General features: G+C 42.8%; 62 protein-coding genes, 2 tRNA genes, 1 pseudogene and 2 other annotated features (2 of these 67 cut by a window edge). Of the genes and pseudogenes, 30 read left to right on the top strand and 35 right to left on the bottom strand.

Going from position 1 to position 56,531, the window contains the following annotated elements:
- A protein-coding gene (locus tag Len3610_RS17470; RefSeq protein ID WP_176449070.1) for a glycosyltransferase crosses the window boundary here: on the bottom strand, positions 1 to 722 show its 5' portion. It extends 502 nt beyond the left edge of the window; 722 of the gene's 1,224 nt are visible here — the first part of the coding sequence; it begins with the start codon at positions 720 to 722; the stop codon falls past the left edge of the window.
- 118 nt (positions 723 to 840) lie between these two features.
- On the opposite strand from Len3610_RS17470, the gene Len3610_RS17475 reads away from it, so the two are divergent.
- The 3 genes from Len3610_RS17475 to wecB are packed head-to-tail and all read left to right on the top strand — an operon-like array spanning position 841 to position 3,675.
- Positions 841 to 1,599, top strand: coding sequence for an SDR family NAD(P)-dependent oxidoreductase (locus Len3610_RS17475; protein WP_176449071.1), 759 nt, complete (start codon positions 841 to 843; stop codon positions 1,597 to 1,599).
- Positions 1,600 to 1,621: 22 nt separating this feature from the next.
- Positions 1,622 to 2,596, top strand: a complete 975-nt coding sequence (locus tag Len3610_RS17480) for a dTDP-glucose 4,6-dehydratase (RefSeq protein WP_176449072.1) — start codon at positions 1,622 to 1,624, stop codon at positions 2,594 to 2,596.
- Positions 2,593 to 3,675: a non-hydrolyzing UDP-N-acetylglucosamine 2-epimerase gene (wecB, locus tag Len3610_RS17485; protein ID WP_176449073.1), complete on the top strand. Its 1,083-nt coding sequence runs from the start codon at positions 2,593 to 2,595 to the stop codon at positions 3,673 to 3,675. The genes Len3610_RS17480 and wecB overlap by 4 nt, the downstream gene beginning before the upstream one ends.
- A gap of 162 nt (positions 3,676 to 3,837) precedes the next feature.
- On the opposite strand, the gene Len3610_RS17490 is transcribed toward wecB, so the two are convergent.
- The 4 genes from Len3610_RS17490 to Len3610_RS17505 form a co-directional block, all read right to left on the bottom strand.
- Positions 3,838 to 4,860 carry a D-glucuronyl C5-epimerase family protein gene (locus Len3610_RS17490; RefSeq protein ID WP_176449074.1) on the bottom strand — a complete coding sequence of 341 codons (1,023 nt, stop codon included), beginning with the start codon at positions 4,858 to 4,860 and terminating at the stop codon, positions 3,838 to 3,840.
- A 23-nt stretch (positions 4,861 to 4,883) separates the two neighbouring features.
- Positions 4,884 to 6,098 carry a glycosyltransferase gene (locus tag Len3610_RS17495; RefSeq protein ID WP_176449075.1) on the bottom strand — a complete coding sequence of 405 codons (1,215 nt, stop codon included), beginning with the start codon at positions 6,096 to 6,098 and terminating at the stop codon, positions 4,884 to 4,886.
- A gap of 229 nt (positions 6,099 to 6,327) precedes the next feature.
- A complete protein-coding gene (locus Len3610_RS17500) occupies positions 6,328 to 7,008 on the bottom strand; it encodes an N-acetyltransferase (RefSeq protein WP_176449076.1) in 681 nt (226 codons plus the stop codon).
- 11 nt (positions 7,009 to 7,019) lie between these two features.
- Positions 7,020 to 7,943 carry a glycosyltransferase gene (locus tag Len3610_RS17505; protein WP_176449077.1) on the bottom strand — a complete coding sequence of 308 codons (924 nt, stop codon included), beginning with the start codon at positions 7,941 to 7,943 and terminating at the stop codon, positions 7,020 to 7,022.
- 133 nt (positions 7,944 to 8,076) lie between these two features.
- On the opposite strand from Len3610_RS17505, the gene Len3610_RS17510 reads away from it, so the two are divergent.
- Entirely contained in the window at positions 8,077 to 9,015 is a 939-nt protein-coding gene (locus tag Len3610_RS17510) for a Gfo/Idh/MocA family protein (protein ID WP_176449078.1), read from the top strand.
- Positions 9,016 to 9,284: 269 nt separating this feature from the next.
- On the opposite strand, the gene Len3610_RS17515 is transcribed toward Len3610_RS17510, so the two are convergent.
- The 4 genes from Len3610_RS17515 to Len3610_RS17530 all read right to left on the bottom strand — a co-directional run bounded on the left by Len3610_RS17515 (position 9,285) and on the right by Len3610_RS17530 (position 10,960).
- On the bottom strand, positions 9,285 to 9,500 hold the full coding sequence (locus tag Len3610_RS17515) for a hypothetical protein (protein WP_176449079.1): 216 nt from the start codon (positions 9,498 to 9,500) through the stop codon (positions 9,285 to 9,287).
- A gap of 13 nt (positions 9,501 to 9,513) precedes the next feature.
- Positions 9,514 to 9,912: an LSm family protein gene (locus tag Len3610_RS17520; protein ID WP_176449080.1), complete on the bottom strand. Its 399-nt coding sequence runs from the start codon at positions 9,910 to 9,912 to the stop codon at positions 9,514 to 9,516.
- A 188-nt stretch (positions 9,913 to 10,100) separates the two neighbouring features.
- On the bottom strand, positions 10,101 to 10,535 hold the full coding sequence (locus tag Len3610_RS17525) for a spore coat protein (RefSeq protein WP_176449733.1): 435 nt from the start codon (positions 10,533 to 10,535) through the stop codon (positions 10,101 to 10,103).
- A 32-nt stretch (positions 10,536 to 10,567) separates the two neighbouring features.
- Positions 10,568 to 10,960, bottom strand: coding sequence for a spore coat protein (locus tag Len3610_RS17530; protein ID WP_176449081.1), 393 nt, complete (start codon positions 10,958 to 10,960; stop codon positions 10,568 to 10,570).
- Positions 10,961 to 10,990: 30 nt separating this feature from the next.
- On the opposite strand from Len3610_RS17530, the gene Len3610_RS17535 reads away from it, so the two are divergent.
- Positions 10,991 to 11,128, top strand: coding sequence for a hypothetical protein (locus tag Len3610_RS17535; RefSeq protein WP_176449082.1), 138 nt, complete (start codon positions 10,991 to 10,993; stop codon positions 11,126 to 11,128).
- Between the two features lie 263 nt (positions 11,129 to 11,391).
- Here Len3610_RS17535 and Len3610_RS17540 read toward each other — a convergent pair whose 3' ends face one another.
- The 4 genes from Len3610_RS17540 to Len3610_RS17555 form a co-directional block, all read right to left on the bottom strand.
- Positions 11,392 to 11,610 (bottom strand): spore coat protein, encoded by a 219-nt coding sequence (locus Len3610_RS17540; protein ID WP_176449083.1) that lies wholly within the window; start codon positions 11,608 to 11,610, stop codon positions 11,392 to 11,394.
- 286 nt (positions 11,611 to 11,896) lie between these two features.
- Positions 11,897 to 12,124 (bottom strand): hypothetical protein, encoded by a 228-nt coding sequence (locus Len3610_RS17545; protein WP_176449084.1) that lies wholly within the window; start codon positions 12,122 to 12,124, stop codon positions 11,897 to 11,899.
- A 408-nt stretch (positions 12,125 to 12,532) separates the two neighbouring features.
- Positions 12,533 to 12,620: transfer RNA gene (locus Len3610_RS17550), tRNA-Ser, on the bottom strand.
- Positions 12,621 to 12,631: 11 nt separating this feature from the next.
- Positions 12,632 to 12,707 (bottom strand) — tRNA-Thr (locus Len3610_RS17555).
- 131 nt (positions 12,708 to 12,838) lie between these two features.
- Between Len3610_RS17555 and Len3610_RS17560 the strand changes: the two genes are divergently transcribed.
- A complete protein-coding gene (locus Len3610_RS17560; protein ID WP_255259674.1) occupies positions 12,839 to 13,033 on the top strand; it encodes an SHOCT domain-containing protein in 195 nt (64 codons plus the stop codon).
- 47 nt (positions 13,034 to 13,080) lie between these two features.
- Here Len3610_RS17560 and trpA read toward each other — a convergent pair whose 3' ends face one another.
- The 6 genes from trpA to trpE are packed head-to-tail and all read right to left on the bottom strand — an operon-like array spanning position 13,081 to position 18,916.
- The gene (gene trpA, locus Len3610_RS17565; RefSeq protein WP_176449085.1) at positions 13,081 to 13,854 is read right to left on the bottom strand and encodes a tryptophan synthase subunit alpha; all 774 of its coding nucleotides are present in this window, start codon (positions 13,852 to 13,854) and stop codon (positions 13,081 to 13,083) included.
- Entirely contained in the window at positions 13,847 to 15,052 is a 1,206-nt protein-coding gene (trpB, locus tag Len3610_RS17570) for a tryptophan synthase subunit beta (protein WP_176449086.1), read from the bottom strand. Before trpB ends, trpA begins: the two co-directional genes overlap by 8 nt.
- Positions 15,053 to 15,056: 4 nt before the next feature.
- Complete coding sequence (locus Len3610_RS17575; protein WP_176449087.1) at positions 15,057 to 15,662, bottom strand: phosphoribosylanthranilate isomerase; 606 nt, start codon at positions 15,660 to 15,662, stop codon at positions 15,057 to 15,059.
- On the bottom strand, positions 15,652 to 16,452 hold the full coding sequence (trpC, locus tag Len3610_RS17580; protein WP_176449088.1) for an indole-3-glycerol phosphate synthase TrpC: 801 nt from the start codon (positions 16,450 to 16,452) through the stop codon (positions 15,652 to 15,654). The genes Len3610_RS17575 and trpC overlap by 11 nt, the downstream gene beginning before the upstream one ends.
- Position 16,453: 1 nt before the next feature.
- Positions 16,454 to 17,479, bottom strand: coding sequence for an anthranilate phosphoribosyltransferase (trpD, locus tag Len3610_RS17585; RefSeq protein WP_176449089.1), 1,026 nt, complete (start codon positions 17,477 to 17,479; stop codon positions 16,454 to 16,456).
- 36 nt (positions 17,480 to 17,515) lie between these two features.
- Positions 17,516 to 18,916, bottom strand: coding sequence for an anthranilate synthase component I (trpE, locus tag Len3610_RS17590; RefSeq protein ID WP_176449090.1), 1,401 nt, complete (start codon positions 18,914 to 18,916; stop codon positions 17,516 to 17,518).
- A 69-nt stretch (positions 18,917 to 18,985) separates the two neighbouring features.
- Positions 18,986 to 19,234, bottom strand: a binding site (T-box leader).
- Positions 19,235 to 19,275: 41 nt separating this feature from the next.
- Positions 19,276 to 19,523 (bottom strand) — a binding site (T-box leader).
- 265 nt (positions 19,524 to 19,788) lie between these two features.
- Between trpE and ddlA the strand changes: the two genes are divergently transcribed.
- Positions 19,789 to 20,895, top strand: coding sequence for a D-alanine--D-alanine ligase (gene ddlA, locus Len3610_RS17595; protein ID WP_176449091.1), 1,107 nt, complete (start codon positions 19,789 to 19,791; stop codon positions 20,893 to 20,895).
- A 251-nt stretch (positions 20,896 to 21,146) separates the two neighbouring features.
- Here ddlA and Len3610_RS17600 read toward each other — a convergent pair whose 3' ends face one another.
- The gene (locus Len3610_RS17600; RefSeq protein ID WP_176449092.1) at positions 21,147 to 21,707 is read right to left on the bottom strand and encodes a nitroreductase family protein; all 561 of its coding nucleotides are present in this window, start codon (positions 21,705 to 21,707) and stop codon (positions 21,147 to 21,149) included.
- 238 nt (positions 21,708 to 21,945) lie between these two features.
- Between Len3610_RS17600 and Len3610_RS17605 the strand changes: the two genes are divergently transcribed.
- The 3 genes from Len3610_RS17605 (at position 21,946) to Len3610_RS17615 (ending at position 24,121) form a co-directional block, all read left to right on the top strand.
- On the top strand, positions 21,946 to 22,980 hold the full coding sequence (locus Len3610_RS17605) for a PTS sugar transporter subunit IIC (RefSeq protein WP_176449093.1): 1,035 nt from the start codon (positions 21,946 to 21,948) through the stop codon (positions 22,978 to 22,980).
- A 102-nt stretch (positions 22,981 to 23,082) separates the two neighbouring features.
- Positions 23,083 to 23,535: a nucleoside deaminase gene (locus Len3610_RS17610; RefSeq protein ID WP_176449094.1), complete on the top strand. Its 453-nt coding sequence runs from the start codon at positions 23,083 to 23,085 to the stop codon at positions 23,533 to 23,535.
- Between the two features lie 280 nt (positions 23,536 to 23,815).
- The gene (locus Len3610_RS17615) at positions 23,816 to 24,121 is read left to right on the top strand and encodes a hypothetical protein (protein ID WP_176449095.1); all 306 of its coding nucleotides are present in this window, start codon (positions 23,816 to 23,818) and stop codon (positions 24,119 to 24,121) included.
- Positions 24,122 to 25,158: 1,037 nt separating this feature from the next.
- Here Len3610_RS17615 and Len3610_RS21290 read toward each other — a convergent pair.
- A complete protein-coding gene (locus tag Len3610_RS21290) occupies positions 25,159 to 25,503 on the bottom strand; it encodes a hypothetical protein (protein ID WP_255259675.1) in 345 nt (114 codons plus the stop codon).
- 400 nt (positions 25,504 to 25,903) lie between these two features.
- Here Len3610_RS21290 and Len3610_RS17625 point away from each other — a divergent pair, with 400 nt between their 5' ends.
- From Len3610_RS17625 to Len3610_RS17650, 6 genes are all read left to right on the top strand, one after another.
- The gene (locus Len3610_RS17625) at positions 25,904 to 26,191 is read left to right on the top strand and encodes a hypothetical protein (protein WP_176449096.1); all 288 of its coding nucleotides are present in this window, start codon (positions 25,904 to 25,906) and stop codon (positions 26,189 to 26,191) included.
- An 80-nt stretch (positions 26,192 to 26,271) separates the two neighbouring features.
- Complete coding sequence (locus Len3610_RS17630; RefSeq protein WP_176449097.1) at positions 26,272 to 26,769, top strand: transposase; 498 nt, start codon at positions 26,272 to 26,274, stop codon at positions 26,767 to 26,769.
- A complete protein-coding gene (locus tag Len3610_RS17635) occupies positions 26,697 to 27,164 on the top strand; it encodes a transposase (protein WP_255259676.1) in 468 nt (155 codons plus the stop codon). Before Len3610_RS17630 ends, Len3610_RS17635 begins: the two co-directional genes overlap by 73 nt.
- A gap of 210 nt (positions 27,165 to 27,374) precedes the next feature.
- Entirely contained in the window at positions 27,375 to 28,238 is an 864-nt protein-coding gene (locus tag Len3610_RS17640) for a fructosamine kinase family protein (RefSeq protein ID WP_176449099.1), read from the top strand.
- Between the two features lie 115 nt (positions 28,239 to 28,353).
- Positions 28,354 to 28,806, top strand: coding sequence for a DUF2269 family protein (locus tag Len3610_RS17645; protein ID WP_176449100.1), 453 nt, complete (start codon positions 28,354 to 28,356; stop codon positions 28,804 to 28,806).
- Positions 28,807 to 28,890: 84 nt separating this feature from the next.
- On the top strand, positions 28,891 to 29,358 hold the full coding sequence (locus tag Len3610_RS17650) for an SRPBCC family protein (protein ID WP_176449101.1): 468 nt from the start codon (positions 28,891 to 28,893) through the stop codon (positions 29,356 to 29,358).
- Between the two features lie 45 nt (positions 29,359 to 29,403).
- Here the strand turns inward: Len3610_RS17650 and Len3610_RS17655 are convergent, their stop codons facing one another.
- Positions 29,404 to 30,417: a D-alanyl-D-alanine carboxypeptidase family protein gene (locus Len3610_RS17655; RefSeq protein ID WP_176449102.1), complete on the bottom strand. Its 1,014-nt coding sequence runs from the start codon at positions 30,415 to 30,417 to the stop codon at positions 29,404 to 29,406.
- A 184-nt stretch (positions 30,418 to 30,601) separates the two neighbouring features.
- Positions 30,602 to 31,834 (bottom strand): peptidase T, encoded by a 1,233-nt coding sequence (gene pepT, locus Len3610_RS17660; protein WP_176449103.1) that lies wholly within the window; start codon positions 31,832 to 31,834, stop codon positions 30,602 to 30,604.
- Between the two features lie 154 nt (positions 31,835 to 31,988).
- Here pepT and Len3610_RS17665 point away from each other — a divergent pair, with 154 nt between their 5' ends.
- Together Len3610_RS17665 and Len3610_RS17670 are read left to right on the top strand one after the other, a co-directional pair.
- Positions 31,989 to 32,831, top strand: coding sequence for a sulfurtransferase (locus Len3610_RS17665; RefSeq protein ID WP_176449104.1), 843 nt, complete (start codon positions 31,989 to 31,991; stop codon positions 32,829 to 32,831).
- Positions 32,832 to 32,833: 2 nt separating this feature from the next.
- Complete coding sequence (locus tag Len3610_RS17670) at positions 32,834 to 33,400, top strand: DNA-3-methyladenine glycosylase I (protein WP_217994038.1); 567 nt, start codon at positions 32,834 to 32,836, stop codon at positions 33,398 to 33,400.
- A gap of 77 nt (positions 33,401 to 33,477) precedes the next feature.
- Here the strand turns inward: Len3610_RS17670 and ald are convergent, their stop codons facing one another.
- Positions 33,478 to 34,596, bottom strand: a complete 1,119-nt coding sequence (gene ald, locus Len3610_RS17675; protein WP_176449106.1) for an alanine dehydrogenase — start codon at positions 34,594 to 34,596, stop codon at positions 33,478 to 33,480.
- A gap of 118 nt (positions 34,597 to 34,714) precedes the next feature.
- Entirely contained in the window at positions 34,715 to 35,965 is a 1,251-nt protein-coding gene (locus Len3610_RS17680) for a PucR family transcriptional regulator (RefSeq protein WP_176449107.1), read from the bottom strand.
- 169 nt (positions 35,966 to 36,134) lie between these two features.
- Between Len3610_RS17680 and Len3610_RS17685 the strand changes: the two genes are divergently transcribed.
- Positions 36,135 to 37,193, top strand: a complete 1,059-nt coding sequence (locus Len3610_RS17685; RefSeq protein WP_176449108.1) for a YkvI family membrane protein — start codon at positions 36,135 to 36,137, stop codon at positions 37,191 to 37,193.
- 130 nt (positions 37,194 to 37,323) lie between these two features.
- Here the strand turns inward: Len3610_RS17685 and Len3610_RS17690 are convergent, their stop codons facing one another.
- Entirely contained in the window at positions 37,324 to 37,863 is a 540-nt protein-coding gene (locus Len3610_RS17690) for an HD domain-containing protein (RefSeq protein ID WP_176449109.1), read from the bottom strand.
- A 235-nt stretch (positions 37,864 to 38,098) separates the two neighbouring features.
- Here Len3610_RS17690 and fni point away from each other — a divergent pair, with 235 nt between their 5' ends.
- The 9 genes and pseudogenes from fni (at position 38,099) to Len3610_RS17730 (ending at position 46,923) form a co-directional block, all read left to right on the top strand.
- Entirely contained in the window at positions 38,099 to 39,148 is a 1,050-nt protein-coding gene (gene fni / locus Len3610_RS17695) for a type 2 isopentenyl-diphosphate Delta-isomerase (protein ID WP_176449110.1), read from the top strand.
- 243 nt (positions 39,149 to 39,391) lie between these two features.
- On the top strand, positions 39,392 to 40,255 hold the full coding sequence (locus tag Len3610_RS17700; RefSeq protein WP_176449111.1) for an MBL fold metallo-hydrolase: 864 nt from the start codon (positions 39,392 to 39,394) through the stop codon (positions 40,253 to 40,255).
- 173 nt (positions 40,256 to 40,428) lie between these two features.
- Positions 40,429 to 41,154 (top strand): DsbA family oxidoreductase, encoded by a 726-nt coding sequence (locus Len3610_RS17705; protein WP_176449112.1) that lies wholly within the window; start codon positions 40,429 to 40,431, stop codon positions 41,152 to 41,154.
- Between the two features lie 530 nt (positions 41,155 to 41,684).
- Positions 41,685 to 42,487, top strand: a pseudogene (locus Len3610_RS21950) (iron chelate uptake ABC transporter family permease subunit).
- A gap of 299 nt (positions 42,488 to 42,786) precedes the next feature.
- Positions 42,787 to 43,104, top strand: coding sequence for a hypothetical protein (locus Len3610_RS21955; RefSeq protein WP_369693602.1), 318 nt, complete (start codon positions 42,787 to 42,789; stop codon positions 43,102 to 43,104).
- Positions 43,105 to 43,128: 24 nt separating this feature from the next.
- Positions 43,129 to 43,461 carry an iron chelate uptake ABC transporter family permease subunit gene (locus Len3610_RS21960; protein WP_369693603.1) on the top strand — a complete coding sequence of 111 codons (333 nt, stop codon included), beginning with the start codon at positions 43,129 to 43,131 and terminating at the stop codon, positions 43,459 to 43,461.
- Entirely contained in the window at positions 43,458 to 44,231 is a 774-nt protein-coding gene (locus tag Len3610_RS17720; RefSeq protein WP_176449113.1) for an iron ABC transporter ATP-binding protein, read from the top strand. The genes Len3610_RS21960 and Len3610_RS17720 overlap by 4 nt, the downstream gene beginning before the upstream one ends.
- A 577-nt stretch (positions 44,232 to 44,808) precedes the next feature.
- On the top strand, positions 44,809 to 45,858 hold the full coding sequence (locus Len3610_RS17725) for a siderophore ABC transporter substrate-binding protein (protein WP_176449735.1): 1,050 nt from the start codon (positions 44,809 to 44,811) through the stop codon (positions 45,856 to 45,858).
- Positions 45,859 to 46,164: 306 nt separating this feature from the next.
- Positions 46,165 to 46,923 carry a SurA N-terminal domain-containing protein gene (locus tag Len3610_RS17730; RefSeq protein ID WP_176449114.1) on the top strand — a complete coding sequence of 253 codons (759 nt, stop codon included), beginning with the start codon at positions 46,165 to 46,167 and terminating at the stop codon, positions 46,921 to 46,923.
- A 62-nt stretch (positions 46,924 to 46,985) separates the two neighbouring features.
- Here the strand turns inward: Len3610_RS17730 and hisC are convergent, their stop codons facing one another.
- From hisC to hisZ, 9 genes are all read right to left on the bottom strand, one after another.
- Positions 46,986 to 48,062: a histidinol-phosphate transaminase gene (gene hisC, locus Len3610_RS17735; RefSeq protein ID WP_176449115.1), complete on the bottom strand. Its 1,077-nt coding sequence runs from the start codon at positions 48,060 to 48,062 to the stop codon at positions 46,986 to 46,988.
- Complete coding sequence (gene hisIE, locus Len3610_RS17740; protein ID WP_176449116.1) at positions 48,055 to 48,699, bottom strand: bifunctional phosphoribosyl-AMP cyclohydrolase/phosphoribosyl-ATP diphosphatase HisIE; 645 nt, start codon at positions 48,697 to 48,699, stop codon at positions 48,055 to 48,057. Before hisIE ends, hisC begins: the two co-directional genes overlap by 8 nt.
- 4 nt (positions 48,700 to 48,703) lie before the next feature.
- Entirely contained in the window at positions 48,704 to 49,462 is a 759-nt protein-coding gene (gene hisF, locus Len3610_RS17745; protein ID WP_176449117.1) for an imidazole glycerol phosphate synthase subunit HisF, read from the bottom strand.
- Complete coding sequence (gene hisA / locus Len3610_RS17750) at positions 49,463 to 50,173, bottom strand: 1-(5-phosphoribosyl)-5-[(5-phosphoribosylamino)methylideneamino]imidazole-4-carboxamide isomerase (protein ID WP_176449118.1); 711 nt, start codon at positions 50,171 to 50,173, stop codon at positions 49,463 to 49,465.
- Positions 50,170 to 50,775 carry an imidazole glycerol phosphate synthase subunit HisH gene (gene hisH / locus Len3610_RS17755; protein ID WP_176449119.1) on the bottom strand — a complete coding sequence of 202 codons (606 nt, stop codon included), beginning with the start codon at positions 50,773 to 50,775 and terminating at the stop codon, positions 50,170 to 50,172. The genes hisA and hisH overlap by 4 nt, the downstream gene beginning before the upstream one ends.
- A 125-nt stretch (positions 50,776 to 50,900) precedes the next feature.
- The gene (gene hisB, locus Len3610_RS17760; RefSeq protein WP_176449120.1) at positions 50,901 to 51,485 is read right to left on the bottom strand and encodes an imidazoleglycerol-phosphate dehydratase HisB; all 585 of its coding nucleotides are present in this window, start codon (positions 51,483 to 51,485) and stop codon (positions 50,901 to 50,903) included.
- Entirely contained in the window at positions 51,478 to 52,761 is a 1,284-nt protein-coding gene (hisD, locus tag Len3610_RS17765) for a histidinol dehydrogenase (RefSeq protein WP_176449736.1), read from the bottom strand. Before hisD ends, hisB begins: the two co-directional genes overlap by 8 nt.
- A gap of 8 nt (positions 52,762 to 52,769) precedes the next feature.
- Entirely contained in the window at positions 52,770 to 53,390 is a 621-nt protein-coding gene (hisG, locus tag Len3610_RS17770) for an ATP phosphoribosyltransferase (RefSeq protein ID WP_176449121.1), read from the bottom strand.
- Complete coding sequence (gene hisZ, locus Len3610_RS17775) at positions 53,391 to 54,632, bottom strand: ATP phosphoribosyltransferase regulatory subunit (protein ID WP_176449122.1); 1,242 nt, start codon at positions 54,630 to 54,632, stop codon at positions 53,391 to 53,393.
- Positions 54,633 to 54,954: 322 nt separating this feature from the next.
- On the opposite strand from hisZ, the gene Len3610_RS17780 reads away from it, so the two are divergent.
- The gene (locus tag Len3610_RS17780) at positions 54,955 to 55,791 is read left to right on the top strand and encodes an alpha/beta fold hydrolase (RefSeq protein ID WP_176449123.1); all 837 of its coding nucleotides are present in this window, start codon (positions 54,955 to 54,957) and stop codon (positions 55,789 to 55,791) included.
- Positions 55,792 to 55,796: 5 nt separating this feature from the next.
- On the top strand, positions 55,797 to 56,531 hold the 5' portion of the coding sequence (gene murB / locus Len3610_RS17785; protein ID WP_255259678.1) for a UDP-N-acetylmuramate dehydrogenase. Its footprint extends 192 nt past the window's final position; 735 of the gene's 927 nt are visible here — the first part of the coding sequence; its start codon is at positions 55,797 to 55,799; the stop codon falls past the right edge of the window.

A 56,531-nucleotide genomic window follows, 5' to 3' on the forward strand; every position in this document is an offset into this window, starting at 1 on the left:
AATATGCGTATCAGTTTCTGGAAGTTGCCCCTTTTGCGATTCAGGATCCCTTCATATCCGAGGACAATTTCCGGGGTGTCGGCCTTGTTGGGGTTATACTCAGCTGCCAAAGGGGGAGAATTATAAATCACCTCGATTGGCAAATCCTGATTTATGGTGTGGTGCCATGCCTTAATGGATTCCGATACAGTTATTATATAGTCCAGTTCGCTTAACATAATTTCCAGCATTTGTTTTTTAACATGCTGCGTGTTGCGGGATTCATTAACCAGCGGATCGGGCTCCAGTTCGTGGCTGTCATAGATCAGCTGGCATTGCTTCCCGCTTGCCGCTAACGCCCGTTTGATGCCAATCCCTGCATATAATGACATAAACTCATGTGCATGGTAAATATCAGCTGCTTGCTCAGTACCTATCAGTGTCAAAGGGTGACTAAAGCGGGTATGCCCCCCGGAACGGAGATGATGGTAAAGTTCTTTAAGGTTTTTTTCAAGATGCATCTGTTCATACGTCACGATATTAATACCTTCATGGTTAAACGTCTGATTCAGAAACGTATCCTTGAATACACGCCCATCCGTATCAAACAGGTAACCCTTTCTTCTCGGTACAATCATTGTGACGGTGTAACCTTGTTTCAGCAGACTTTTGGCTTCTTTTTTAAAAATCCTCGCATCCAAAAACGGGTGTTCAGATACTAAAAAGCAAACGTTTTTTCCCATCACTGTCCCTCCAAAAATTGGCTGAAACACTACTGCAAACGTATTAACAACTTCCCGGATTTATTCATACAATCTAAAGCAAGTAAGTGGATAGTACTGATTGCTGGGAGGAAGCAGGATGGAACGTAATCTGAAAGGAAAGAAGGTGCTGGTAACCGGCGGAACAAGAGGGATCGGAAAGGCAATTGCAAAGGCATTTCTTGCTGAAGGCGCGCACATTGGCATTGCAGCCAGAAGCTATAGTGAACTCATACAGACAAAAAATGAATTAGGCATTCAAAATATCTACCAAATCGATCTATTAAAACATGACGACAGAGAATGGGTGATGACAGAATTCATCAAGGACTTTAATACGATTGATGTGCTCGTTAACAATGCAGCAGCCAATCATGGCAAATCCGTATTGAATACGCCGGTTCGTGTATTTGGTGAAGCAATGGAGCTGAATTTCATAGCTGCCGTTCACTTAAGTCAGCTGGCGGCTCAGAAAATGATCCAAAACAATAGCGGCGTTATTATCAATATTTCATCCATTTATGGTAAAGAAGCTGGTGGTTCACCTTCATATAATGCCTCCAAGGCCGCATTGACCAGTTTCACGAAATCATTCAGCACGGAGGTGATTAAGGATAATGTGCGTGTCGTTGGCATTGCCCCTGGTGCCATCTATCACCCCAATGACGTGTGGGAACGGCGATTGGAACGTGATCCGGACTATCTGAAAAACTATGCCCGGGAGAAGATACCGGCGGGTCGGCTTGGAACACCGGGAGAGATAGCGGATGCGGCGGTTTTTTTAGCATCTGATGAGGCTTCCTGGATCGTAGGGTCGACAATTTCGGTAGATGGCGGGCAATCCAGATTGAACTTTTAAATCATGGAAAGGAATGAAGTGATTGCGACAGTCAATTGTAAATAGCAATGTATTGGTTATAGGGGGAGCCGGCTTTATTGGAAGTCATCTGGCAGACAGATTAATAGCAGAAGGGGCAAATCAGGTCGTCATTATTGATAGCCTCTTTATCGGGAAAAAAGCGAATATCAAAAAGGCCTTGAACAATGGTGCGATTCTTTATGTGGATGATGCGGAAAATCAGGAAGCACTTGGGTATATCATCGAAAATCACGCGATTGACATTGTTTTCAACTGCGCCACAAAACCACTGAATTATTCATTTATCAATCCTTCCAATACGTTTCTGACAAATGTCCTGGTATTAAAAAATTTATTGGAATGTCAGCGGCAAAAGAAATTTCAAACACTATGCCACGTTTCCTCATCTGAAGCATACGGTTCTGCCCAGTACGAGCCCATGGACGAGGGACACCCGCTTGATCCTGAGACACCTTATGCAGCCGGGAAAGCTGCGGCGGATTTAATGCTGCAAACGTATGTGAACATGTTTGATCTGGACGCCTTTATTATCCGGCCTTTTAATAATTACGGACCGAGGCAGAATTTTGCTGGACCAATGGCCGGTGTTATTCCGCTGACGATCAATAAAATTCTTGAGAATGAACAACCGGAAATCCATGGGGACGGCAAGCAAACAAGAGATTATGTTTACGTGGAAGATACAGCTGAGATGGCATTAAATGTTTTTCCGTTTGTCTCGCCTGGTGAGAGTGTCAATATCTCCACAGATCAGCAATTATCAATTCAATATGTTATTGAATCAATCGAAAACGTTATGAACTACCAGGGAGAAACCTTAAAAAAACCTGTGCGAACAGCAGATGTTATGAGTCACAGGGGAACAGTCAAAAAATTACACACTCTGATTGGCCAATGGGATAAGACACCTTTTAAAGAGGGCATTCAAAATACAGTCAATTGGGTGAAAGCTGTGAAGGAAGAGGAGGGCGTATGAACGTATTAACGGTCATTGGAGCCAGGCCTCAATTTATTAAGGCATGTATGCTGTCAAGAGCCTTGAAATCATATCCTGAAGTAAACGAAATCATCGTTCATACGGGACAGCATTATGACGCCAGCATGTCTGATGTTTTTTTCGAGCAGCTGAAGCTCCCCAAGCCGGATTATTATTTGGGAATCGGGTCCGGGACTCACGCCTTGCAAACCGGAAAAATGCTAATGGAACTGGAAAAAATAATGACCGCCGTTAATCCGGATATGGTCGTGGTGTATGGCGATACGAATTCCACACTTGCCGGAAGCCTGGCAGCATCAAAGCTTCATACCCCGATTGCCCATATCGAATCCGGCCTGCGCAGTTTCAATAGAAAAATGCCTGAGGAGATAAATCGGGTGGTGACGGATCATCTTTCTGACTGGTTATTCTGTCCTTCCCGTAGTGCCGCCGAAAACTTGAAGCGCGAGGGAATGGAGAAGCAGGTTTTTGTAACGGGTGATATTATGTATGATGCCGTTCGCCACTTTAAATCATTTGCCGGGCAGCAATCCACCATTTTGCAGGAACTGTCACTGTCAGAAAATAACTATTATCTGGCGACCATTCATCGTGCGGAAAACACGGATGATCCCAATCGCCTGAAAGCTATTCTTGAAGGCCTCATGCAACTCAAAAAGAGGACAGTCCTGCCATCGCATCCGAGGACAAAGCGTAAAATCGATGAGTTTAAATTAAATGATATCATCGATACGTCCCATATTAAAATGGTGGAGCCGTTAAGTTACTTTGATACGCTGACCATTGCTTCCAATGCCAATGTCATTCTAACCGATTCCGGGGGATTGCAGAAAGAAGCCTATATGCTCCAGGTTCCTTGTATTACGCTCAGGGATGAAACGGAATGGATGGAAACGGTGAAAACAGGCTGGAACCGCTTAGCAGGTGCTAATAAAGAGCAAATTGCGGATAAGGTCATGACATGTCATACACCTGAGGAATCGCCGCCGATTTTTGGAGATGGCAACGCTGCGCAGCAAATTGCCGGGATATTAATAAATGGCGATGCGGAAAATTAAAACAGGCTGAGATGGGTTACACCCACCTCAGCCTGTTTTAAAAAGCTAAGAAAGGATATCATTTTTTCAATCCTGAAATCGGCAAATTCGCCGATTTCTTCAAGTCTGACTTCCGGCATCTGACCTCTGGAAAGACGAGGTTGATTCCGAGTCTTTCCAATGTTAGCATACTTTTCCTTTTAGGTAGCCTTTCCATCTTGTTAGAGTTTCGTTCATGTTTGGATCGTTTTCAATCGAATTCAAAGCGGCCAGCAAATGAATATGGCCAATATGGTATCCCCATGTGGCAACATTCGGGTAGCCGCCATTTGTTGTATAATGTGTCAGATCGTATGCTGTACGATTCCCCAGGTCGTAAAGCGGGAGCATTCTTTTTAACGTAACGATTCCTCTGTCATACAGCCATTTGGCCTCGTTATTATTTGTTGCTTTGAATAAATCATATAATCCGATTAATGAAAACATGAAGCCATTTAAAACGTAGCTTGGCGGATCTGTCGGGCACTCTTCATAGAATAAGTAGTTGCTTTCGAATTTAGCCAGTACACCATTTCCGGCAGAAGGGGTTTTAAATAGCATTTTGGCCTGTAAAGCGTAAGAACGGTACTTCCTGTTTTTTGTCAGGTAAAAAGCTCTGGATAGTACCGACATGGCCATGCCAAGGCCAATAGCTGAATACCAGGGGCCTTTAAGTTTATTCAGCCTTTTCGGAAAGAAGTCATGGTCAAATTGATAGGCCCACCCACCGCGGGAGTCCTGGTGATTTACGAACCAATCAGCGACCCTCAGGAATTTATTTTTACTCGATACGTCATTGGTCTTCAAATAAAGACTGTAATGCTGCAAGCCATATTGAGCGATCGTGGATGGGTTAAAATAAGCACCATGTGGATAAATTGTTTTGGGAATTCCTTCAGGGGTGAACGTTACATGCCAGTTTTCAACCTTAATCTTATCGTAATGCAAATAATTTCCTTTACTATCGTAATGAGTGATATCAAAAACGTTTGCATTTGTCAGTTTTAGTCCTAATGTTTGTGTTTTTTCGTTCCATTGTTGTTCGAGATGGCATCCCTTTTCGATTAACGATATTGGTATATATAATTCATCGTCTATTCGCTTACCGTTTCCTTCTAATTCATCATGCAGTGTTACTTTAATGGTATGAACTGAATTAGAATCCATAAATTTCACCTCCAATCGTTACCTCACAATGACCGGTAAACATCGAACAATCGTTTCTCCATGTTTTCCCATGAGTAGAATTTTTCCATGACGAGTCGACTGTTTCTGCTCATTTGCTGCATTTTGCGTTTGTTTTGGTGAAGTGAAAGCAGTGCCTCTGCGAAGTCCTCTGCGTTTGCATTCGTTTTGTTGAGTACAAGGCCGCAATGATGCCGGTTGATGAATAATTCCATATCTTTACATTTATTGACAACAACAGGTATACCGTTATTCAAATAGCTGAAAAATTTATTCGGCAATGCGTAGTTCTGGTTAAGCGACTGTTCAACATTTTCCATGTCAACGAGGCCGATATCAATTTCATTCATATGCTGTGGTATGGTGTGATAATCGACCCACCCGGTTGATGTTATGTGACGATCGAGGTGATCCGGTATGTCAATGGGGAGACCATACCTATTTCCGCCAATTACCTTGAATTGAAAATCGACCTCCTCTGAGCATAATTCTGAAATGCCGATCATTTTTTCCTTGAATCCTTTTTGCGTATCGACATTTCCTTCATAACCGACTGTCAATTTATTGGCGTTATACCATTTTGGTTTATAGTCTTTGGCGAGCGGGGGCGCATTATAGATGACGTCAACAGGCAGATGTGGTTTATGGGATAAATACCATGATTTAATTGAATCGGATACTGTAATAACATGATCGACTTCATCGAGCATTGTAAGCAGTTTTTGTTTTAATAGATTTCTTCTTTCCTCCGGGTATTTAGGGTCTAAAGGGTCCGGTGTCAATTCGTGGCTGTCATAGATTAATTTGACATCTTTTCCCTTCTTCTGCTTCATTTGCCGTTTAATGCCGACACCCGCAAAAAGGGAAAGGTACTCATGGGTATGATAAATGTCAGCCTTCTCCTGAACGGCAAGCTGTGTCAAAGGGTTATTGAACCCTTGATTCCCCCAGACTCTTTCGGGGCTTAAAACGTGACTTAATGCTCTTTCGCATTTCTCGTAATCGTAAGCCACAATTTTTATACCTTCATAGGTAAACACTTTGTTCCGGTATTGTTTCGTAAAAGGGTTACCATCAATATCAAACAGACGGCCATTTCTTCTTGGCACAATCATCGTGACACGGTATCCCTTTTTCAGCAGGCTTTTTGCTTCCTTTTTAAAAATCCTTGCGTCTAAAAACGGATGATGGGCAACAACCATGCAGACTTTTTTGGCCATTACGATCCACCTTTCGTGTTTGTTTCCGTGTTGGAATGTCCGGTAAGAAAAACTCGGATGTCGACTCGTCTTTCCAGAGGTCAGATGGCGGAAGTCAGCTTTGAAGAAATCGGCGAATTTGCCGATTTCAAGATTGAAAACCACCCCTGAAATGATGCTTTCTTAACTTGTCAAATAGCAATGGATGACGATCCATCGCTTTCGTTCTGTTCTGGTGAGTAACTTAAGATTAAGGCTGAAGTTTCTTCGCAGGAACCCCTGCAGCTGTTATGTCATTACTTATATCCTTTGTAACAGCAGCTCCGGCTCCGATGATGCTATTGCGGCCAATTGTCACGCCAGGCAGCAGTGAAGCATTGTTTCCGATTTTTGCTCCCTTCTTAATATAAGGTCCTTTCAAGTTATAGCTTTCAGCACCCATATACTTATCATTTGACATGGATACACATGGCCCGATAAATACATTATCCTCCAATGTTGTATCACCCGTTACATATGCCAATGTCTGAATGGTGCAGGATTTTCCGATGGTACTGTTCAATTCGACAATCGCTGCTCTTCCTACGACTGATTTCTCATCAACTGAAACATTTTCCCTGATACTTGCGTGGTCACCGATAAATACGTTTTGACCGATGATTGTACCGGCATAGATGGAGACCAATTGACCGATTGTTGTATGCGACTGGATCACAAGCCGGTCAACCTTGTTGGTCGAGTTGCGCATCCGCTCATTGACAGCTGGCTGGATGCCCAGGACACAATGATTTCCAATTGTGACATTATGACCAATTTGTGTCCCTTCCAGGATTGTTGTGTTATGACCGATTGTCACATTTTCCCCTATCACAACATCCTCTTCAATAACGACATGCTTTCCAATCTGTGCTGTTTCGGGAATGGCAGACAAATGAATCCCTCCTATTTTTCAGCGATCTGTTTAATTCGCTTGATAAGCTGCTCTGTCCGCTTCTGAAGGGTATGCGTTGCGTGGATAAAGCGATACCCCTGATCGGCGATTTTCTGTCTTTCTGTTTCATGTGCTAAATAATATGCGGCTTTTTCTTTAAAGTTGTGTTCATTTATCGGAACAAAATGAAAATCGGGGACAAAGCCTAAATCTTCCAATTCTTTGAATGTTGGCGCCAAAAGGAGGGTGCGACAGGCAAGCGCTTCGAAATATTTAATAACAGGGTAATGCAGTATGGATGGACTGGTAAAAAAGATTCTGGCCCGGTTAAGTTCCTCGGCATATGTTTGCCCAATCATCTGCTGCTTTCCTTCTGTTTCTGTGAACTTGCGATACCCCGGGTGGCTGTGATAGACGAAATGACTATCATCTTTATAAGCATTGCGGATTGTTTGCCTTAATGGATAAATAGCGTTAACCGCTCCCATCATTAATAAATCAATTTCTTTCGTCAGCCCATAGTCTTTATAGAGATTCGTGTTGACGAAGTGGGGGAGCCATTCCATTTTTGCTGCAAATTCCGGATAGGTGGCTGTGAATGTGTCCCGGACAGCAGTGAACAGATAATCAATTTTATTCTTTTCAATATAGTTTTTTCTGAGTTTAGTTAATCGGTGTATGTCATTAATAAATAAACCTGTAGGAATATCGGTATGAGCCAATCCTTTAATCAAGGGAGATAAGTGATGTTCCATATCATTTAAAAGTAATATAAAATCCGGCCGGCTTGGCAATTGTTTTAAAATATAGCTGATATGCCCCGGCTTTCGCCACACTGTTAAATTTATACCTTTGGACAGTTCCTGTTCCAGAAAGTAAAAGTTTTTATTTAATTGTCCGGATGTATCGTCTGAAATAAACAGAACGTGAATCAAGTTTACCCTCCTGTTCTACTGAAGTCTTAGTCAGGACAAAGGCCAATTTTGATTGGATTGTTATGGTAGTCTACCTCATGAAAAAACTGGTGCATATACTGAATTAGTATTTATTAGAGTGAGGAGATATTCTATGAAAGTCGGTGTGATTGGAACAGGCAATATGGGAGAAAATCATGTGCGAACGTATTTATCGATGGATGACCATTGCCAGTTTATAGGTATATATGATGAAGATGAACAAAAAAGGCATCAGATTGCTAAAAAATATAACGTTAAACCGTTTCAATCAGTCGATGACCTTCTTAAGTCGGTCGATGCTGTGAGTATTGCAGTACCGACTGAATTTCATTATGAGATCGGATTGGCCTGTATCAGACACAATGTTCACATGCTGATGGAAAAACCGATAACCACTACTGTCTTACAGGCAGATGATCTGATTGACAAAGCTCGAAAGGCAAATGTGACATTCCAGCCAGGGCATATTGAGCTTTATAATCCATTGATTCAGGTCCTCATAAACATGCTGACGAATGAAACGATTATTGGTGCTGCCTTTCACCGAATAAGTCCGGCTGATCCTAAACTTAAGCATGTTGATGTTGTGAAAGATTTAATGATTCACGATATTTATATTTTAAATGAGCTGCTTCAGGATAACGGTATGACGTTTTTCGCGCTTGGAAAAATCATTGATGGTACGCCAAAGCATGCGGCGGCCGTTACAAGGACCTCACAGGGAACTACAGCACAGCTCACGGCGAGTTCGATGTCAGGCAGAAAAATCCGGACCATTCAAATCCTGACAGAGGATGCATTTTTTGAAGCGGATTTACTAAGTCATCAAATCAGAATAACGCGTGCTTTTCTTGAGAAAACAAGAAATCATCCGGTGCCGTTAACTGAAACCATTCAGGTTGAAAATTCGATACAGCCGTTAAGCCTTCAATTATTGGATTTTCTGGAATGTGTTGAATCCGGTACAGAGCCTTCAGTTTCCGGCGAGAATGGCAAACAGGCACTTATGATTGCCAATCAGATTGCACATTCAATTGCTGTGCTTCATTAGCTATTTGTATGTCCGGTTATTTCTTAAAATGAGATCAAGCAGAAAATCATCCCCACAGAGGTTTATGTGGGGATGATTTGTTTTAATTAATGTTCCGGCTTTGGACTCGTCTTTCCAGGATATAGTTCAGACCCGATAGGCATTGGGTTTTGAAAAGACTTCTCAATAACCTTTCACCTTATGGACTTGTGTCAAAAACAGCAATTTTTTTAGTAGAATCTAAAAGAAAATACCCCGGCTGTATGAGCCAGGGTATTCGTCCGTGAGTTCTAAGCTGCTGCAGCAGGGAAACGGACAAAGTTGATGGAGTCGACTGACAAGTATAGATTGGTATTGTCCCCATAACCAGTATCAACCTCAATAACCAGAACCAAGTTAGTGGTAACAGTGGAGAGGATACCTTCTACCAAATTGTTGTCGGTAGCTACTTCAACTCGTGAACCAACTCGTGTGGCCATTTCAGCAGCAAACGTATCTTGAAACATCTGAATCCCTCCTTTATAATTCACTGACCAGTTCAATGTTTTCGAATGGGACAAGCGCTTGTGCTCCATCGGTTTCAACTAATACGACATAGTCATCTCGTACAGCGATCAATGTCCCGGTTACCGGGCCAAAAGGGGTGGTGACTTCCACTTGTTCGTTTACTAACCCCAATAAGACATCCCTGAGAGTTGTGGGAGTGGTTGGTGGAGGGTCTGCAGGTGCGCCTGTTCTGTCGTCACTTCCAAGTCCTAAATTCAATCCGGCGTCGAAATCTATTCCCGGTAAATCAAGGGAAACATTTTTATTTAGACCGACGTTATTAGCCGTGCCGGTATTGTTATTAACTAAATTTTGAGATAACTGGTTGGCCAGTTGCAATAGATTTTGCTGGCGGTTTGTCAGGTTAGGCATTTTCCATTCCTTCCTTTCATTATAGATATTTAGCTCTCTCTCCCAGTTCCAGCTGGGAATGCTATAGAATACTTTTAAATAAAGTATTTTTCCGGGGATAGTGAGATAATGCAGGGAATTCTGGAAGTTTGCCAATTTAGTAGTTTTGTCTAATCGATTCTTTTTCCCCGGAATGTTGCTTTATTTCATTAGAGAATATCGAGTGCGGCGACAATGGCGGCAAGAACCTGGAATAACAATTGGATATTAATAGCTACATCTGTATCAGTTGTGGTGATCTCAATATCTCTTGACTGTTCGACAATGGTCTTTTGACGGTTGCCTTGTCTCGTCTTGGACATTTGTCTGAGGTCTTGCGTAACACCGTCTGATTGTGTTCCGTCGGCAATAGCGATGTTAATGACGGCTGTAATGGCTGCTTCAATGCCGAGCTGCAAGGAGACGGCTGCCTGCCTGTCGGTCGTTGATACATCGACGTCTTGGGAGTCTTTAATGATAATCCATTCATCTGATACCTGCTGGTTGTATACAGATTGATCTGCATTCTGAACAACAGCTGCATCACTCTGGTCTCTAGTATTGTCATCACAATGATCCAGTGCACGCCATTTCGTTTTAGTCATATGACTCACGTTTCCCAACTCCTTTCCATAGTTTATAAGATATCAACCATGACAACCAAGGTTATCAGCAGTTGCAATAGAACCTGAATATTGATGGCCAGATCAGTATCTCTGGTGGTTACTGTAGCGTCCTTGGTGTTGTAGATAAAGATTTTTTGTTTATTGATTTGATCGGAATTAAACGACTGCATGAGGTCTTGTGATATGGCTTCACTTCTGTTTGAATCTGCAATGGCAATATTCAGCACTAAGGCTATTGCCAACTGCAAACTTGCCTGAAGCGAAACCCCGATTTGTGTGTCTCTTGAATCAATGGTGATATCACAGGATTCTTTCACCCAAATCAATTCAGCTGATTCCTGGTCCATAAAAGAATATTGACCGTCAGTTTGTGACATGGTTGAGTCGGGATCAACTTCGATCATTTCGAATTGATCATGCTTATGATGATGGTCATGCTTGTGTTTATTCTGACATTTGTCGCATCGATTGTGGTCTGGGGAACAATCGGTGGTTCCGCAAACTTGACAGCGGTGTTGATGTTCGTGTTTGTGTTTATCTCTGCACTTGTCACATTGGTTCCGGTCAGGTGAACAGTCAACCGTTCCGCAATCCTGACAGCAATGTTGATGACCGTGTTTACGTTTATCTCTCAGATAAAAGTATTTGCTTTTATTGCCGTAAGGGTTCATAGTACCGTGCCGCTTATCTGATCTCATATTAACACTCCTTTCCTTAGTTAATATTAATCTATGGTTGTTCCTACTAATCAGATTGCACGCATTCACTAGATTATCGTTTTTTAGCAAAAATTAAAGAAAACACCTATGAGATGGGTGTTTTCTTTAATAGACTCCTATTCATCTGTTTTCGTTTTATTTTTTTCCCCGTTATTAAACTGCTCCACCTGTTCTCTCAGGTCCTCAACCATATCTTTTAGCATTTGTCTCTGTTCATTCGATACATTGTTTTTAACTTCTTCAGGGTTTACATTGTTTTTTCGAAATATATCATCAATCATGACTTTGACGACTTTCTCGGGGATCGCATTGTGTTTGGATGTGTTATCAGCCATGTTATATCACCCGCTTTCTTTAAGCTTTAGTGTATCCTATGGCTTATGACAGCATTTGATTGTATTGTTGTCTATGATTTTTGGGGAAAATGTGCTGGCGATAGACTATCATCCTATGAGAGGCGCCTGAGAGAAAGATATCTATGGGACAGGGGCGGGGGTCGGTTCACGTTCAAATGTGTTTCAAGAATGGTGACTTCCATCGAGAGAGGCCCTGTCACGTTCAAAATGTTCTTCATGAATGGTGAATCCAATCGAGAGAGGCTCGTCACGTTCAAAATGTGCTTCATGGATGGTGAATCCAATCGAGAGAGGCCCCGTCACGTTCAAAATGTTCTTCATGAATGGTGAATCCAATCGAGAGAGGCCCTGTCACGTTTAAAATGTTCTTCATGAATGGTGACTTCCAATCGAGAGAGGCCCCGTCACGTTCAAAGTGCTCTTCATAAATGGTGAATCCAATCGAGAGAGGCCCTGTCACGTTTAAAATGTTCTTTATGAATGGTGAGTCCAATCGAGAGAGGCCCCGTCACGTTCAAAGTGCTCTTCATAAATGGTGCATCCAATCGAGAGAGGCTCCGTCACGTTCGAAATGTGTTTCATGAATGGTGAATCCAATCGAGAGAGGCCCAGTCACGTTCAAAATGTTCTTCATGAATGGTGAATCCATCGAGAGAAGCCCCGTCACGTTCGAAAGCCCTCTAAGCGCAACGATGAAAAACCTTGGACTGGAATAAATTTTTAAAGCCCATTGATGATTGGCAATAAAGGCGTCGACATGTCCAGGTGTGTTTAAATCTGTGTATCTTCAAGACAATCCGTCCTTCCCGAAGTGCAAGTTGTGATCTGACGTATTTTCCCTTGTTATAAAAAAAGAAACCGCCGTCAGCGTGACGACAGTTTCCAGGTCAGTATATAAAAACGGAGGAGGTGGGATTCGAACCCACGCGGGCGTTAACCCCTAACGCATTTCGAGTGCGTCCCCTTCAGCCGGGCTTGGGTACTCCTCCATATAATGGAATGGTGCTGGTGAGAGGACTCGAACCTCCGACCTGCTCATTACGAGTGAGCCGCGCTGCCAACTGTGCCACACCAGCAAAATACATGCAACTTTTAAGTCCATTGAAAATAATAATACAAATTTTTTATGAGTGCAATGGATTTGACTGGAAATTTTCTTGTGCTTAAATTGGGAGGTACAGGGAATAGTAGTAATGGAGGTGATCTCATGACAGTGGAAGGTTATATCAGATTAGGTTTGGGTATCATTGTTTTGGTCATGATCATCATTATCCTTTATCGGTTTAATGCCGGTAAAAGCGACCGGCGGCAAACCTCACTGGAGATCATGAAGGAGCGCTATGAAAAGGGTGAGATTACTGAAGAGGAATATGATAAAGCCAGGAAAAGGCAGGGGAAATAGAAGCAGCTGTCACTTGCCGGTGAAATGCCGGCAAGTGACAGCGAAGTTTAGATACTGCCTTGAATAAGCTGTTTGATATCCTCAGTTTGACCTTTATGAAACCAGTCGACGATTCTGCTTCCGATAACAGCACCGTCACAACTGGTACTCAGTTCACGCGCCTGTTCAGGTGCTGAAACGCCGAAACCTGCTAACACAGGAGTCGTCGTCATTTGTTTTAAATTTTGCAGATAGGTATGGACATTATCACTGTGCGTCGCGCGAGCACCGGTTGTACCTTTGACCGACACGGCATAAAGGAAACCTTCTGTACGATGAGCGATATCGGTAAGCCGCTCATCCGGGCTTGTCATGGCAGCCAGTCGAATACTGGAAATGGCATAACGTTCAAGAACGTCCGTAACCAGCGCTTCTTCTTCCAATGGCAAATCTGGGGTGATGACACCATTCACCCCGGCATTTGCACAAGCTGCTGCAAACTTTCCCGGTCCAAACGTGAAGATTGGGTTTAAATAAGTCATCAAAATAACCGGAATTGACCGTTTTTCTTTAAAACTTTCCAGTGCCTCCAGAATACTTTGAAGTGTCGTACCATTTTGCAATGCCCGCTCGCCGGCATTCTGAATGGTTGGGCCATCTGCCACCGGGTCTGAGAAAGGGATACCGAGTTCAACAGCCGCCGCTCCGCATTCTTCAAGAAAGCTGAGCCGTTCTTCGAGGATATCGAGTCCGCCATCACCGGCCATAATGTATGGGACGATAATGTTTTCACCTGCTGATCGTTTGTTTTCCAGCGCTTGATCCAAAAATTGATTACGCATCGACATCCCCTCCCAATACATCTTTAACCGATTCAACATCTTTATCACCGCGGCCGGATAAGCAAATCACCAATGATTCTGTTTGATCCATTTTCTTAGCCAACTGCACCACATACGCCACAGCATGAGCACTTTCCAAGGCAGGAATAATCCCTTCAGTTTGCGATAGAAGCTTAAAGGCATCAATAGCTTCCTGATCCGTGACAGATGTATAGGTCACCCGGTTTGATTCATGAAGGTGGCTGTGCTCAGGGCCGACGCCTGGGTAATCAAGGCCTGCAGAAATTGAATGGGCTTCTTCAATCTGACCATGCTCATCCTGCAGCAAATGTGTCATCGTTCCATGCAAAATACCGATACTGCCGGCCGTTAGTGTTGCGGCATGCTTTTGTGTTTCGATGCCGCTCCCGCCGGCTTCCACGCCATAGATGTCCACATTTTCGTCCGCAATAAAGGGGTGAAACATGCCCATTGCATTACTGCCGCCGCCGATACAGGCGATAATTGCATCCGGCAGTTGCCCGGTTTCTTTCTGGTGCTGCTGTTTTGTTTCTTTTCCAATAACGGATTGAAAATCACGCACCATTTTTGGGAACGGGTGCGGTCCGACAACCGAACCGATAATATAGTGTGTATCTTCCACATGACTGACCCAGTAACGCAAGGCTTCATTAACGGCATCTTTCAATGTGCCGCTTCCCTGTGAGACACTGACAACCTTGGCGCCAAGCAATTCCATCCGGAAAACATTCAATTTCTGCCGGCGGATATCTTCTTCACCCATAAAAATGACACATTCCAGCCCAAGCAGTGCACAGACCGTTGCGGTTGCCACACCGTGCTGACCCGCACCCGTTTCAGCAACAACTTTCTTTTTGCCCATCCGGCGTGTTAAGAGTGCCTGACCAACCGTATTGTTAATTTTGTGGGCACCGGTATGATTCAAGTCTTCACGCTTCAGGTAAATCGAAGGGCCGCCCAGTTGATCAGTCAAATTTTTAGCATAATAAAGTGGTGTTTCCCGACCGACATAGTTTTTTAAATAATCATCGAGTTCCTCTTTAAAAGAAGGGTCGTTCATGGCTGCGTCGTAAGCTTCTTCGAGTTCAAGCAGTGCCGGCATCAATAGTTCGGGAACAAATCGTCCGCCGAAGTTTCCGTATCTTCCTGTCGCACTCGGAAATGTGTATGTGCTCATAGAATTATCCTTTCATTTTTGCATTTTTGATAAATTGATTAATTTTTTCAAGGTCTTTTGATCCATCTGTTTCAACGCCGCTCGATACATCCACCACGGCCGGCTTGCCAATCGAAATCGCTGATTGCACATTTTCAGGATTAAGTCCGCCGGCGAGAATCATTTTTTGCGGGTCGAGACCGGCGTCATTCAGCTGTGACCAGTCAAATGTCGTCCCATTGCCGCCCCGGTTTGGACCTTTAGGGCTGTCGATCAGATAGTAGTCACATGGGTAAGACCGTATTTCAGATGTGTCATGTTTTCCCATCCGAAACGCCTTGATGACAGGGTAGGGAAGTGATTCGGCAAAAGCCGCTGATTCATCACCATGCAGCTGGATGATGTCGAGCCCTGCTGTTTCGGCGGTCTGTATAATCGCTTCCTTAGTGTCATTAACAAATACACCGACTTTTTTGACTGATGACGGAATATATCTGCTGATGGCAGCTGCTTTTTCCGGTGTCAATTGACGTTTGCTTGGTGCAAAGACAAACCCGATGAAATCCGCGCCGGCCTTTGCAGCCTCCTGTGCTGCTTCAGTGGTAGTCATGCCGCAGATTTTAACGTACATTGGACCGAACTCCTTCCGCCAACGGGATTTTTAGCTCGCTGATTGTTTGCGACAAGTCGTCAGCACGCATTAGTGTTTCACCGACAAGAACGGCGCTTGCACCGTTTCTGGCAGCGAAAGCGACATTTTCCCGCGTTTTCATTCCACTTTCGCTGATCAGAATGGTGTCGGGATTTGTAACCATAGATGCCAGCAATCTGGTTGTGTTCAAATCGACTTCAAATGTTTTCAAGTTCCGGTTATTGATGCCGATAATATCAGCCCCTAAATCCAGAGCCGTTATCATTTCATCGTCATCATGAACTTCACAAAGGACATCAAGCACCTGCTCTTTTGCATATGCGTAAAGTTCACGCAACCTGGATGACGAGATAGCTGCGACGATTAATAGAATGATTGATGCTCCCGCCGATTTGGCATGGTCAATTTGTAGCTCATCTATGAAAAAGTCTTTACAGAGCAGCGGGACATCTACCGCTTCACGAACGGCACGCAGGTCATTCATTGATCCTTTAAAAAACGTTTCATCGGTCAGTACCGATATAGCTCCGGCGCCGTTTGCTGCATATAATTTTGCCTGACTGACTGGATCAACATCGAGGTCGATTGACCCTTTAGAGGGGGAGGCCCGTTTGATCTCTGCTATAATGTTCATGCGATCCGTATTATGAAAAGTTTGGGCAATGGATGGTGCTTTAACGGCTGCCACTGGAGCGTCAGGGACCGGCTGTTTATTCAGTTGTTCAACTTCTTTTTGCTTTTGCTGGACAATTTTATCTAAAATAGTCATGTTATATCGCCTCACTTGTGATTTCGCTGCTGTAATCGACCAAACGCTGCAATTTTTCCATGGCTGCACCGCTTTGAATGCTTTCTTCACCCTTTTGGATGGCGTCCTTAATCGACGTTGCTGCCCCGTTCGCAAATAAGCCAAGTCCGGCATTCAGCAGGACGGTATCGTAATAAGGGCTTTTCTTGCCGTTTAAGACATCCAGCAATATAGTGGCATTATCTTTTGCGTCGCCACCCCGGATTTCGTCGTTGTCATACACCGGTAAGTCAACTTCAGACGGATGAAGGGTAAAGGACGTGACTTTTCCTTCCTCCAACAGGGAAATATGGTTTTCGCCGGCAAGTGACGCTTCATCCATATAATCCGGGCCGTTGATGACCAGTGCGCGCTTTCGTCCGAGCTGATGCAATGTTTCAGCAAGTACTGGCAGCATATCCCGGCGATAAGATCCCAATAGCTGTGTGTCAAGATTGACCGGGTTTGTCAGTGGACCAATCAGATTAAAAATGGTTGGGATGCCTAAATTTTTCCGGACGGTCATGAACCGCTTCATTCCGGGAAGTACATGCGGCGCAAAGAGAAAGGCGATATTATTTTCCTGAATCATTTTCTCCACATGTTTTTTTGAAAAAGATAATGAGATGCCCAAATGCTCCAGCACATCAGCACTTCCTGTCTTGCTGGAAACGCTGCGATTCCCGTGTTTGGCAACTTTAACACCGGCACCCGCAAGGACAAACGCTGCCGTTGTGCTGATGTTGAAACTATGTGAGCCATCCCCGCCGGTGCCGCAGTTATCCATCACGTTTGTTAATGTGTCTGTTGTTTGACTGGATTGTGCCCGGATAACGTCAGCAAGTCCGGCGATTTCTTCAGGTGTTTCGCCCTTCGCTTTTAAAGCGGTCAGGAATGAGGCGAGTTCGCTTTCACTGATGTGATCCTCAAATGATGTTGCAGCAGCATCTTTCATTTCTTCTAAAGTCAGGTTTTCATGCGTCAGCAGTTTCTCAAGATAAAGCTTCATGGCAAAATCTCCTTTCACAAATTTTTTGTTTAAAAGTTACACTTCATGGGACACGTTATAGTCTTTGATGGCCATTAAGGATTTTGCTTTGTGCATTGTTTCGTTATATTCAGCTTCCGGATCTGAATCATGGACAATACCGGCACCGGCCTGTAAGTATGCGTAATTATCTTTTACAATGAGTGACCGGATTGCGAGCGCCATGTTCAAATTGTAATTGAAGCTGATGTATCCAATACCGCCACCGTATACACCCCGTTTAACATCTTCCAGGTCATTGATGATTTGCATGGCACGGGTTCTCGGTGATCCCGATACGGTTCCTGCTGGTAAGCATGCGGCCAGCGCATCAAGACTGGTAAAATGCTCAGCTAATTTTCCGTGGACTTCTGATACCATGTGCATCACGTGCTGATAATTTTCCACTTTCATATAGGTTGGCACATTGACACTATTGGTTTCGCAGACCTTGCCAAAATCATCACGGCTTAAGTCAACAAGCATTTCATGTTCAGAGGTTTCTTTTTTGTCTGCCAGCAGTTCGCTTCTTAAAGATTCATCCTCATGTTTTGTGCTGCCCCTGGGACGTGTGCCTGCAATCGGGTTTGTCATAATATCCCGTCCGCTTGTTTCAATCAGGCTTTCCGGTGATGCCCCCAACACGACGTAATCATCAAAATCAATATAAAACATGTAAGGAGATGGATTGGCCTTTCTCAGTTTCCGGTAAAACATGAAAGGATCATCTTCCATGACAGCTTTCATTCGCTGTGATAACACGACTTGATAGATATCGCCGCGATGGATATGACGTTTGGCGACTTCGACGTTGTGCATAAAGTGCTGTTTATCCATTTCAGGCTGGAATACAACATCTTTACCAGTCGATACATCAGCTGTCGGGAATGGGATTAATGCCTTTTTCAAGTGTGCCAGCCGTTCATCCAGGACGTATTCAGGCTGCTCATCCAGGTTTGTCGACACAAGGAATACTGACTCATCACTATGGTCATAAACAATAATGTTCTGATAAACCATTAAGTGAAAATCCGGCATGTCAATATCGTCAGGTAAATCTTCGCCAATGTTTTCATAGCTTCGGATGGCATCATAGCCGATGTATCCGACAGCACCGCCTAAAAATGGAAATGGCAGCCGGGAATCCAACTGAGGGAATTTGTTTTGAAAAACAGATAAAAAAGGTTCGTTTCGGTACTCGGTGGTTTTCTTCCCATGATGCAAAATGGTTGTTACATTGCCGGCGCCTGTGAATTCCTGATAAGGATCAGCACCAATAAAGGAATACTTGCCTTTTTCCTCATGCTGGATTGAGCTTTCCAATAAAAACTTTTTCCTGCCGTAGAGATTTTCGTATATCCCAATCGGCGTCAGTGTATCGGCATTCAGTTTGATGTACTTGTAGGGGAGTGTGTTCATCTGTTCAAACTCCTTTCATGTTCATTTGAATAAAAAAATCCTCTGCAAACACACATATAATTTGTGTTTGCAGAGGACGATTGCGACCGCGGTGCCACCTCTTTTGGAGATTCTCATAAATCCCCATCTTGTTCAGATACGGGAAAAATCTATTTCCTATATCCTATCCGTATAACGGCGGAATTCCGTGTTTCCGTACTGGCATTCAGGAAACCTCTTGTAAGTCCATTCAGCCATCATTCACGTACCGGTATCGCACCATCACCGGCTCTCTTGGACGCTTCACGAAAGCTTACTTCTCTTACTCAGGCGATTTATCGTTATTTTAGTTTTGTGACATACAAAAGGGTCCCCCATCCGAAAAGGACGAGGAACCCGTGGTACCACCTTTATTAGCTGAAAAACAGCTCACTTTGGTCATATCAAGCGATCATGCTTAATAGGTGTCTCGTGTAACGATGAGACCTGATCGCCAAAGCCTACTGCACAAATTGGTTCGGTCTGGAAGCTCAGAAGTCCATTCATCTGCCCGACACACCGGTTCACACCCGCCACCGGCTCTCTTGAGTGAAAAAGACAGATTACTAATCTTCATCATGGCTCAGTTCGAAATTTAATTATTGTCATTCATAATAGTGCTGTTTTCGCTTGCTGTCAAGTGGTTTTTGAAAAATTATTAAATAATGCTGTCTCAAACATGCTGTCATATGCTATTTTAGATATATACATTTTTTTATAAAGCAAGTTCAAAAAGTCCGGTAACAATGACACATCGAATAGTGCGGGCTTTGCGATAGGATATCGCGACTTAGCCTGCCTGTCCTTGTTACCCTCCTTTTTTGAACACACATTAAGAGAGGGAGTTCTGGAACATGCCAAAGAAAAAGGTTGGAATTATTTTTGGCGGGAAATCTGCTGAGCATGAAGTGTCATTGCAATCAGCTAAAAATATTGTTGATGCGATTGATAAAGATAAATATGAGGTTGTTTTAATCGGGATTGATAAACAGGGGAAGTGGCATATCAATGATCAATCGTCCTATCTGATTAATGCGGAAAATCCGAAATTGATTCAATTGAATAAATCGAATGAGGCAGTTGCTATCGTACCGGGTGAAACGGATCATCAGCTAGTCAAGGCGGCAGATGCCAGTTTGCTTGACCAGTTGGATGCGGTGTTTCCAATTGTTCATGGCACATTAGGTGAGGATGGCAGCCTGCAGGGAATGATGCAGATTGCGAATTTGCCGTTTGTCGGAACCAGTGTACTGGGGTCTGCCATTTGTATGGATAAGGATATTGCCAAACGACTGCTGAAGGCCGCGGGTATTCAAGTGGCAAATGGATTGGCATTTTCACGTGCAGAACGGGGTCAGATTGATTTTGCCTCGGTAAAAAAGCAGGTGGGTGCGCCAATGTTTGTCAAACCTGCAAATCAAGGGTCCTCTGTCGGGGTGAGTAAGGTATCAACGGAAGAAACGTTTGATAAAGCGATCGATCAGGCATTTCAGTATGATCGAAAAGTGGTTATAGAGGAGACACTTAAAGGCCGGGAAATCGAGTGTGCTGTATTGGGGAATGATGAACCGAAATCTTCAGTGCCGGGCGAAATTTTACCGCAAACTGAATTCTACTCATATGAATCCAAATATATTGACGAAACCGGGGCAGAGCTGGAAATGCCTGCTGAATTGTCAAATGAGGATACTGAAAAACTGAAAAAAACAGCTGTGGAAGCTTTCAAAACGCTTGAATGTGAAGGGCTGGCCCGTGTTGATTTTTTCTTGACTGAAGATGGGGAAGTTTATGTGAATGAGGTTAATACACTTCCAGGATTTACCCGAATCAGTATGTATCCGAAATTGTGGGAACTCAGCGGTGTTTCTTATCCGGAGTTAATTGATCGTTTGATTGAATTGGCTATTGAGCGCCACCAGCAAAACAGTTCCTTGAAAAGTGCTGTATGGGATGAGGGATAGGTGCTGAAGATCAGCGGAAACGTGTCGTGAATCAGCAGAAGAAGCAAAGTATCAGCAGGAGAGCGGATGAATCAACAGAAGAGCGGGTAAATCAGCAGAAGAAAAGAAATATCAACAGAAGAGCGGATAAATCAACAGAAGAGCAGAAATATCAACGGAAGAGCAGAAATATCAGCAGTAGAAAAGAAATATCAACAGAAGCGCATATGCATCAGCACAAAAAGGCTGCTCCTTTATGGAACAGCCTTTTCCTATCCTTTGAATGTGGTGAATTTCTCCGCAGCGGGTATACGGTCTTTTTTGGCAGGTTTTTCATCAAAATAGCCAAGATGCAGGAAGCCGACGATTTTTTCATTTTCTCCGACGTTCAGAATTTCTTTGACTTGTGAATCATAAATGTGTGAATTGGTTTTCCAGACGACGCCAAGTTGCTGTTCCCAGGCAAGCAGCCAAAAGTTCTGGATCATGCTGGCGGTTGCCCCGAAGTTTTCATCCCATTGCTTCGTGCTCTTGGGTTCATCCATCACGACAATAAGAAAGGCGGTTGGCTCTCTGAGATATTCCAGGCGGTTTTGCTGTCTTTCTTCCGGATAGGTGGCCGCAACTTGTTGCGCAAAGCTTTCGGTTTGAAACGGTCCAACGAAAATGAAGCGCCAAGGCTGACGAACGCCATGTGTGGGTGCCCAGACGGCATCTGCCAAGAGTTCCTTTACTGTTTCCTCGGTAACAGGTTTATGATTATAGTGTTTTTTGACAGAACGACGGTCACGGATCACCTTTTGCAGTGCGGTTGGCTGTTTTGTCAGTTCCATTTGATGTCCTCCCACATTCGTATTATATAAAATATATGCGGATAATTGATAATTATTTTCAATTACATTTGTAGCCATATTGTAGCTCATAAAGCATAAAAAAGCAAAATGAATAAATTTTTAAAAAGGGTCTTGATATGTGAAATTAATCACGTATAATGGGTGAGGAAGTTGGATTAAAAACCAAGTATTGTTAAATTGTATGTGAAATAATTCACAAATATAGGGGGGGAGAAAAATGAAATCGTTTCTAAATCAAAAAGGGGTTTCGTTGTCTATTCGAGAATATGTCATTACGGCATTAAGTTATATGGCACTGGGGTTGTTCTCGTCTTTAATCATTGGTCTTATTATCCAGACAATCGGGGAGCAGGCGGTTGCTTTGGGATTTGACAATCTCGAATTTATGGTTGAAATGGGCGGCTATGCCATGGAAACCAAAATCATGGGCGGTGCTATTGGTGTAGCGATTGCCTATGGCTTGAAGGCACCACCGCTTGTCCTTTTTTCAGCACTTTTTGCCGGAGCATTCGGAGCTGAACTTGGCGGACCTGCCGGGAGCTATGTGACAGCGTTGTTTGCAACAGAATTTGGGAAAATTGTCTATAAAACGACGCGTGTGGATATTATTGTAACGCCATTTGTGACCATCTTCATCGGTTTTGTAGTCGGAACGTTTATTGGCCCGCCGATTAACACATTTATGGTCTGGTTTGGCGAGATTATTAACTGGTCAACCGAACAGCAGCCGTTTATCATGGGAATTCTAGTTGCGGTTTTGATGGGATGGGCATTGACGGCTCCAATATCCAGTCTTGCTATTGCCATCATGCTTTCGATTGACGGGTTGGCTGCTGGAGCGGCAACGATTGGATGTGCGGCGCAGATGATGGGCTTTGCAGCATCCAGTTACCGTGATAATGGGTTTGGCGGATTGCTGGCACAAGGAATTGGCACATCGATGCTGCAAATCGCAAATATATTGAAAAAGCCAATTATTATTGTCCCACCGACTATTGCCGGAGCTCTTTTAGCACCATTTGCGACCGTCTGGCTTGGGCTAACGAATAATGAGCTTGGTGCCGGTATGGGAACAAGCGGGCTGGTCGGCCAAATTATGACCTTTGAATCGATGGGCTTCTCATGGGATGTTTTTTGGTCGATGATGGTTCTGCATGTTGTTGCACCGGCAATCATCAGTCTTGTGATTGCTGAATGGTTCCGGAAAAAAGGCTGGATCAAGCCGGGCGATATGACAATTGAATATGAATAATAAAGTCGCCTGCGTATGTATTTTGTCACATGATCGTTAAAGGTTCTCTGTTATACTGGTGGCAAAAGCTATACATTTTTTCAGTAGAAAGGAAGATGTGTGATGGATCAGTTTATGGAGCGGGCAGTTGAGCTTGCGACGGAGAACGTCCGAGATGGCGGGGAGCCTTTTGGTGCCGTCCTCGTAAAAAATGATAAACAGGTGACCGAGGGTGTCAATGAACTGCATAGTCGGTTTGATATTACGGCACATGCAGAAATTCAGGCAATGCGAAAGGCACAAAAGATGATGCATTCACATGTGTTACAGGGGTATACGATGTACGCCAGTGGTGAGCCGTGTCCAATGTGTCTGACAGCGATGTACTTTGCGGGTATTGAGACGATTTATTATTGTGCTACATCTGAGGATGCAGTTGATGCAGGCTTAGGTAAGGCGAAAAATATTTACGAGGAATTACAGAAATCGAAAGACGGTCGCTCAATCGAAATGATTCATATGCCATTAAAGGATGCCCAGGAGGATCCGATGCAGCTATGGAAGGAACGCTCCTAGGAGCCTTGGACAGAAGTATGCCGTAATTTATGTAAAATAATGTATATTCGATAATTGATTAAAATTGCTTTAAATATGCTTTGGATGAAATCGCCTAATACCCTTTCAATGCAGGGTTTATAAGGTTTTAACCATTAGAAAAGCACTCTTTTAATGTACAATGTTTTTGAGAGAAAAACAAACCAACGAAGAGTGCTTTGAATTTCATTGTACCTTATTTGTTTAAAAAACGCCACAGTTTAGCCACTCTTCGTTGAATCTCAAAACGAGGAGAGATTAAATGGCACAACGAAACCCCGATGCCCCTAATCAGATTGTTCTTTTCCAGGAATTATTACAGGACAAGATTGAACATAAGCCACATGCTGCCCGGTTCTTTTCGTACTTGGCAGAGGAGTTGGATCTGACCTACTATGAACGCTTACGAATGGGGCGCCACCTACACCCGCCGTATCGTAACGGCTGTTATTTTTTACGCCCATGTACCATGGACATTATGCAGCTCAGAAGATCTGTCGTTTGCCGAGGACAGTATTGGCGCACAGTGGATATATCCGGCATGCGTATGCCAAGTTATAAACAGTAGAACGAACGATAGATGCTCTTTGGCTGAAGTGGACCGCCTTTTCATTTCAAGTCATTGGAATCTGTGAAGGTTGTCCCTGATTGGCCGACAACGCATGCATATTGATGGTACAAAAGTCAAAAGCCAATGCCTCGAAGCCAGCACTGAGGATAAATTTATTTTCATATTCACTTGTTTCTTTGAAATTCACTATATTAAACACTGAATATTCGGAAATTATTTTTCTCCTATTTTACCAAAAAAGAGAAGCCGAATTTTCAGGGGATAATTTTTTGAAAACTTTACACAAATAGATTTCTTTGCTTGGCATCACATCCTTTGCTAATATGAATCTATCAGGTGAACCGCACTGTATAGGTTTACCATTTCGTTATATCCTCGTCTGGTTAGTCGTTTTGTTCTGATGGTCTCTAACAGATTTGAGGATATTTCTTTTGCCGTCTTTTTGACACGCTTAAGTATGTTTGAGCCATTTTCAAATAGCTGCATCAAAATATCCGTTATTTGTGTCAAAAGATAATGGTTCTTCATGGCCGTGTAATCATGGCTTGATGCATGTCGATTATGATATTCGGAATATGCTTTTTGTCTGTTGAAACCTTCATTTTCAATCTTCCAGCGGCTTCTGCCTGCATTAGAGAAGCTTTCGACAGTTTTTATCCGTGATTTTGATATCGGTCAAAAACATGAAACGCTTTTGGCCATCTGCCGTTTGATCGTACCTTCCAATACATGAATGTCCCAATCATTATACGCAATGTGATTAACCCAACGAATCTTGTCCTGCTGCCCTTTCCATTAGTCTCTTCATCTTATCCAACGCATGAAACTCTTCACTGATGCTTTTGATGCGGTCTTCTTTAAAGCGTAACAGGAACTTCCAATGGTTGTTATGACAGGTTTTAAATACGTTCTCACATGCATACAGACTATCGGCAATAATGCAGATTGGCAGCCTCTTAAATGTTTGATTTAATCGGGAAGCCATACGATAAAACGCATTTAATTCACAGTCCTGTTTGGGACCTCTTCTGACTTCATCTCAATAAACTCGGAATCAACACTGAAAACCCATATTGCCAACACCAGTTTCGCCTCCAGGACATGATGCATGTAAACAGTCTTTCGACATTCCCTTCTTCGTTCTTTGTATTTCCCGCCTCAAGCATGATCGCAATGCTTCTGATTGAAACGTGAATAACCCGGTCCATCAAAATTAATAAATCGCCCCAATTACTTGCCGCCAATACGGCCATCTCAAAACCACCTCTTTTCAATAACTCCCTGATCATATAAGTCCGTATGTTACGCAGTTCATCCGGTTCCAGCGCGAGAGGAGTCATTGATGGTGTCGTAATGTGGTAATTCCTCCAAGGTTTCAATGTTCAACGCCTTTTTGATGTTGACAATACATTCATCTTTGTTGAATTGATTCGTCATCGATCGCATGCTTTTTCAGTCACATACATTTCAGGATGATCATGAAAAGAAGGATATCGCACCCATAATCGATATAGCTTTGATGGCGTGGATCAGAGACATGTTTCATTATGTTTTGCAAATCTTTAAAAAAGTGTTTCCTGAATTTCATGAGCTCGAAAAAATAATTTTCACCTTTTTCCATGTTTCTTTTTATTTTTCTCGTTACCATCTTAAAATCCCCCTAAAATATGCGGTATAATAGGCTTTCTCGTAATTATATTATACCATGTTTTTCCATATTTTAGGTCGTATTAGCTCGAAAAATTTTTACTCTTCAGTGCTGCCTCGAAGCACAAAGCGATGAGTTATGAGCACCTGACAAAGAAAATCGATCGCCAAACAAACGATATGGAAGCATTATATGACGTTATTAAACCATACATAGATGAAGTGGAGCAGATGCCGGACCATAAGCTGAAAGCTTGTATACATGAACAGGCGGAGCAAGTGCAGCGTCTTTTGCGGAAACAGCATCAATCAGAATTACAACAAAAGGAACAGCAGGTATTCAACCTCGATTCAGAGGTAGAGGAAACCGAAACGAAGCGTGTTACGATGAGAAGTGTAAAATCAGTTGCCCTGTTTTAAATGATGTGCCAGCGAATCATTTGAACTGACAGGGATGTCTTTGAACGAACGTCGCATTTACACAGGATCGAATTCACACGATGGAAACAGGCAAAACAACACTGGAGCAAAGTGGCAAGGAAAATGGGAATAAAAAGATCCCACCAGGAAAACAAATCAATTTTACAGATCCAGATTCAAGTATCATGCTTACGAAACACCATGGTGTGCAGCAATGTTACAACCATCTCGCCTGGGTTGATGTCAAAGCGCATATTATCCTTGGTGCACATACAAGCAACAATGCTTCCGATCAACTTGGGTTACAACCAACGTTGGAACATGCGGAAAAAATGTGCGGCTCGTTAAAAGACATACAAGCCGGCGCCGATGCCGGTTTTTTCTCAGCCAATAATATTGCTTTCATGAGAAGGAAAGGGACGGACTTTTATGCCTCGTACGCCGTAGCGAAATCCCCGTATGCCAAGGATAAGTTTGCGTATGATGCACAGAGTGATACCTACACATGCCCAGAGGGCCAGATGCTTTCACGGCAGAAAACAAAGAAATCAGGAAAGATTGGAGGAATACAGCAATAAAGAAGCCTGCCAGTCCTGCCCGCTTTAGCCCCGCACTGTACGAAAGCAAAGACGGTATTCGGAAAATAGAAAGGGATATGGAAAATGACCCTATCAGGGAAGAAGCGAAAGCGAAGGCTGACAGTGAGAAAGGTAAAGAAATTCTGAAACAGAGAAAAAGCGTCCCGGAACCTGTATGGGGCAACATTCAAGTGCAGGATGAGTGGAAACAGATGCATGGACGTGGGATGGACAATGCTTCACGTGAATTCAAATTGCACTGCGTCATGCACAATATCCGGAAAATCGTGAAAGTCTACTTTAACAGTCCGTCGTATCATGAAACGTCCACCAGAGGAACAATTATACAAGGATTACCGGCTAATAAAGCAGACTTAATGAGAGGAGGTGAATAACGTTTCGCTCAAGAAATTAAAAAATAACATAGTGAAGCTTATTTGGTGTGCCTTTTTTAAATGTCCTCTAATTCTTACATTAAACAAGCCAAAATGAAAACCCGGGCGTTTTTTTAAAGAAAACTTTTGTCCAAGACTCCTAGCCAATGAACCATCACAGATATTATGATAGGGTAAAGCAAGCTGGATTATACAGAAGGGAGCGTCGTGATGAACAGTCTAATCGAAAAAGCTTTACATCATGCGGACGATCATAGCACTATAGAACAGGCAAAGCGGATAGCGGGCGGATCAATCAATGAAAGCTATTTCGCGAAAACCAATAACGGACAATACTTCATTAAATATCATTCAGACGCTCCGGATCGCTTTTTTGAACTGGAAGCAAAAGGTCTGGATCTGATCAGGGAAACCAATTCGATTGCGGTGCCCAATGTATTTGCATTTTCTGATGAAAAACAGAATGCATTTCTCGTTATGGAGTGGGTGGAAGGCACACGAGCGGCGGATACTGACTGGAAATTAGGTGATGCGATTGCTGAAATGCATCACGCCTCAGGTGAGAAGCATGGTTTCGATTATCATACCTTTATTGGATCGCTGCCGCAGCCGAATGGGTTATTTTCAAGCTGGCTTGAGTATTACCGGGATCGCCGGCTTGGGGCTCAATTACAGCTGGGAATCGATCGGGGCATGATGCCAGGCAAACGGCGTGACCGGATGGAAACATTACTGGAAAAGCTGGATAAATGGGTGCCGGCCAATGTGGAGCCATCCTATCTGCATGGTGATTTGTGGGGTGGCAACTGGCTGGCGGGACCCGGTGGTGAACCAAATGTCATTGATCCGTCATTCCTTTATGGCGATCGTCACTTTGAATTGGCCTTTACCGAAGTATTTGGCGGCTATTCCAATGAATTTTACCGGGCTTATCAGGAGCGGTTTCCGTTGTCACCGGATTATGAAGACATCAAACCGCTGTATCAGCTGTATTACTTGCTCGCTCACTTGAACATGTTTGGTGAACCATACGGGCGGTCTGTGGACACGATTTTAAAAAGGTATGTTGGCTGACGCCTTTGACACAATTTCGTCATAAAACATGCTGTAGATGTGCTGAATCTCACAATTTCTCCCTATGCTGAATCATGTATGATAGAGATACATGATACGATTGGTGGGATAATCCATGACATTTTATGAATTTCTCGTTTTTATACATGTGTTTTCAGCCATATTAGGTTTGGGCCCTGGGTTTATTATGATTTTTGTTGTAACCGGAGCTGAAACGATGACCGAATTGAGACATGCTTTTCTCATCCGGAACCGGCTGCATATTTTTGTGATGGTTGGCGGGACAATGCTTTTGATAACCGGTCTTTGGATGGGAGCACTGAATACTGCCCTGTTCAGCCAGGGCTGGTATGTGTTGAGTCTGACATTATTCCTGATTGCGCTTGCTTTTGGCCCGATCGTTTTGTCGCCACGGTCGAAGCCGGTCAAACAATTGCTTAAGGAGCACCAGGGAGATGATATACCTGATGAATATTATGTGCTGTCGAAAAAACTCTTTTTCTATGAACGGATTGAAAATGTCATTTTTCTGATTGTGATTGCCTTAATGATTTTAAAACCTTTTTAATCAAGTGTTTTGTTAAAAAATCTGATAGTTCCACCCTCGCCTGTCTTTTTCATTGTTATAATAATAGAGAAGGGTGGGGTGGAAATGAAAAAATGGTCGGATAGTATTGAAATTGATGCGCCGATTGAACATGTCTGGAAACTGTTTGATGGTTCGCTGGAGGATATGCAAAAAATCATGCCGAACGTGATAGCACATGAACCGGTAAGCGTTACAGATGATGGTGTCGGCAGCATTTATCGGCAGAAGTTTCGGGAAGGGAAGAGGGTAGAGGAATACGAAGTGGAAACATTCGTTTATGAGAATCAGCCTGATTATAAAGAAATGAAGGTCGGTTTTACACTTGCCAATACATTTCGGATTACAGCCTATTATGAGCTGCAAAAGTTAGGTGATCATAAAACGTATTTCCACTACGAGACAACCAATCAGCCGTTAAAATGGTATTTTAAAATTCTAGTGAAACTGGCCGGCAGCAACAAGATTGTCACGCAATTTATGAGCCGAGTCAAAAATGCGGCTGAAGAAGAATATAAACAGGCAAATACATAAGAAAGGCGCACATGCCCGGATGTGCGCCTTTTCAATCGTCTAATATTACCTCAAATACTCTTCAAGTGTGATCGCCTGTTCCATGATGTCAGTCGCCGCTTTTTCGCCAACGTACCGCAGATGCCATGGTTCGTACTGGTACTGGGTAATGTCTTCCTTGCCTTCCGGATAACGGATGATAAAGCCATATTCGGCTGCATGCTGCTCGAGCCACTGACCTTCATCGGTTTCACCAAATTCCTCCGTTAACCGAAAATCAACATCCGGACTGGTGACATCCATCGTTAAACCGGTCTGATGCTCGCTTTCCCCGGGCCGTGCACTGAAGTTATTGGCAGCTTCCTCGCCGTGTTCCTGAACATTGGAAGCAAAAATGGCATCCTGTCTGTCGAACGAACGGTACCCGGACTGGGCGAATAGTTCAAGCCCTTCTTCATCGGCAGCTTCAAACATATTTTCCAGAGCTGTGGCCGCTACTTGCCGCATCTGTTTTTTTGGTAAAAAATCCTCAAACGGAAACCGGACATCCGGTACAACGAGATTTACAGGTTCAAATCCATCCGGCAGTGAATTTTCTTTATTGATGAGTGACAGGATTTCGTGTGGATTGCTGACTATATTTGAATGATCATTGTCAGGCTTTTCAAGTTCTGAGCCTGGCTTAATTGTCGTGTTATTTTCGAGTGTTTCGTTTAGTGAACTACGCGTGTCATCATCAAAAATTCCCGTGACAGGCAGTGATTCCTGCTGCATTTGATAATCTGTAACAGCCCACGTCGTCATGCTATCATACGTTCCATTTGGATCGATGGAATAATCTATTTTATGCAAGGCTTCCTGCAGGGATTGGACAGCATCCCCTGTATCATTTTTCTGCAGGTGTTCTTGGGGTAATTGTAATTGGTTATGTGCTGGTTCTGTTTTATCTTGATTATCTGATTGATTGGTTGGTGCGGGCTCAGTGGTTTGCTGATCTTCTGAAGCACTATCACTGCAGGCTGTGATCAGAAAAAGTATGGCAAACAGCACTGTAGCAACTGTGAAGCTTTTCTTGAACATCCAATTCTCTCCCCATCATACGATTTACTTATCCTATCTATGATAACACGTCATGTTTGAGGTGGTCTATGGCAATTCGAGGATGCCTGCTCAGCAGCTGCACGGAATAATCAAACGTTTGTTGAAGTAAACGGTGACAACGCTAAAAGCCAGTTCCTCTGCGCAGAACCTGGCCTTCAAATCGTTATCCTCTTGCTTCATACAACTGACAAATTTCGATTATCACATTGGTGGCCTTTTCCATATTATCAACCGAAATGTATTCATATTTCCCGTGAAAGTTCTCGCCGCCAGTGAAGATATTTGGTGTCGGCAGGCCTTTGTATGAAAGTTGTGAACCATCAGTACCACCGCGGACAGGTTTGACAAGTGGCTTAATTTCAAGGTTTTCCATTGCCTGGTACGCGATATCCACGATTTCTTTGACCGGCTCGATTTTTTCACGCATGTTATAATATTGGTCTTTCATATCAATTTCGGCTGATCCCTCACCATATTTGACATTAATCTCATTGATAAATTGACGCATTGTTTCTTTTCTTGCTTCAAAGTTATCTTTGTCAAAATCCCGGATGATATAGGATATGACGGTTTCTTCCACATCACCGCTGATTGATATTAAATGATAAAACCCTTCATATTTCTCTGTGTGCTCGGGTGCTTCCTGCTCTGGGACTTTGCTGATAAATTCGGCAGCCATTTTGCCGGCATTCACCATTTTATTTTTGGCTGTTCCCGGATGGACACTGTTGCCATGAAAAGTGATTGTGGCACTAGCGGCATTAAAGCTTTCATACTGCAGTTCACCAAGCGGTCCGCCATCCATTGTATAAGCGTATTTGGCAGCGAAACGATCAACATCAAATTTATGCGGGCCACGGCCGATCTCTTCATCCGGCGTAAAAGCGACGCGGATTTTCCCATGTTTGATTTCCGGATGGTCGATGAGGTGAGCCATTGCGGTCATAATTTCCGTTATACCAGCTTTGTCATCGGCACCAAGCAAGGTTGTCCCGTCTGTTGTGATAAGCGTATGGCCTTTATAACTTGGCAGCTCCGGGAAGTCACTTGCTGACAAGACAACGCCTTTATCGTTGTTTAAAGTCAAATCATTGCCATCAAAATTTTCCACGACTTGTGGTTTTACGTTTTTGCCGGTAAAGTCAGTAGCTGTATCAACATGGGCCAAAAAGCCAATGGTCGGAATGTCTTTTTCCGTGTTGGCCGGAAGTGTCGCCATACAATAGCCGTTGTCATCAATTGAAACATCCTCCATACCGATTTTCTTTAATTCATCCACAAGCAGGTTGGCTAATTCCAGTTGTCCCGGTGTGGAAGGAGTTGATTCATTAGCCTTATTTGATTGCGTATCGATTTTAGCGTAGCGTGTGAAACGTTCGATCAAATCTTTTTTCATTATGTCGTCATCTCCTTTACCCATCCATTTTACCATTTTTACTGTCTGAAAATGAAGATTAACTCGTGCTGTTCATTGGCTTTTCCATCAGTTAGAATAAGAAGTGAAAACAATGAACGGGAATGGCGATAAATTTTAACTTGGAGGGTTTTAAATGTCTGTTGTGGTGAGTGCTGAATGGCTGAATGAACAATTGGAAAAGGCCTCTGACAAAACGGTGGTAGTGGATACACGTTTTCAACTGCAGGATGAGGATGCCGGCAGAAAAGCATATTTGGAAGGCCATATTCCGCAAGCGGTTTACTTGGATTTAAACAAAGATTTATCTGAAAAGCCAGCTAAACATGGCGGCAGTCATCCATTGCCTGATATGGAGATGTTTGCTGCCAAAATAGGCAACATCGGCATTGATCATGATAAAACGGTCGTTATTTATGATCAGCAGAATGATATGTTCGCCGCACGCCTCTGGTGGCTCTTGCAATACATGGGTCATGAAGATGTTCATTTACTTGATGGCGGTCTTGATCAATGGGTGAAATCAGGTTATACCGTCACAACAGAAATGCCGGCCCTTGAAGCGAAGGGATTTAAACCAGCATTTCAGGAAAATGACGTTGCAGATATTGAGGAAGTCATGGACAAACTGCAGAATCAGGCAGCTGCGTTAATTGATTCACGCTCAAGAGACCGCTATCTTGGTAAAACCGAACCACTTTATAAAAAGGCCGGTCATATTCCTGGTGCTAAAAATTTCTTTTGGAAGAATGTTTTCGACACAGATGGAAAATGGAAAGGAACTGCAGAAATCGAAAAAAACTTTGATGCTTTATCCAAAGATGACGAGATTATCGTGTCGTGTGGATCCGGTGTTTCCGCATGTCCAAACATCCTTGCATTGAAGTCGGCCGGTTACGAAAATGTGAAACTTTATCCCGGCAGTTTCAGTGACTGGATTTCCTATGATGACAATAAAGTTGAGACAAAGGAAGAATGATCATGAACAAAAAACGCTGTGCCTGGGTAACAGATGACCCAATCTATATTGAATACCATGATCATGAGTGGGGAAGGCCGACCCATGATGATCAGAAATTATTTGAAATGCTTTCTCTGGAAGGTGCGCAGGCAGGTCTGAGTTGGATTACAATCCTTAAGCGCAGGGAAGGCTACCGGAAAGCATTTGATAATTTTGATCCTGAAAAAATCGCTCATTACGATAGTGATAAGATTCATAAACTGATTCAGGACAAGAATATTATCCGGAACAGACGTAAAATTGAATCCGTCATCACCAATGCCATGGCCGTATTGAGGATTCAGCGGGAATTCGGCAGCTTTGATGCATATATCTGGCAATTTGTCGGTGGAGAGCCAATTGGAAATGACTGGTCCGAGCATGCTGAGGTTCCCACGTCTACCAAAGAATCCGAACAAATGAGCAAAGACCTGAAAAAACGCGGCTTTAAATTTGTCGGACCAACGATATGCTATGCATTCATGCAGGCAACAGGAATGGTCAATGATCATACAAAAGATTGTTTTCTCGGGGGCCATGAAGTCTGACCCCCTTGTCCCGTTCTGCACAAAAACCCCTCCCTGTATAAACAGGAAGGGGGATTTCAGCTTTGTTCGAGCAATGTTTATTCATTCATGGCTTCTTCAACCGAAACATAATCGAATTCTAAGTCGCGGGCAACGGCTTCATAGGTGACTTTTCCACCTGCGACATTGACACCGGTGCTGATTGCCGGATTATCCTGAATCGCTTTAGCCAATCCTTTTTTAGCAATCTGTACCGCATATGGGACGGTCACGTTGGTTAAGCCGACAGTTGCTGTACGTGGCACGGCACCTGGGATGTTGGCCACAGCGTAATGCAGGACGTCGTGTTTAGTGTAGATTGGATCATCGTGTGTTGTTGGATGATCGACCGTTTCAAAGTTTCCGCCTTGGTCAATGGCAACATCAACAATAACCGAACCTGGCTGCATGCTCTTAACCATTTCTTCTGATACCAGCTTAGGCGCTTTGGCCCCTGGAATGAGTACCGATCCAATGACGAGATCTGACGCCTTTACCGCTTCGGCAATGTTAAACGGATTGGACATGAGTGTTTGCACACTGGATCCGAACATTTCGTCCAATTCACGCAAGCGGGCCGGATTCAGGTCAAGGATGTTCACTTGTGCGCCAAGTCCTGCTGCGATTTTTGCCGCATTCGCACCAACAACACCACCGCCAATCACGGTTACCGTACCGCGTTTAACACCTGGAATACCATTGAGAACGATCCCTTTACCGCCCTCCAATTTTTCCAGATAACGTGTTCCGATTTGGGTTGCCATTTTTCCGGCAACTTCACTCATTGGTGTCAGCAATGGCAATGTACCGTTCGTTGTAATGGTTTCATAGGCGATAGCTGTGACGCCATTTTCAACAAATGCTTTTGCCAGCTCAGGTTCAGCAGCCAAGTGAAGATATGTGAACACGATGAGCCCTTTGCGGAAGTATTTATACTCAGATGGCAATGGCTCTTTCACTTTCATGATCATATCTGCTTTTTCCCAAACATCTGAAGCGTTTTCAGAAATGTCAGCACCAGAAGCTTTGTACTCTTCATCTGTAAAACTGCTGCCAAGTCCGGCACCTTTTTCAACAATAACTGTTTGCCCGGCATTGACTAAATTATCCACACCAGCTGGCGTCATGGCAACTCGGTTCTCATTGTTCTTTATTTCCTTTGGCACCCCAATAATCATATATACCATCTCCTTGATAGCAAGTTTATATCTCTATCATACGCGTTTTGTATCGCATAAACTTCATTAAATAAAATAAAAGTTATAGGCGTTGTTTGTGTTTTTACACAAATAATGCCTATGTCAATTCATTGATGACGAGGTCAAGATAGACGGCTGTTTTTTGGCTGGGATCATTCAGGTCAAACTCGGCGATTTCACGAATTCGCTTTAAACGATAATTCATTGTATTGGAATGAATGAAAAGTTTTCTCGCTGCTTCTGTTGTATTGGAGTCTGTTTGCAGATAGACATACAGTGTCGGCAATAATGATGTATGGTTTTGCGCATCATAGGCACGAAGCCGTTCAACATACGGATTGGTATAGCCGATCTGGTTTCTGATCGTGGCTAAATCATCAGCGAATTCATAAACGCCCAGATCTTCATAAGCGATTAGATGGTCCAGTTTGTTTGGGAATTTATGTTTCACCTCTGTAACTTTCAGAGCTTGTTTGTATGAATCTTTTATATGACTGGGAGATTCATAGACAAAACCTGATGTGCCACGGATGCCGTTGATTTGAAACTGAGCATTGATTTTATCAATAAACTGCCGGATAAAATCCTGTACAGCCTTTGTAGCATGTTCACCCTTGTTCACACGGGTAATCATAATGAAATCATTGTCATCAAACAGCCGGAAAAGGACCTGAACCCTCACTTGAGTTTCCACTAAATAATAAGCGTGTATTTTCATGCGTTCTGTAACCTGGTTGGGGAATTGAATGATGGCCACCGCCAATTTGCCGTCCAGGTTTATGTTGTACTGTTCGGCTTTCCGTAAAATATGACCATCTTCCGTCAGATCCCCTGTCAGGAGCTGCCAGAAAAAATCATTATGGCCTTGCTCGGATGTTTCTTTTGCCTGGTGCCGTTTCAGCAGGAGCTTCTTAACTTGCAAGGCGGCTTCTTTCAAGGATTGCAGCTCTTTTTCGTTAAGTTGTTTATCGGCTGTATGTGCCCAGATAAAGCCGAGGATTTCATTCTTTTTCCGGATGGAAACGGCAACACGATTGCTAAGCCCGATCTCGTCTATTTCAGGGATGATAACCGGATCATCATTGTCGATCAGTTTAGGCATAACACCCTTTTTCCAAAGCCCATTAAGCACTTTATCCGGAACTTTCCGGTTCATAATTGTCGAAATTCGAGCCTCATCAATGTTTTCGCTATGTTTGCTGTAAGAGACAACATGATGGTGGGAGTCTTCTATGGTTATCGGGCATTCAAAAACTTCCGCGATATAATCGGCCAGATTTTCCGGTGAATCAATGATATCATTTAAATGTTGTTTAAATTGCCCCGGATGGTTTAAAATATTATTCATGTTTCCCTTCCTCTATCTACTAGTCTACTAGTTTGATTTCATGATAAAAACGTAACGATTTGTGTAAAAGAACGAATTGCTTACTTTATATTTTAGCTGATAGACAAAATGATTTAAACTATTATCTGCTACACTTATTTGAAGAGGCATCTAAGGGGGAAAAATACAGATGAAAAAAATCCTGAGAATTGGAAGCGCTTTTATCGGAATCATTGTCGGGGCAGGTCTTGCGTCCGGACAGGAAATCTTACAGTACTTTACCAGTTTTGGCTTATGGGGTATTGCCGGGGCGGTTGTGACAACTGCTTTGTTCGCATATGTCGGCATGATGCTCGTATGGCTGGGCAGCCGGGCGAAGAACCCATCGCATAAAGAGGTGATTTATGGCGTCAGCGGACGTTTTCTTGGCTTGGTCATTGATTATATTCTGATTTTCACTTTATTTGGTGTCGGTGTTGTCATGGTTGCCGGGGCCGGTTCCAATCTTAATCAGCAGTTTGACATACCGGTTGTTGTCGGGACAACTTTAATGCTGATCCTGTTGCTCATGACAGGTATGTTAAACGTTGACCGGGTCGTGTCGATTATCAGCGGCATCACACCATTTCTTATTATCTTTGTTGTGATCGTTTCCATTTACAGCTTTATGACGATGGATGATTCGTTTATTAATCTGGACAGTATTGCAAGAGAACATCCGACGAGTCTGCCAAATTGGTTTATTTCAGCCATTAACTATGTATCGTTTAATACGGCAGTCGGAGCATCAATGGCAATCGTCACAGGAGCTGCTGAAACAGACCGGAAGACAGCGGCATGGGGCGGCTTGGCCGGTGGTATTGGTCTGGGTCTGGTTATTCTGTTTAGTCATTTGGCTATTTTCGCTAAAATTGAAGATGTTGGCAGTCTGGAATTACCAACGCTTGGAATTGTAAATGACATTTCACCGGTTTTAGGTGTGATCATGTCCATCGTATTATTTGCCATGATTTTTAATACAGCCATCAGTATGTTTTTCTCTTTTGGCGCCCGCTTTACCGAAGCAGGGACGAAGAAATTCAAAATCTTTTTTGTGATAACAGTGATTGTCGGCTATGCCGCAAGTTTTGTCGGATTTACCGATCTTGTTTCCTCACTCTATCCTTTTATCGGTTATCTCGGACTTGTGCTCATCGTCGTGCTTATCGTTGCACCATTCATTATTGGAAAACGGGGAAGAAGGGGCTAATGCCACGTCCCGTTCATAGCATGAAACAGGCAAATTTTCTGGGCAGGTCCCACGAACATTTGCCTTTTTCTTTGTGCTATTTCGTTTGGCACGTGCAAATATATTTTTGGGAAAATAATCAAAAAATCAATCAGCCAAACATCCGCTTTACTGCCTCTTGGAATTCCCGAAAATAATCCGGTATGTCATCGTCAGCCAATCCGGCCTCCATATTCTCAGCGATTGACGCGTTATACCACTTCTGTTCATCATATCCTGCGTTAAAATTGTCCCACAACGCATCGCCCTGGCGTTCAAATTCTTTTTCCATCGATAAAAGGTTATCCAATTTATCCGCAACAATCAGATATTTCACGTCCTTTGCGGCATATTTAACCGTATCAATGGTGTGCTGTTTTCGCTGGCGCCATGTTTTTGATTTGTCTTCTGTATGAAGAGAGACAAGCCGGGCAACCTGAATGCCAAATGCTGCTTCAATATCTTCTATTTCATATGGTGTGTCCTCTGCAACGTCGTGCAGGTAACCGGCCGAAATCAGTTCATCGCTGAATCCTGAGTCTTCCAGTCGCTTAGCTACGCGTATAGGATGGGTGATATACGGGGTGCCGGAGCTTTTGCGTGTCTGGCCTTCATGGGCTTTTTCGGCAAAAGTTCTGGCTCGTTGTTTCATCAATTTTCCTCCAGTCAGGCATTTGATATTGTAAGATAGTGTAGCATTTGGTTAACCTATATTCAAAGGATGCACCGCAGTAATAGTCTGAGTGAACTATTGCAGTAATGATTTGATGATAATGGCCCCCATTAGAGGGGGTTTGGATTTTTCGTAATTCCGATGTTCATGATTCCATAAACGTTAAAAACTTGGTATGATAGGAGTAACGACATTTAAGTTAGGATGAATCGTGATGGCTGAAGGAATTAACAAACGTAAAACGGAGCATATACGACTGTGTTTAAACGATAATGTGGAAGGTGTGGATAAGTCAACAGGGCTTGAGGGGATTTCGTTCATACATAACGCACTGCCGGAGATAAATTTTGCCGATATAGAGACGGGCACCCATTTTCTGGACAAGCCACTCAATGCCCCTTTCCTCGTCAGTTCGATGACGGGCGGGTCGGAGCTGGCGGCGCAAATCAACCGGAATCTGGCGAAAGCAGCTGAACAAAAAGGCTGGGCTGTAGCACTTGGCTCAACAAGAGCTTTATTGGAAAGTGATGCGCATCAGGAGTCGTTTTTGATCCGTAAGCATGCACCGACTGTTCCGCTGATTGCTAATATAGGAGCAGTACAATTGAATTACGGTTACGGAGCCGAAGAGTGTCGGCGGATTGTTGAGTTGACGGGTGCCGACTCGATTCTTCTGCATTTTAATCCGCTGCAGGAAGCTGTCCAGGATGAAGGTGATTTGAATTTCGAGAACCTGCTGCCGAAAATTGAAAAAGTCTGCTCTGCTTTAGATGTTCCTGTTGGCGCTAAGGAAGTCGGCTTTGGAATCGACGGCACCATCGCCAAAAAACTATACGATGCAGGCGTATCTTATATTGATGTGGCAGGCGCCGGTGGAACATCCTGGAGTCAGGTTGAAAAACTAAGGTCCAATGACCCGCTGAAAAAAGCTGCAGCGGAAGCATTCAATAACTGGGGAATCCCGACAAAGGACTGCATTGTTTCGGTCAGAAGTGCGCTGCCGGATGTTCCGGTCGTTTCCAGTGGTGGCATGAAAACGGGGATGGATGCAGCAAAAGCCTTGACAATCGGAGCGGACGTCATAGGTTTTGCGAGAAAACTGCTGCAGGCAGCAACTGAGTCGGATGCAGCCGTTATTGAAACGATGGAACAAATAGAGCTTGAACTGAAGATGACGATGTTTGGCGTGGGAGCCAAAACGCTGGATGACTTGAAAAATACAAAACGCGTATCGATCATGGGCAAATCATTGTTGGAAGACTAGTTAAAAGAGCTGTTTACTGTATCAGTAAGCAGCTCTTTTATTGTTTATAAAACGACGGAAAATATAAAAACGCCAAAGTGTGAGTGGAAAACGCCAAAGTTCAGTCCAAAAACGCCAAAGTTAAAGTAAGAAACGCCAAAGTTAGTTGGAAAAACGCCAAACATCAGGTTAACGTTTGATTCAAGAAACATGGTTATAATCCGGAAATCTTCAAATACTAAAGTGAAAAAGGAGGTTTTCATAATGGACAAAGAAATGCATGAACCAAGAGACAATAAATTCATTCCGATGACATCGGTTACGAGCGGTACAGGACGAGAAGTTATTAATGATGTGTATTATTATACAGATCAGATTGCAAATATTGCTTTTCTCGGTTATCCGGATAGAGGTGATTGGGTGTTGGTTGATGCCGGACTGCCGGGTGCTGCTGATGAAATCCGCTCAGTTGCGGCCGAGCGTTTTGGAGAGGACAGCAGGCCATCTGCCATTATTCTGACGCATGGGCATTTCGATCATGTCGGTGGTTTGCTTGAGCTAGTAGATGAATGGAATGTCCCGGTATACGCCCATGAATTGGAAATGCCATATTTAACCGGTGAAAAGAGTTATCCAGAGCCGGATCCGGGTGTAGAAGGAGGCACATTAGCCAAGATATCCGGCATTTACCCAAATGAACCGATTAATTTAGGTAACGCCGTAAAACCATTGCCGGATGACAATACAATCCCCGGTCTGGAGGATTGGGAATGGATCCACACCCCCGGACATTCGCCGGGTCATGTAGCATTTTACCGGGAAAAGGATTCATTGCTCCTATCAGGGGATGCATTCATCACGGTGAGACAAGATTCGTTTTACAATGTATTGATGCAAAATGATGAAGTCAATGGACCACCACGTTACTTAACAACGGATTGGGATGCTGCCAAAAAATCCGTGGAAAAATTGGAAGCACTCAACCCTGGTATGGTGGTGCCCGGTCATGGAACAGCTATGGAAGGAGAGGAGCTGAAAGAAGGTTTGAGTCATCTTGTTCAAACGTTTGATCAAACTGCAGTACCAGACTACGGCCGTTATGTTGACGAACAAGATAAACAACATTAATCCGAAAAAAGAAATTTTAATTGGAACAAAATAGGGAGGTACCGGTTATCTTTGCCGTTTCCTCCCATTCATCTAAACACGTTCGTTTCTGAAAAACGTTGTTCATCCAAGCATAATATTTAATTTTAAAGTTGAGCCTGTGCTAAAATAACAGACAGAAATGAGGTGTTTAAATGAATATAGAGGTATGGTCAGATTTTGTATGTCCGTTTTGTTATATAGGTAAACGCAGATTGGAATCGGCTCTGGAGCAATTTCAACATAGTGATGATATAGAACTCGCGTATAAAAGTTATGAACTGGATCCGGAGGCTGAAGTGAATCCTGGTCAGAATATGCATGAATATCTGGCTGCTAAAAAAGGAATGTCTTATGAACAGGCAAAAAGCATGAATGAAAGTCTGGGAGAACAGGCTGCAGAAGTTGGATTAACATACCATTTTGATTCGATGCAGCACACGAATACATTTGATGCGCACCGTGTCGCCAAGTATGCCGCTGAAAAAGGCAAAGGGAAAGAAATGACGGAGCGCCTCTTGAAAGCTTATTTTACAGATTCGGAATTGATCAGTGACCACGCAACATTGATTAAACTTGCTGGTGAAGTTGGTCTGGATGAGGATGATGTGACAGCCTTGCTGAAGGTGGATGATTATGCTATCCATGTACGGGCCGATGAAGAGCAAGCGAGACAATTGGGCGTGCAAGGCGTCCCATTCTTTGTTTTTAACGAAAAGTACGCTGTATCCGGCGCCCAGCCACAGGAAGTCTTCACTGAAGTGCTGCAAAAAGTATGGGATGAAGAGAATGAAAAACCGGTATTGCAATCATTAGATCCAAAAAAATCAAAAACCACATATTGCACGGATGAGGGCTGCGAAACTGTGGAAGACGATTAACGTCATTATGATTCAGACTGCGATAAAAAAATCAATTTATATGAAATGAGCAAAAAGAACCTTTAAAACGTGATGTCACGTTTTAAAGGTTCTTTATATGTTTACAAATTTTTTTATAAATTATGTTGCAGTTGTCACAAAATCTGCTATAATTGAGTCAGCATCTAATTGATAATGATTTTCATTATTAATTAGAATCTATAAAAAATAATAATCATTTTAATGTGTATTCGAGGGTTTTTTATGAAGATTTGGCATCTGGTGATGGTAGCAATTAAGTAAAAATAAAATTCGTTTCATCGACTGCCCTGGGTACATTGGATTCATCCGGATCGGGCATTTTGCTTGCGCTGATGGTTTACTTTCAGACATATTATTTATTCTGACAGAAGACCAAAAGCAACTACAGCATGCGGCATGGAAGTAGAATAACGCGACTGAATATTAATTGCTGGAATGAGTATGAGTGGCGTTGGCCTCATTATGTAGCAGTTAAGCAGGAATCAACAAACAAGTTGTGAGGTTTAAGTATGAGACTATGGATATTAATAATTGTAACTATCATTCTGTCAGTGATATCGCTATTTTTAGGTGCGATAGATATTAGCTTAAATGACTTGCTGGATTTAGATTCGGATGAACTGCAAATCTTTTTAATAAGTCGAGTGCCCCGGTTATTGGCCATTATAATGGCAGGCGCAGGAATGAGTATAGCTGGTCTGATTATGCAGAGTTTGAGTCGGAATAAATTTGTATCTCCAACAACAGCTGGAACATTAGATGCAGCTAGACTGGGGATCATGATGTCTATGCTGTTTATTACAAATGTCACGTACACACAGCAAGTTATATTCAGCTTCGCGTTCTCTTTAATAGGTACATTCCTTTTTATGCAAATTCTGGACCGCATTAAATTTAAAGACGTTATATTTGTTCCATTAATTGGGATTAATGTTATGGGGATTATATTCTATATTTACGCAAATAAATTTACTGTTGCCGGTATGGGAGAGGATTTTGCAAAAACTTAGGGATGAGTTATAAAGGTAGTCCTTAATTTAGGTCTTATTCTTGTCGCCATTATTTCTAACATCCGGTCGTAATTAACTTGTCCGGTGTTATTCCGTTTTTTTAGGTTATTGTACCTAACATCGTGTCTTTTTTTAAGGGAGATAACATTCCGTAAAACAATTACTCTTACAATGGTAGTCGGAGTTGCATTTTTAATTAATTTGCGACATAAATCGGTCGTATCATCGTATATCGTATGAGATACCAAGCAAACGTTACAGTGGCAGTATTTGGCAGTGCAATCTTCTTTAATTTTTGTTAGTTATTTAGGGGGAGAAGCATATGCAGAAAATAGTAAGAGGTTTGATTTTTTTAGCGGTACTAGTCATATAGTGTTTTATTGTATGCATTTTATGATATAAAGGGTGGTTTTGATTATGCCTTTCCAAGACGTGTTATTCGTATAGCGGCCATGATGGTTACGGGAATAGCTATTTCTTATGCAACAGTTGCGTTCCATACCATTACACACGTATATTAACCCTTCCATTATGGGGATTGAACTCCATGTTATGAAGTTGTGCCAGACTCATTTTCTTTTTTGGCAGGATCGACGTCGATTTGGGTGTCAAACTATTTGAACTTTGGTGCAGCGCTTATTGCAATGGTTTCTATCGCGCTAATTTTATAATCGGTTCTATTTCAGAACAAAAAATAATATCCAATCTATTTATTTTGCTGTTAGTTGGTATCATTTTAGGAACGCTTCTCGGGAGTTTTGTAACGTTTCTCCAGGTTTTAATTGACCCTGTGGAGTATATAGCCTGCAAACATTCATTGCAAGTTTCACTGATGCAAGCAGAATTTTGTAATGTTGGCGAATTGCCATGTTTAGTCGTTGCATTTTTATTTACGGCCATCGTATTATGCATCAGCTGAAATTTATGTGTTGGGTCGTGAAAAATGCTATCAAATCTTGGTATAAATTACGACCGTATGGTAATGAATATTCTAATTTTAGCTTCGGTGTTGATTGCGACGTCAACAGCGTTAGTTGGCCCGATTACGTTCTTAGGTTTATTGGTAGCAAACTTGTCCTATCAATACCTGGTTACATATAAGCACTCAATCCTAATATTAGGAGCAAGTCTTATAAGTATTATTGCGTTAGTAGGGGGACAGTTTATTGTTGAACATATATTTGAATTGAGAACGACTTTGAGCGTTATTATTAATTTCATTGGTGGTATTTACTTCATTTACTTATTATTAAAGGAAAGCAGGGGGATAAAATGATTGAAATCAATGAGTTGACGAAGCGATTTGGTAAAAAAGATGTTGTGGATAAAGTTTCCGTAAACATTAAGCCTGGGACGATAACGTCATTTATCGGTCCGAATGGGGCTGGAAAATCTACATTATTGTCAATGGTGAGCCGGTTTTTGGATTCTGATACCGGTGAAGTATTAGTTGACCAGGAAAACGTGAAAAAGTGGAAGTCGAATGATTTTGCAAAACGTGTTTCAATTTTAAAACAGTCCAACTTTTTAAATGTCCGTTTAACGGTACGTGAATTAATTTCATTTGGCCGATATCCGTATTCTAAAGGCCGCTTGACAGCAGAAGATGAAACGTTTGTCGATCAAGCTATTGATTATATGAACTTGCAGGATATGGCGGATCAGTTGATTGACGAGTTATCTGGTGGACAGAAACAGCGTGCATTTATCGCGATGGTCATTGCTCAGGATACAGAATATATATTACTTGATGAGCCTTTAAACAACTTGGACATGAAGCATTCTGTGCAAATTATGAAAACACTAAGGAAGCTTGTGAACGAACTTGGTAAAACGGTTGTTATTGTGTTGCATGATATTAATTTTGCATCTGTCTATTCAGATCGTATTGCCGCATTAAAGGATGGAAAATTAGTAAAAAACGGTCCGACACAAGAAATTATTAATTCCAAAACGCTTCGTGAAATTTATGAAATGGATATACCCGTTCATGAACAGAACGACGGTTGTCGTATTTGTGTTTATTTTAACGCGCGTGCAAATTAGCCGGAAATTTACACATATTAATTGATGATTGTATATTAAACACATTTTCATTTAATTTTTATCTCTGAACAGCCCGTATAAACGTAACCCCCTTCGTTAGGTACGGGTGGTTTTGTGAATAACAGCAAAGTATACAGAACGCCCTTCATTAAAGGCGTTATACAACAATATATAATAGTTCAAAAATTTCATATAAATTTGGCTCTTCACCATAATCTATGGTTGATAAATCAAATTTAATTTGATGATTACGATCGCTACGGGAAAACACTACGCTTTCCGTGGGCCCCGAGCTCGAGCCTCCTCGAAAAAAGAAGTTCGCTTTTTTCTGTGGGGTCTTCACACTGCGCTTTCCCACAAGAGTCTACGTGTTTTTCCTCCGCTATCTAGTTGCTAATGCCATATTTATTCATATATTTCAACCCTGGATTTTGGCGTTGACCCATAAATTTTTGAAAAAATTCGTATAAGGCATTGACGAAAATGATTAATGATTCTATAATCGTTACAACCTTAATTGATAATGATTATCATTATTGATTGAACGGTTAAAATAATATGAGGAGGAATAAATATGATGCAAAAGAGGATAATACTTGGCATTACTTTTGCGATGCTGGTGCTCTTTCTTATAGCTTGTGGCGGGTCTAATAATGAATCTGCTGGTGAAGAAAATACAGCTTCTTCCGGGGACGGAACAACTGAAGAGGATACAGAAGAGAATGCAGAAGAAACTGGTTCTACATATCCAATGACAGTTTCTCCAACGCTTTCTTCACATGAAAGCAGAAATGGAACTCAAAGTAATTTTAACGATGTAAATTTTGAGTCCCAGCCTGAAAATATTGTTGTATTTGATTATGGTTTCTTGGATACACTGGATGCACTTGGTGTTGAAGGGATTGTTGGGGTTCCTCAGGGCTCTTCCGTACCATCACACCTTGAAGATTACAATTCAGATGAGTATACAAATATCGGAACATTAAAAGAACCGTTACTTGAAGATATTGCAGCATTAGAGCCGGATGTCATCTTTATCTCCGGTCGTCAAGCCGCATTCTATGATCAATTAAAAGAAATCACGCCTAATGTCGTATATGTGGGTACTGATCAAGAACAACATTGGGAAACATTTTCGGCTTCTGTAGATATAGCAGCGAAAATGTTCGGTAAACAAGCGGAAGCTGATGAATATATGGCTGATTTAAACTCTAAACAAGAAGAAATAAATAACCTTGCTTCAAATTTTGAATCAAGCTTAGTTACGATGTACAATGAAGGTCAATTATCCGGTTATTCAACCCCCTCCCGTTTTGGCTACGTTTATGATTTATACGGATTCCAGCCAGTGACAGATGATATCGAATCTTCAAGCCATGGTTCCAACTTTGGATATGAAGCAGTTTTAGAATTCAATCCGGAAGTATTATTTGTAATCGACCGTACTGCAGCTATTAGCGATGGTTCAAACATTGAGTCTGATATGGAAAATGACATTATTCAACAAACGAATGCTTATCAAAACGATCGTATTGTATACTTAGACCCTCAATTGTGGTACTTAGGTGGCGCCGGTTTACAATCCGAGCTTGCAAAAATGGAAGAAATATTAGCTGAATTGGAATAGGTTAAATCCGATTGAAATATAATTCCTGTAATTAGAGATTAATTGACGGCAATAGCACCAATGATTCACCTTGGTGTTGATAATAATAGGGTGATAATCAAGAGGGGATTGACTAATTAGTCGATCCCTTTTGTGTGGCAGAATTGAGTAAAAACCCCGATAAATTGTAACCAAAATGTTAAGAGCGTGACGAGTCCTATTGTCACAGGAATGGATTTAATTTAATGCTATAATAAAACTTGCGGTATTCCCATATAATATGTTTGAATGAAAGAACCATGTAAAGAAATGAGGGACAAGTATCTTATGAAGAAGTTTATAATGCTAATGATGGCACTGAGTTTGGCTGTCGTACTGGCAGCTTGCAACGGTGATTCTGAGAATAATGATGACAGTGGCAATGAAGGAAACGAGGATGAACAAGCTTCCCAGCAACAGGAAATGCCAGAACCTGATTTGGAAGGTGTCCCTGATGTTGTAGCGGAAGTCAATGGTGAAGAAATAACCAAAGAAGAATTTGAAAGTACTTACCAGGGGCAATTTCAGCAAATGGCTATGCAAGCACAGATGACCGGACAGGAAATTGACCAGAATCAAATGAAACAGCAGACTGCAGAAGGCATGGTTGGTACCGAGCTCATCATACAGGAAGCAAACAATCGTGATTATAGCGCGTCTGATGAGGAAGTCGACGAAACATTGAATGAATTGGCACAACAAAATCAGATCGAGTCAACAGATGAGTTCATATCGGCTCTGGAAGAACAGGGCATGGCTGAAGACGAAATTATGTCTCAGGTAGAAACACAAGTGAAAATCGATAAATTGATTGCTGAAGAATCAGGTGATCTCGAACCGACGGAAGAAGAACTGCAATCAGCTTACGATCAGTTTAAATCTCAGCAGGAGCAAATGAGTGGGGATGGTGAAGAGGCAGATATCCCTTCTTTTGATGAAATGAAATCAGATCTTGAAACACAAGTAAGGAATCAAAAACAAGGACAAGCAACACAATCCATCATTGATCAGCTTCGTGAAGATGCAGATGTGACAATCAATATATAATATCCCAAAAAGCCAGGCTCTCTCAAGATTGTGCCTGGCTTTTCTGGGTATACAGTTATATGTTAATTCTGAAGAGTGGAACTAACGGAAGACAAGGTAATATGATCCAATGCTTTTATAAAGTGTTTCATTTGCTCGTCAGTTCCGATCGTTATCCGCAGAAAGTGATTGATTTCCGGTTTTTGAAAATGACGGATCAAATATCCTTGTTGTTTCAAACGTTGATATAAGGATTCAGCTGAAATTTTATAGTGCGACACAAAAATAAAATTTGCATGCGAGGGCAGAACGTGAAATCCGCGCTTTTTCATTTCAGGGATGAGCCATTCTCTTGTCCGGATAATCTTGTGCGTCGTTTTCCGGAAATATGTTCTATCTTTAATAGCTGCTGTGGCACCTGCCATGGCCAAACGATCAACCGTGTAGGAGTTGAATGAATCTTTAATTCGAAAGAGCGCTTCAATTAAGCCTGGATCACCAATGGCAAAACCAACCCGCAGCCCGGCCAATGACCGGGATTTGGACATCGTCTGCACAATCAGCAGATTTGGGTAGCGTTTAACAAGGGAGACGGCTGAGGCGGGAGCAAAATCGACATAAGCTTCATCAATCATGACTACTTTTTCGGGATTGTTCGCAACGATTTCTTCAACTGCCTCTACATCCAAATATAATCCTGTCGGTGCATTGGGATTCGCAATGATAACACCGCCTTCAGATCCGAAAAACGCCTCAATCGGTATCGTGAAATCACGATTTAACGTTACCTCATCATAAGGAATGTTAAAAAGTTTGGCGTATACCGGGTAAAAACTGTACGTAATAGCGGGAAATCGGATTTTGGCATCCGGTTCGAAAAAAGCCATAAACGAAAACGCGAGTATTTCATCGGAGCCGTTTCCGATGAAAATATGGTCTTTATTTAGATTATAGAAATTGCCTATTTCAGTGCGAAGGTGATCAGCATCAGGCGATGGATATAAATTTAATTGTTCAGATTGAATCGCTTCAATAACATTTGGTGATGGGTCATATGGATTTTCATTTGTATTCAGTTTAACGATGCTCGGGTCATTCAGCTGCTCACCAGGCACGTACGGTTTTGCACGTTTAACGGCTTCACTCCAAAATTTATTCATCGGCACTCCCTTCCTTTACGGTATGACGTTTGGCCAGTTCCTGTTTAATATCCGTGATGGGGACTCCCATCAATTCCATCAGGACAAGTGTGTGGTAAGTAAGATCAGCCATTTCCCATACGATTTCATCATGGTCATTATTTTTGGCTCCGATAATCACTTCACTTGTTTCCTCGCCAACTTTTTTAAGAATTTTATCAATCCCTTCATTAAATAGATAGGTTGTATAAGAATCCTCTTTTGCTTCGTTACGCCGCTGTTTGATGAGGGCAGCCAGTTCATTTAATCCCATTTGATCAGGCCGGTCACGCTCTTGCAGTGTATGATAAAAACATGATTGGTTTCCGGTGTGGCACGTGGGTCCAAGCGGTTCAACCATTACCAGCAGGGAGTCGGCATCACAGTCGTAGCGGATATTTTTAACGAGCTGCCGGTTGCCTGATGTTTCACCTTTATGCCAGAGCTCCCGTCGCTTCCGGCTGAAAAACCATGTTTCACCGGTTTCGAGCGTTTTGTTCAACGATTCCTTGTTCATGTAAGCAAGTGTCAGCACTTCAGCGGTTTCGGCATCCTGAATGATTGCCGGAATCAGACCTTGCTGATCAAATGTGAGTTCGTTCAGCTGCTTGTCATACATAACATTACCTCCTGACAGTAATACCATTTTGATCGAGATGGTTCTTCAGTTCAGGTATCCGGATGTCACCATAGTGAAAGACAGATGCTGCCAGAGCTGCATCAGCATCCGCTTCTGTCAGAACTTCAGCAATATGGCTGTTTGACCCTGCACCGCCGCTGGCAACCACAGGGACGTTGACATTATCCGTAATGGCCTTCGTCAGCTCAAGATTGTAGCCGCTCTTGTCCCCATCCGTGTCAATCGCGTTGACCACTAGTTCACCGGCACCAAGTTGTTCACCACGCTTTGCCCATTCAATCGCATCAAGTTCTGTGTCTTCTCTGCCACCTTTGGTAAAAATAGTCCATTTTTGCGGACCGGTCTGTTTGGCATCGATTGAGAGCACAACACATTGGCTGCCGAATTTTAAGGCTGCTTCGTTTATGAGGTCAGGTTTTTTCACCGCGGCACTGTTGATTGAAACTTTGTCTGCTCCAGCCCTTAATGTCTGGTGGATATCCTCGATGCTCCGAATACCGCCGCCGACCGTGAACGGAATAGCAATTTCCGCTGCTACCTGCTCAACGACATCCAAAAATATCGGTCTTTCTTCATGCGATGCGGTGATATCATAAAACACCAGTTCATCCGCACCGGCTTCGTTGTAGCGCTTAGCCAGTTCAACAGGATTGGCCACATCACGGATGTTCTGGAATTTATGCCCCTTTACGACCCGTCCTTTGTCAACATCCATACATGGGATGATTCGTTTTGCCAGCATCTATGATTCCTCCTGTAATGTTTGAAAAGATACGGTGCCATCATACAAAGCTTTACCGATAATGGCACCGTATAGGTTCATATTTTTCAGCTGATTGACATCTTCTTTGGATGAAACACCGCCCGAAGCAATCACATTAATGCCGGTGAGCTGATTGATGGCTTCCAGTTCTTCAAAATTGGGACCCTTCAGCATGCCATCTTTTAAAATATCGGTATAAATGATGGTGGTAACCCCTATCGTCTCCAGCTTTTGTACCAGATCCGCAGCTTTCACGTCACTCGTTTCCGTCCAGCCATCTGTGGCAACGCGGCCATTCCGGGCATCAATGGATACGGCTATTTTGTCGCCATATATATTGACTGCCTCTTTAAGAAACGCTTGGTCATTAATGGCGGCTGTGCCGATTATGACCCGATCCACCCCTGCTGACAGATATTGACGGATCGTATTCATTGAACGAATGCCGCCGCCGACCTGTACAGGAATATTCGTTGCTTTTTTAATGTTTCGGATTGTTTCAATATTGGTTGAAGCGCCATCTTTAGCACCATCCAAATCAACGATATGCAAAAATTCAGCCTGGCTCTTCTCCCACTGCCGGGCTTGATCAGCAGGGGAATCGTTATATATTTTTTCTTTGTTATAGTCCCCTTGTATAAGGCGGACACATTTACCGTCTTTGATATCGATAGCCGGAAAAAGAATCATGAAGCAAGCCCTCCAAAATTTTGTAATAACTGTAACCCGGTGCCACCACTTTTTTCAGGGTGAAACTGCATGCCGATCAGATTATTTTTCTGTACGATTGCCGGGACTTTGCCGCCATAGTCGGTACTGCTGATGAGCTCATCCGGGTTATATGACTTGATTGCATAGGAATGAACAAAATAGACATAAGAATTTTCCGGGATCCCTTGAAGCAGGGTACTTTTGTTATGATGGGCCAATGTGTTCCAGCCCATATGCGGCACTTTGACAGAGTCATCAATTCGTCCAGCTTCGCCATGAAGCAGTTTGAGTCCGTCCCATTCGCCATCCTCAAAGCTTTTATCATACAAAAGCTGCATACCGAGGCAGATGCCAAGGAGTGCTTTGCCATTGGCAGCTTCTTCCTGAAGGGTGCCGGCAATCCCCAAATCACGTAAAGCAGTCATCGCATCATGGAACGCCCCGACTCCCGGAAGAATAATCCCGTCACTCTGTCTTATGGTGTCCTGATCATTTGTCAATTGTGATTCAAGCCCGGCTTTTGTCAGAGCAAATTGTAAACTTTTTATGTTGCCTGCACCGTAGTCGATTATGGCAATCATGTGATGCCTCCTTTTTTGTAATAATTCGGGCAGCTTAATAGAGTTAGGCTGTTTTGCACCAAGTATACGATGGTGCAAAACGCCAAATCGTGCGAGAAGCCTCTGATGTCAGTACCGCATTTTTATTATAGAGCGCCTTTTGTCGATGGGATGCCATCGATTCTCTCATTGAGGGATACGGCCTGATCAAGTGCGCGCCCGAATCCTTTAAAAATCGACTCGATGATGTGGTGGCTGTTTGATCCGTAAGACAAGTTAATATGCAGTGTGACGCCGGCATGATTGACAAAAGCCCGGAAAAATTCTTCAACAAGTTCAGTGTCAAAATCGCCAACCTTATCTTTTAGCCCGTTGACGTGATAGACGAGATACGGCCGTCCGCTGATATCCACTGAAATGAAAGAAAGTGCCTCATCCATTGGTGTTGTCACGGTCGCATAACGGGTGATGCCTGACTTATCACCAAGTGCTTCCTTGAACGCCTGCCCGAGTACAATACCAGTATCCTCGACTGTATGGTGCTGGTCGACATCCAGATCGCCGTCACAGCTTAACGTCAGGTCAAATAGTCCGTGTTTGGTCATCAGCGTCAGCATATGATCCAGAAAGCCAACACCTGTATCAACTTGCGACGTGCCTTTACCGTCCAGGTTCACATCTGCTGATATCGCTGTTTCGGCAGTTTTCCGGTTTATCGTGGTTTCACGCATCGCTCTCATCCTTTCTGATTTGGATTGAATTGGCATGTGCCGTGAGCCCTTCAGCATCCGCGAGAGACATGATGTCGGCGGAGATCTGATTGAGAGCCGCATTCGGATAATGGATCACACTAGATTTTTTAACAAAGTCGTATACACCGAGCGGCGACGAAAAGACTGCTGTTCCGCTCGTCGGCAATGTGTGATTCGGACCGGCGGCATAATCGCCAAGTGGTTCTGGTGAAAAATTGCCGAGAAAAATAGCCCCCGCATTGGTGATGTTTGCCAGGTTTTCAAATGGCTGTCGAATCATGAGCTGCAAGTGTTCCGGAGCTATCAAATTAGCGGTATCAAACGCTTCGGAAAGTGATTCAGCCAGTATGATGCGGCCATTCCGAGTGAGCGATTGCTGAATGATCGCATTCCGCTCCAAGTGTTCCGTTTGCCGGGAAATTTCATCCTTAACGATTTCAGCCATTTGCCTGCTGGTTGTAATAAGAAAAGGACGCGCCTCTTCATCATGTTCTGCCTGTGATAACAAGTCTGCTGAAACAAAACGTGGTTGTGCCGTTTCATCGGCAATAATGCAAATTTCACTTGGACCCGCAATCATATCAATTGCCACGTCACCAAATACCCATTTTTTGGCACGGGCTACATAAGCATTGCCGGGGCCGACGATTTTAAAGACTTTGCCGATTGATTCCGTTCCATAAGCCAGTGCTGCAATTGCTTGAGCGCCACCAACTTTATAAACAGTTTTCACACCGGCCTCCTTTGCAGCAACAAGGACATATGGACTGATTTGTCCGTTTTCATCAGGTGGTGTAGTAATGGCAATTTCGTTGACTCCCGCCAGTTGTGCCGGAATGACATTCATCAGTACAGAAGAGGGGTAGGAAGCTTTCCCGCCAGGAATGTAGACACCAACTCGTTCAATCGGTGTCACTTTCTGGCCGAGTGTTATCCCCCCAGGCTGATTCATAAACCAGGATTGTTCCTTTTGTCCAGCATGGAAAGCCGAGATATTTTCCCGGGCTGTCCGGAGCGCTGCTTTAAATTCCTGACTGACGACTTTTTCTGCCTCCAGGAATTCCTTTTCGGAAACAGTGATCCGATCAAGCTTGAAACCATCGAATTTTTCAGTTAATCGCTGCAGCGCGTCATCTCCAGTCTTTTTAACGTCAGAAATAATATCCAAAACGGTTGTGTCCAGGTGGCTATCATTGGTTTGCTCCGGTTGATTCTGTTTTTCCTGAAAAAATTGGCTGGCAGTTGTTAGCTTCATCATTTCTGTCACTCCAAACCAGTTTGTAACGTATGAATCATTTTGTGTACACTTTCAGACTTAGTCGTGAAACTTGCTTTGTTGACAATCAGCCGGGTGCTGACAGAATCCATCTCTTCAAGGATCGTCAGTCCGTTTTCCCTCAACGTATTTCCTGTCTCCACAATATCCACAATGACATCAGCCAGACCGATGAGTGGGGCAAGTTCAACTGATCCATTGAGTTTAATCGTATTAATGGGAATCTTTTTTTTATGAAAATGCTTTTCAGCGACAGCCGGATATTTGGATGCCACCGTCAGCACATTATTGTTGGACGGGTGGGTGCCATTGAAACCGGCGACAGCAAATTTGCACCTGCCCAGTTTAAGATCAAGTATTTCATATATGTCAGCCTGGGATTCCATGATGTTGTCTTTGCCGACGATCCCCATGTCTGCTGCGCCATTTTCCACATAAGTCGGGACATCAAGGGCTTTCACGAATATCAGTTTGACCATTCCGGCAGTATCATAGAAAACAAGTTTTCTGGATTTACTGTTTAAATGATCAAAATGGATGCCTGCCTGTTCCAACAGTTTAATAGAATCGTCGGCTGTCCGACCTTTTGCCAGTGCTAATGTAATCACTCAGTTATCCCTCATTTCTTGTTGCAGCAGCGTTTTCAGTTCATCGGCGGACTGAAAATTTAATTGTTTTTGCCGATGCCGTATGAACGATTGCTCGTTTTCAAAGTGAACGGTTAACAGACTTGGAATGCATGTTTTACTGTTGGTTTCAGTATCCTGTGTCATCACGCGATATCCCGATTCCCTTAGCCGGTTCGCTGCGGGTAAGGCATCATTTATTCCGGTTCTGTCATAATGTATTGTCACGTCAACTGACTGATCTATTTCCGGCAGCTTTCCGGCAGCTTTTTGGGCGTGGAATAGGTCATCAACAATACAGCCAAAACCGATTGCCGGCATGCTCCGGCCGAATTGTTCTGCCAGGTTATTATACCGGCCGCCCATTAATACAGGCTTGCTGTAGCCACTGACATACCCTTGAAAAATAATCCCCGAATAGTAGTCCATGTGATTGATCAGTCCAAGGTCCAAGACAATCGCATTTTCGATCTCATAGGCTTTCAGCACATCATAAACGTGTTTCAGACTTTCGATTGTTTCCCGCATTTTTTCGTTCAATATGATCGATTCAGCGGTTTCGATGACGTATTGCGGGTTGCCGTATAGCATTGGTATGGCTTTAACGGCTTTTACTACATGATCTTCCACATACAGATCTTCCAGAAAAGGCTCAATATCAGTCAGGTTTTTCGATTGGATCAGTTCCTGCAGCTTTTCTGATTCCTGTGGTGATAGCGGCAATTCATCGATAAGTTCTTTAAAAAAACCGGCATGACCGATTTCAATCTTGAATTGTTCAAATTTTAAATCCTGCAATATATGAACTGCCAGTGCAACCATTTCTGCGTCGTTTTCCGCGGTGTTTTCACCAAAACATTCGACGCCGGCCTGGGTGAATTCCCCGTTCTGGCTGCTATCATTGGGCTGCCGAAAAATATCCTCCACATAACACAATCGGTGGTACATGCCTTCTTTAACGGCCATTTTCCTTGTTATCGGGATTGTCACGTCAGGCCGCAGCACCATTACATCACCTGAAGGGTCAATGGTTTTAATCATGTTATGTTTATGGACGGTTCCAATCACAGAGGCGTACATATCATAGCCCTGAAATGCTCTTGTGCTCGTTTTCTGGTATCCATAGGTATGGAATCGTTTTTTGATGGTGGTTATCAGACTGTTTTTCAACTGATAATCCGTCGGGCTTAAGTTATCCTCAATGCCGGACAAATATGATTGCATGTAAAAACTCCAATCAGAACAAGTGATTGCTTTATTACTTTATCACTTTATTTAAGTAAAGTTATTGATATTTTAAACAGTAATAGATGATAAGTCAACCGATAAATTGAAATTTAATTATGACAATGCCATCAAAGTTGTTATATAAATTCCATAAACCATAAAGCAAAAAAACATGCTACGTGCTATAATGGATAATGAAATTAATTGATGTTTAGAAACGAAGGAAAAAACGTCATAAATTTATAGTCGTATCTGTTTCTGGTTCTGGGTATAAGGACACTGCATCAAGAAACTGGCGTTTAGTGGGGTAATTTAATTTATGCAAGCAAAGCATATCATCAGTATATTACTGTTACTCATGGTCGTTTTAGGTATTTTTAATATTCCGGAAAAGACCAGTTCAGAGAAAAAGAAACAAATTAATCATCCGACCGTTTTTGTTCATGGATATAAGGGTACACACAATTCGTTCGGTAATATGCTGGACCGGTTTGAACATATGTATGGATGGGGACAGACGGCACTGGTTTACGAGGTGTCGCCGACTGGGAATCTCGATGTTTACCAACTGAATAACGGGCAGTCTGCTGAGCCAATGTATGTACAGGTTATATTCGAAAATAATCGGGCCGGCATTCAGGATACATCTGAATGGCTGGCAAAGTTGATGGCACATATGAAAGAGACGTATCAGGTAAATTCAGCTAACTTAGTCGGTCATTCTATGGGCGGGCTTGTATCGATGCATTACATTGAAAATTACCAGGATTATTCGACATACCCGAAAGTTAAAAAGATAGCTGCAATTGGCAGTCCGTTTAACGGTATATACAGTGATGCCTACTTTCAAATTCACCATGATCCGGCAGCAGAGGATCTTAAGCCTGATTCGTTTGCACTTAATTCACTCCGCTTGAATAAAGATGCTATACCGGACGATTTAAAAGTTTTAAGTATCGGCAGTACCGGGGATTCTGTGGCACTGCCGGAAAGTGTCGAAATGATACGAAATATTGTAGATGAGAAGCAATTAACCTATAAAATGATAGAGGACCCTGCATTGGGGCATAGTGCATTACATGAAGATAGCCGAATCGATCAAATGATTTATTCCTTTCTTCAATATGAGAAGGCAGAAAGAACAGAAAAGGATTGATGTTTGTGGTAACTGATCACCATACTTATAAACAACTGATAGACATAACATCATCGGACAATGTGATGGCTGATGAATACTTGGAAAATCATACGTACACACATCTGGGTGGGAAAGCCGATTTTTATGTGACACCGGAAACGTATGAGCAGGTCCAGGATATTGTTAAACTTTCTTTAAAAAAAGATATTCCATTTACCTTGCTTGGTAATGGTTCGAATCTGATTGTGAGAGATGGCGGCATTCGCGGAATTGTTTTGAATTTAGGCCGCCTGAATGAAATAAATATCGAAGGCACACAACTTGTGGCACAAAGCGGAGCAAGAATCATTGACGCCTCCCGGGAAGCTTTGTCTCATTCGCTGACAGGTCTCGAATTTGCCTGTGGCATTCCTGGTTCAGTTGGTGGTGCATTGTTTATGAATGCGGGAGCTTATGGCGGTGAGATAAAAGATGTTCTTGAAAGCACGATTCTGGTGGATAGAAATGGTGATCTCTTGACACTATATCCTGAGGACCTTGAATTGGAATACCGTTCAAGCAACATTCCGGAAAAAGAATATATTGTGCTTGAAGCAACGTTTTCCATGAAAGCGGGCGGATATGAGGAAATTAAAGCCATAATGGATGATTTGACGTTCAAGCGCGAGTCTAAACAACCGCTTGAGTATCCATCATGTGGAAGTGTATTTAAGCGCCCGCCAGGTTACTTTGCCGGCAAATTGATTCAGGACAGTGAA

Origin of the sequence: Lentibacillus sp. CBA3610 (assembly GCF_013373365.1) — a bacterium.
Lineage (GTDB): Bacteria > Bacillota > Bacilli > Bacillales > Amphibacillaceae > Lentibacillus.

Excerpts from the sequence above, each read along its gene's own strand:
- Len3610_RS17665 (WP_176449104.1), top strand. The coding sequence starts at position 31,989 with ATGTCTGTTGTGGTGAGTGCTGAATGGCTGAATGAACAATTGGAAAAG.
- fni (WP_176449110.1), top strand. The coding sequence starts at position 38,099 with ATGGCTGAAGGAATTAACAAACGTAAAACGGAGCATATACGACTGTGT.
- Len3610_RS17690 (WP_176449109.1), bottom strand. The coding sequence starts at position 37,863 with ATGAAACAACGAGCCAGAACTTTTGCCGAAAAAGCCCATGAAGGCCAG.
- Len3610_RS17670 (WP_217994038.1), top strand. The coding sequence starts at position 32,834 with ATGAACAAAAAACGCTGTGCCTGGGTAACAGATGACCCAATCTATATT.
- trpA (WP_176449085.1), bottom strand. The coding sequence starts at position 13,854 with ATGCGTAATCAATTTTTGGATCAAGCGCTGGAAAACAAACGATCAGCA.
- Len3610_RS17625 (WP_176449096.1), top strand. The coding sequence starts at position 25,904 with ATGAGTTATGAGCACCTGACAAAGAAAATCGATCGCCAAACAAACGAT.
- hisC (WP_176449115.1), bottom strand. The coding sequence starts at position 48,062 with ATGAATAAATTTTGGAGTGAAGCCGTTAAACGTGCAAAACCGTACGTG.
- Len3610_RS21960 (WP_369693603.1), top strand. The coding sequence starts at position 43,129 with ATGCTATCAAATCTTGGTATAAATTACGACCGTATGGTAATGAATATT.
- Len3610_RS17700 (WP_176449111.1), top strand. The coding sequence starts at position 39,392 with ATGGACAAAGAAATGCATGAACCAAGAGACAATAAATTCATTCCGATG.
- Len3610_RS17510 (WP_176449078.1), top strand. The coding sequence starts at position 8,077 with ATGAAAGTCGGTGTGATTGGAACAGGCAATATGGGAGAAAATCATGTG.
- trpD (WP_176449089.1), bottom strand. The coding sequence starts at position 17,479 with ATGAAGCTTTATCTTGAGAAACTGCTGACGCATGAAAACCTGACTTTA.
- Len3610_RS17515 (WP_176449079.1), bottom strand. The coding sequence starts at position 9,500 with ATGTTTCAAGATACGTTTGCTGCTGAAATGGCCACACGAGTTGGTTCA.
- hisD (WP_176449736.1), bottom strand. The coding sequence starts at position 52,761 with ATGAAGCTAACAACTGCCAGCCAATTTTTTCAGGAAAAACAGAATCAA.
- Len3610_RS17780 (WP_176449123.1), top strand. The coding sequence starts at position 54,955 with ATGCAAGCAAAGCATATCATCAGTATATTACTGTTACTCATGGTCGTT.
- Len3610_RS17490 (WP_176449074.1), bottom strand. The coding sequence starts at position 4,860 with ATGGATTCTAATTCAGTTCATACCATTAAAGTAACACTGCATGATGAA.
- Len3610_RS17720 (WP_176449113.1), top strand. The coding sequence starts at position 43,458 with ATGATTGAAATCAATGAGTTGACGAAGCGATTTGGTAAAAAAGATGTT.
- trpC (WP_176449088.1), bottom strand. The coding sequence starts at position 16,452 with ATGACTATTTTAGATAAAATTGTCCAGCAAAAGCAAAAAGAAGTTGAA.
- Len3610_RS17525 (WP_176449733.1), bottom strand. The coding sequence starts at position 10,535 with ATGACTAAAACGAAATGGCGTGCACTGGATCATTGTGATGACAATACT.
- Len3610_RS17540 (WP_176449083.1), bottom strand. The coding sequence starts at position 11,610 with ATGGCTGATAACACATCCAAACACAATGCGATCCCCGAGAAAGTCGTC.
- Len3610_RS17640 (WP_176449099.1), top strand. The coding sequence starts at position 27,375 with ATGAACAGTCTAATCGAAAAAGCTTTACATCATGCGGACGATCATAGC.
- Len3610_RS17600 (WP_176449092.1), bottom strand. The coding sequence starts at position 21,707 with ATGGAACTGACAAAACAGCCAACCGCACTGCAAAAGGTGATCCGTGAC.
- hisB (WP_176449120.1), bottom strand. The coding sequence starts at position 51,485 with ATGCGTGAAACCACGATAAACCGGAAAACTGCCGAAACAGCGATATCA.
- hisF (WP_176449117.1), bottom strand. The coding sequence starts at position 49,462 with ATGCTGGCAAAACGAATCATCCCATGTATGGATGTTGACAAAGGACGG.
- hisIE (WP_176449116.1), bottom strand. The coding sequence starts at position 48,699 with ATGTATGACAAGCAGCTGAACGAACTCACATTTGATCAGCAAGGTCTG.
- Len3610_RS17730 (WP_176449114.1), top strand. The coding sequence starts at position 46,165 with ATGAAGAAGTTTATAATGCTAATGATGGCACTGAGTTTGGCTGTCGTA.
- Len3610_RS17655 (WP_176449102.1), bottom strand. The coding sequence starts at position 30,417 with ATGTTCAAGAAAAGCTTCACAGTTGCTACAGTGCTGTTTGCCATACTT.
- Len3610_RS17615 (WP_176449095.1), top strand. The coding sequence starts at position 23,816 with ATGGCACAACGAAACCCCGATGCCCCTAATCAGATTGTTCTTTTCCAG.
- Len3610_RS17605 (WP_176449093.1), top strand. The coding sequence starts at position 21,946 with ATGAAATCGTTTCTAAATCAAAAAGGGGTTTCGTTGTCTATTCGAGAA.
- Len3610_RS17630 (WP_176449097.1), top strand. The coding sequence starts at position 26,272 with ATGGAAACAGGCAAAACAACACTGGAGCAAAGTGGCAAGGAAAATGGG.
- Len3610_RS17635 (WP_255259676.1), top strand. The coding sequence starts at position 26,697 with ATGCCCAGAGGGCCAGATGCTTTCACGGCAGAAAACAAAGAAATCAGG.
- trpE (WP_176449090.1), bottom strand. The coding sequence starts at position 18,916 with ATGAACACACTCCCCTACAAGTACATCAAACTGAATGCCGATACACTG.
- hisH (WP_176449119.1), bottom strand. The coding sequence starts at position 50,775 with ATGATTGCCATAATCGACTACGGTGCAGGCAACATAAAAAGTTTACAA.
- Len3610_RS17575 (WP_176449087.1), bottom strand. The coding sequence starts at position 15,662 with ATGTACGTTAAAATCTGCGGCATGACTACCACTGAAGCAGCACAGGAG.
- wecB (WP_176449073.1), top strand. The coding sequence starts at position 2,593 with ATGAACGTATTAACGGTCATTGGAGCCAGGCCTCAATTTATTAAGGCA.
- Len3610_RS17560 (WP_255259674.1), top strand. The coding sequence starts at position 12,839 with ATGACAGTGGAAGGTTATATCAGATTAGGTTTGGGTATCATTGTTTTG.
- Len3610_RS17680 (WP_176449107.1), bottom strand. The coding sequence starts at position 35,965 with ATGAATAATATTTTAAACCATCCGGGGCAATTTAAACAACATTTAAAT.
- Len3610_RS17725 (WP_176449735.1), top strand. The coding sequence starts at position 44,809 with ATGCAAAAGAGGATAATACTTGGCATTACTTTTGCGATGCTGGTGCTC.
- Len3610_RS17530 (WP_176449081.1), bottom strand. The coding sequence starts at position 10,960 with ATGATCGAAGTTGATCCCGACTCAACCATGTCACAAACTGACGGTCAA.
- ald (WP_176449106.1), bottom strand. The coding sequence starts at position 34,596 with ATGATTATTGGGGTGCCAAAGGAAATAAAGAACAATGAGAACCGAGTT.
- Len3610_RS17475 (WP_176449071.1), top strand. The coding sequence starts at position 841 with ATGGAACGTAATCTGAAAGGAAAGAAGGTGCTGGTAACCGGCGGAACA.
- hisA (WP_176449118.1), bottom strand. The coding sequence starts at position 50,173 with ATGATTCTTTTTCCGGCTATCGATATCAAAGACGGTAAATGTGTCCGC.
- Len3610_RS17610 (WP_176449094.1), top strand. The coding sequence starts at position 23,083 with ATGGATCAGTTTATGGAGCGGGCAGTTGAGCTTGCGACGGAGAACGTC.
- Len3610_RS17520 (WP_176449080.1), bottom strand. The coding sequence starts at position 9,912 with ATGCCTAACCTGACAAACCGCCAGCAAAATCTATTGCAACTGGCCAAC.
- Len3610_RS17650 (WP_176449101.1), top strand. The coding sequence starts at position 28,891 with ATGAAAAAATGGTCGGATAGTATTGAAATTGATGCGCCGATTGAACAT.
- Len3610_RS17645 (WP_176449100.1), top strand. The coding sequence starts at position 28,354 with ATGACATTTTATGAATTTCTCGTTTTTATACATGTGTTTTCAGCCATA.
- Len3610_RS17685 (WP_176449108.1), top strand. The coding sequence starts at position 36,135 with ATGAAAAAAATCCTGAGAATTGGAAGCGCTTTTATCGGAATCATTGTC.
- Len3610_RS17495 (WP_176449075.1), bottom strand. The coding sequence starts at position 6,098 with ATGGCCAAAAAAGTCTGCATGGTTGTTGCCCATCATCCGTTTTTAGAC.
- Len3610_RS17705 (WP_176449112.1), top strand. The coding sequence starts at position 40,429 with ATGAATATAGAGGTATGGTCAGATTTTGTATGTCCGTTTTGTTATATA.
- pepT (WP_176449103.1), bottom strand. The coding sequence starts at position 31,834 with ATGAAAAAAGATTTGATCGAACGTTTCACACGCTACGCTAAAATCGAT.
- Len3610_RS17535 (WP_176449082.1), top strand. The coding sequence starts at position 10,991 with ATGCTTGTGTTTATTCTGACATTTGTCGCATCGATTGTGGTCTGGGGA.
- hisZ (WP_176449122.1), bottom strand. The coding sequence starts at position 54,632 with ATGCAATCATATTTGTCCGGCATTGAGGATAACTTAAGCCCGACGGAT.
- trpB (WP_176449086.1), bottom strand. The coding sequence starts at position 15,052 with ATGAGCACATACACATTTCCGAGTGCGACAGGAAGATACGGAAACTTC.
- ddlA (WP_176449091.1), top strand. The coding sequence starts at position 19,789 with ATGCCAAAGAAAAAGGTTGGAATTATTTTTGGCGGGAAATCTGCTGAG.